The 54,979-nt window shown below is 70.1% G+C and carries 56 protein-coding genes, 1 tRNA gene and 1 riboswitch (2 of these 58 only partly in view); of the genes, 24 read left to right on the top strand and 33 right to left on the bottom strand.

The features are described from left to right. From ACN6LB_RS00875 to ACN6LB_RS00855, 5 genes are all read right to left on the bottom strand, one after another. On the bottom strand, positions 1 to 291 hold the 5' portion of the coding sequence (locus ACN6LB_RS00875) for an ABC transporter ATP-binding protein (RefSeq protein ID WP_445024115.1). The gene continues 363 nt to the left of window position 1, outside the view; only the first 291 of its 654 coding nucleotides appear in the window; it begins with the start codon at positions 289 to 291; the stop codon falls past the left edge of the window. Positions 292 to 414: 123 nt separating this feature from the next. Then, positions 415 to 687: a hypothetical protein gene (locus tag ACN6LB_RS00870; protein WP_445024114.1), complete on the bottom strand. Its 273-nt coding sequence runs from the start codon at positions 685 to 687 to the stop codon at positions 415 to 417. Between the two features lie 414 nt (positions 688 to 1,101). Beyond that, the gene (locus ACN6LB_RS00865; RefSeq protein WP_445024113.1) at positions 1,102 to 2,205 is read right to left on the bottom strand and encodes a GNAT family N-acetyltransferase; all 1,104 of its coding nucleotides are present in this window, start codon (positions 2,203 to 2,205) and stop codon (positions 1,102 to 1,104) included. Between the two features lie 17 nt (positions 2,206 to 2,222). Further along, entirely contained in the window at positions 2,223 to 3,458 is a 1,236-nt protein-coding gene (locus ACN6LB_RS00860) for a Cmx/CmrA family chloramphenicol efflux MFS transporter (protein ID WP_445024192.1), read from the bottom strand. 118 nt (positions 3,459 to 3,576) lie between these two features. Then, positions 3,577 to 4,233: an HD domain-containing protein gene (locus ACN6LB_RS00855; protein WP_445024112.1), complete on the bottom strand. Its 657-nt coding sequence runs from the start codon at positions 4,231 to 4,233 to the stop codon at positions 3,577 to 3,579. A gap of 47 nt (positions 4,234 to 4,280) precedes the next feature. Here ACN6LB_RS00855 and ACN6LB_RS00850 point away from each other — a divergent pair, with 47 nt between their 5' ends. Then, positions 4,281 to 4,955, top strand: a complete 675-nt coding sequence (locus tag ACN6LB_RS00850) for a maleylpyruvate isomerase family mycothiol-dependent enzyme (protein WP_445024111.1) — start codon at positions 4,281 to 4,283, stop codon at positions 4,953 to 4,955. Positions 4,956 to 5,039: 84 nt separating this feature from the next. On the opposite strand, the gene ACN6LB_RS00845 is transcribed toward ACN6LB_RS00850, so the two are convergent. Both ACN6LB_RS00845 and ACN6LB_RS00840 read right to left on the bottom strand, forming a co-directional pair. Beyond that, a complete protein-coding gene (locus ACN6LB_RS00845; RefSeq protein ID WP_356142151.1) occupies positions 5,040 to 5,312 on the bottom strand; it encodes a DUF4031 domain-containing protein in 273 nt (90 codons plus the stop codon). Beyond that, positions 5,309 to 5,692 carry a hypothetical protein gene (locus ACN6LB_RS00840; protein ID WP_445024110.1) on the bottom strand — a complete coding sequence of 128 codons (384 nt, stop codon included), beginning with the start codon at positions 5,690 to 5,692 and terminating at the stop codon, positions 5,309 to 5,311. Before ACN6LB_RS00840 ends, ACN6LB_RS00845 begins: the two co-directional genes overlap by 4 nt. Positions 5,693 to 5,748: 56 nt before the next feature. Here ACN6LB_RS00840 and ACN6LB_RS00835 point away from each other — a divergent pair, with 56 nt between their 5' ends. From ACN6LB_RS00835 to ACN6LB_RS00820, 4 genes are all read left to right on the top strand, one after another. Then, entirely contained in the window at positions 5,749 to 6,675 is a 927-nt protein-coding gene (locus ACN6LB_RS00835) for a MurR/RpiR family transcriptional regulator (RefSeq protein ID WP_356142155.1), read from the top strand. 77 nt (positions 6,676 to 6,752) lie between these two features. Beyond that, positions 6,753 to 7,700, top strand: coding sequence for an N-acetylmuramic acid 6-phosphate etherase (gene murQ / locus ACN6LB_RS00830; protein WP_445024109.1), 948 nt, complete (start codon positions 6,753 to 6,755; stop codon positions 7,698 to 7,700). A gap of 16 nt (positions 7,701 to 7,716) precedes the next feature. Then, positions 7,717 to 9,162: a PTS transporter subunit EIIC gene (locus ACN6LB_RS00825; RefSeq protein ID WP_445024108.1), complete on the top strand. Its 1,446-nt coding sequence runs from the start codon at positions 7,717 to 7,719 to the stop codon at positions 9,160 to 9,162. Between the two features lie 16 nt (positions 9,163 to 9,178). Continuing rightward, on the top strand, positions 9,179 to 9,766 hold the full coding sequence (locus tag ACN6LB_RS00820) for a hypothetical protein (RefSeq protein ID WP_356142161.1): 588 nt from the start codon (positions 9,179 to 9,181) through the stop codon (positions 9,764 to 9,766). Positions 9,767 to 9,837: 71 nt separating this feature from the next. On the opposite strand, the gene ACN6LB_RS00815 is transcribed toward ACN6LB_RS00820, so the two are convergent. Both ACN6LB_RS00815 and ACN6LB_RS00810 read right to left on the bottom strand, forming a co-directional pair. Next, positions 9,838 to 10,089: a hypothetical protein gene (locus tag ACN6LB_RS00815; protein ID WP_445024107.1), complete on the bottom strand. Its 252-nt coding sequence runs from the start codon at positions 10,087 to 10,089 to the stop codon at positions 9,838 to 9,840. Next, a complete protein-coding gene (locus ACN6LB_RS00810; RefSeq protein WP_445024106.1) occupies positions 10,086 to 10,325 on the bottom strand; it encodes a hypothetical protein in 240 nt (79 codons plus the stop codon). Before ACN6LB_RS00810 ends, ACN6LB_RS00815 begins: the two co-directional genes overlap by 4 nt. Before the next feature lie 86 nt (positions 10,326 to 10,411). On the opposite strand from ACN6LB_RS00810, the gene ACN6LB_RS00805 reads away from it, so the two are divergent. The 3 genes from ACN6LB_RS00805 (at position 10,412) to ACN6LB_RS00795 (ending at position 12,265) form a co-directional block, all read left to right on the top strand. Beyond that, complete coding sequence (locus ACN6LB_RS00805; protein ID WP_445024105.1) at positions 10,412 to 11,254, top strand: helix-turn-helix domain-containing protein; 843 nt, start codon at positions 10,412 to 10,414, stop codon at positions 11,252 to 11,254. Beyond that, complete coding sequence (locus tag ACN6LB_RS00800; protein WP_445024104.1) at positions 11,235 to 11,519, top strand: DUF397 domain-containing protein; 285 nt, start codon at positions 11,235 to 11,237, stop codon at positions 11,517 to 11,519. Before ACN6LB_RS00805 ends, ACN6LB_RS00800 begins: the two co-directional genes overlap by 20 nt. Positions 11,520 to 11,677: 158 nt before the next feature. Beyond that, positions 11,678 to 12,265: a hypothetical protein gene (locus ACN6LB_RS00795; protein ID WP_445024103.1), complete on the top strand. Its 588-nt coding sequence runs from the start codon at positions 11,678 to 11,680 to the stop codon at positions 12,263 to 12,265. Positions 12,266 to 12,314: 49 nt separating this feature from the next. Here the strand turns inward: ACN6LB_RS00795 and ACN6LB_RS00790 are convergent, their stop codons facing one another. Continuing rightward, positions 12,315 to 12,860: a preprotein translocase subunit SecD gene (locus ACN6LB_RS00790; RefSeq protein ID WP_445024102.1), complete on the bottom strand. Its 546-nt coding sequence runs from the start codon at positions 12,858 to 12,860 to the stop codon at positions 12,315 to 12,317. Between the two features lie 19 nt (positions 12,861 to 12,879). Here ACN6LB_RS00790 and ACN6LB_RS00785 point away from each other — a divergent pair, with 19 nt between their 5' ends. Beyond that, a complete protein-coding gene (locus ACN6LB_RS00785) occupies positions 12,880 to 13,077 on the top strand; it encodes a hypothetical protein (RefSeq protein WP_356142167.1) in 198 nt (65 codons plus the stop codon). 314 nt (positions 13,078 to 13,391) lie between these two features. On the opposite strand, the gene ACN6LB_RS00780 is transcribed toward ACN6LB_RS00785, so the two are convergent. The 6 genes from ACN6LB_RS00780 to thrC form a co-directional block, all read right to left on the bottom strand. Continuing rightward, positions 13,392 to 14,882: an MFS transporter gene (locus ACN6LB_RS00780; protein ID WP_445024101.1), complete on the bottom strand. Its 1,491-nt coding sequence runs from the start codon at positions 14,880 to 14,882 to the stop codon at positions 13,392 to 13,394. A 264-nt stretch (positions 14,883 to 15,146) separates the two neighbouring features. After that, positions 15,147 to 16,310 (bottom strand): NADH:flavin oxidoreductase, encoded by a 1,164-nt coding sequence (locus ACN6LB_RS00775; protein ID WP_445024100.1) that lies wholly within the window; start codon positions 16,308 to 16,310, stop codon positions 15,147 to 15,149. Between the two features lie 174 nt (positions 16,311 to 16,484). Continuing rightward, positions 16,485 to 18,110 carry a chaperonin GroEL gene (gene groL / locus ACN6LB_RS00770; protein ID WP_356142173.1) on the bottom strand — a complete coding sequence of 542 codons (1,626 nt, stop codon included), beginning with the start codon at positions 18,108 to 18,110 and terminating at the stop codon, positions 16,485 to 16,487. Positions 18,111 to 18,447: 337 nt separating this feature from the next. Then, positions 18,448 to 18,654, bottom strand: coding sequence for a cold-shock protein (locus ACN6LB_RS00765; RefSeq protein ID WP_005486335.1), 207 nt, complete (start codon positions 18,652 to 18,654; stop codon positions 18,448 to 18,450). 450 nt (positions 18,655 to 19,104) lie between these two features. Continuing rightward, the gene (locus ACN6LB_RS00760; RefSeq protein WP_356142176.1) at positions 19,105 to 19,380 is read right to left on the bottom strand and encodes a MoaD/ThiS family protein; all 276 of its coding nucleotides are present in this window, start codon (positions 19,378 to 19,380) and stop codon (positions 19,105 to 19,107) included. After that, a complete protein-coding gene (gene thrC / locus ACN6LB_RS00755) occupies positions 19,377 to 20,684 on the bottom strand; it encodes a threonine synthase (RefSeq protein WP_356142178.1) in 1,308 nt (435 codons plus the stop codon). The genes ACN6LB_RS00760 and thrC overlap by 4 nt, the downstream gene beginning before the upstream one ends. A gap of 17 nt (positions 20,685 to 20,701) precedes the next feature. Beyond that, positions 20,702 to 20,866: riboswitch (SAM riboswitch) on the bottom strand. 171 nt (positions 20,867 to 21,037) lie between these two features. On the opposite strand from thrC, the gene ACN6LB_RS00750 reads away from it, so the two are divergent. Beyond that, entirely contained in the window at positions 21,038 to 21,982 is a 945-nt protein-coding gene (locus ACN6LB_RS00750) for a glucosyl-3-phosphoglycerate synthase (protein WP_356142180.1), read from the top strand. A gap of 75 nt (positions 21,983 to 22,057) precedes the next feature. Continuing rightward, positions 22,058 to 23,473 carry an alpha,alpha-trehalose-phosphate synthase (UDP-forming) gene (locus ACN6LB_RS00745; RefSeq protein WP_445024099.1) on the top strand — a complete coding sequence of 472 codons (1,416 nt, stop codon included), beginning with the start codon at positions 22,058 to 22,060 and terminating at the stop codon, positions 23,471 to 23,473. Here ACN6LB_RS00745 and otsB read toward each other — a convergent pair. The 3 genes from otsB to ACN6LB_RS00730 are packed head-to-tail and all read right to left on the bottom strand — an operon-like array spanning position 23,460 to position 25,892. Then, positions 23,460 to 24,338 (bottom strand): trehalose-phosphatase, encoded by an 879-nt coding sequence (otsB, locus tag ACN6LB_RS00740; protein WP_445024098.1) that lies wholly within the window; start codon positions 24,336 to 24,338, stop codon positions 23,460 to 23,462. The two genes, ACN6LB_RS00745 and otsB, sit on opposite strands and share 14 nt — an antisense overlap. A 47-nt stretch (positions 24,339 to 24,385) precedes the next feature. Beyond that, on the bottom strand, positions 24,386 to 24,613 hold the full coding sequence (locus ACN6LB_RS00735) for a DUF3263 domain-containing protein (RefSeq protein WP_356142186.1): 228 nt from the start codon (positions 24,611 to 24,613) through the stop codon (positions 24,386 to 24,388). A gap of 55 nt (positions 24,614 to 24,668) precedes the next feature. Continuing rightward, complete coding sequence (locus ACN6LB_RS00730; protein WP_445024096.1) at positions 24,669 to 25,892, bottom strand: ABC transporter substrate-binding protein; 1,224 nt, start codon at positions 25,890 to 25,892, stop codon at positions 24,669 to 24,671. Between the two features lie 235 nt (positions 25,893 to 26,127). Between ACN6LB_RS00730 and ACN6LB_RS00725 the strand changes: the two genes are divergently transcribed. The 4 genes from ACN6LB_RS00725 (at position 26,128) to ACN6LB_RS00710 (ending at position 29,821) form a co-directional block, all read left to right on the top strand. Next, positions 26,128 to 27,111, top strand: a complete 984-nt coding sequence (locus tag ACN6LB_RS00725; protein ID WP_445024095.1) for an ROK family protein — start codon at positions 26,128 to 26,130, stop codon at positions 27,109 to 27,111. Next, complete coding sequence (gene nagA / locus ACN6LB_RS00720; protein ID WP_445024094.1) at positions 27,111 to 28,256, top strand: N-acetylglucosamine-6-phosphate deacetylase; 1,146 nt, start codon at positions 27,111 to 27,113, stop codon at positions 28,254 to 28,256. Before ACN6LB_RS00725 ends, nagA begins: the two co-directional genes overlap by 1 nt. A 126-nt stretch (positions 28,257 to 28,382) precedes the next feature. Next, positions 28,383 to 29,312, top strand: coding sequence for a 1-phosphofructokinase family hexose kinase (locus tag ACN6LB_RS00715; protein WP_445024093.1), 930 nt, complete (start codon positions 28,383 to 28,385; stop codon positions 29,310 to 29,312). Positions 29,313 to 29,407: 95 nt separating this feature from the next. Then, a complete protein-coding gene (locus ACN6LB_RS00710) occupies positions 29,408 to 29,821 on the top strand; it encodes a hypothetical protein (protein ID WP_445024091.1) in 414 nt (137 codons plus the stop codon). 69 nt (positions 29,822 to 29,890) lie between these two features. Here the strand turns inward: ACN6LB_RS00710 and ACN6LB_RS00705 are convergent, their stop codons facing one another. From ACN6LB_RS00705 to cdgB, 3 genes are all read right to left on the bottom strand, one after another. Further along, positions 29,891 to 30,841 (bottom strand): carbohydrate-binding protein, encoded by a 951-nt coding sequence (locus ACN6LB_RS00705; RefSeq protein WP_445024090.1) that lies wholly within the window; start codon positions 30,839 to 30,841, stop codon positions 29,891 to 29,893. Then, complete coding sequence (gene iscB, locus ACN6LB_RS00700) at positions 30,838 to 32,229, bottom strand: RNA-guided endonuclease IscB (RefSeq protein ID WP_445024089.1); 1,392 nt, start codon at positions 32,227 to 32,229, stop codon at positions 30,838 to 30,840. Before iscB ends, ACN6LB_RS00705 begins: the two co-directional genes overlap by 4 nt. Before the next feature lie 547 nt (positions 32,230 to 32,776). Next, positions 32,777 to 34,462: a diguanylate cyclase CdgB gene (gene cdgB, locus ACN6LB_RS00695; protein ID WP_445024087.1), complete on the bottom strand. Its 1,686-nt coding sequence runs from the start codon at positions 34,460 to 34,462 to the stop codon at positions 32,777 to 32,779. 488 nt (positions 34,463 to 34,950) lie between these two features. On the opposite strand from cdgB, the gene ACN6LB_RS00690 reads away from it, so the two are divergent. Next, complete coding sequence (locus ACN6LB_RS00690) at positions 34,951 to 35,433, top strand: flavin reductase family protein (RefSeq protein WP_356144016.1); 483 nt, start codon at positions 34,951 to 34,953, stop codon at positions 35,431 to 35,433. Positions 35,434 to 35,457: 24 nt separating this feature from the next. On the opposite strand, the gene ACN6LB_RS00685 is transcribed toward ACN6LB_RS00690, so the two are convergent. Both ACN6LB_RS00685 and arfB read right to left on the bottom strand, forming a co-directional pair. After that, complete coding sequence (locus tag ACN6LB_RS00685; protein ID WP_445024086.1) at positions 35,458 to 36,372, bottom strand: sigma-70 family RNA polymerase sigma factor; 915 nt, start codon at positions 36,370 to 36,372, stop codon at positions 35,458 to 35,460. 69 nt (positions 36,373 to 36,441) lie between these two features. Then, positions 36,442 to 36,870, bottom strand: a complete 429-nt coding sequence (gene arfB / locus ACN6LB_RS00680; RefSeq protein WP_445024085.1) for an alternative ribosome rescue aminoacyl-tRNA hydrolase ArfB — start codon at positions 36,868 to 36,870, stop codon at positions 36,442 to 36,444. Between the two features lie 212 nt (positions 36,871 to 37,082). Here arfB and ACN6LB_RS00675 point away from each other — a divergent pair, with 212 nt between their 5' ends. Next, positions 37,083 to 37,658, top strand: coding sequence for a TerD family protein (locus ACN6LB_RS00675; protein WP_356143983.1), 576 nt, complete (start codon positions 37,083 to 37,085; stop codon positions 37,656 to 37,658). Positions 37,659 to 37,746: 88 nt separating this feature from the next. Here ACN6LB_RS00675 and ACN6LB_RS00670 read toward each other — a convergent pair whose 3' ends face one another. Then, the gene (locus ACN6LB_RS00670; protein ID WP_445024084.1) at positions 37,747 to 38,211 is read right to left on the bottom strand and encodes a GNAT family N-acetyltransferase; all 465 of its coding nucleotides are present in this window, start codon (positions 38,209 to 38,211) and stop codon (positions 37,747 to 37,749) included. Positions 38,212 to 38,314: 103 nt separating this feature from the next. On the opposite strand from ACN6LB_RS00670, the gene ACN6LB_RS00665 reads away from it, so the two are divergent. Next, positions 38,315 to 38,827 carry a GNAT family N-acetyltransferase gene (locus tag ACN6LB_RS00665; protein ID WP_445024083.1) on the top strand — a complete coding sequence of 171 codons (513 nt, stop codon included), beginning with the start codon at positions 38,315 to 38,317 and terminating at the stop codon, positions 38,825 to 38,827. 9 nt (positions 38,828 to 38,836) lie between these two features. Here the strand turns inward: ACN6LB_RS00665 and ACN6LB_RS00660 are convergent, their stop codons facing one another. Next, entirely contained in the window at positions 38,837 to 40,249 is a 1,413-nt protein-coding gene (locus ACN6LB_RS00660) for a M1 family metallopeptidase (RefSeq protein ID WP_445024082.1), read from the bottom strand. A gap of 119 nt (positions 40,250 to 40,368) precedes the next feature. Here ACN6LB_RS00660 and ACN6LB_RS00655 point away from each other — a divergent pair, with 119 nt between their 5' ends. Next, positions 40,369 to 40,869, top strand: coding sequence for a hypothetical protein (locus ACN6LB_RS00655; RefSeq protein WP_445024081.1), 501 nt, complete (start codon positions 40,369 to 40,371; stop codon positions 40,867 to 40,869). 199 nt (positions 40,870 to 41,068) lie between these two features. On the opposite strand, the gene ACN6LB_RS00650 is transcribed toward ACN6LB_RS00655, so the two are convergent. From ACN6LB_RS00650 to ACN6LB_RS00640, 3 genes are all read right to left on the bottom strand, one after another. After that, positions 41,069 to 42,466 (bottom strand): hypothetical protein, encoded by a 1,398-nt coding sequence (locus tag ACN6LB_RS00650; RefSeq protein WP_356143991.1) that lies wholly within the window; start codon positions 42,464 to 42,466, stop codon positions 41,069 to 41,071. Beyond that, positions 42,463 to 42,864 carry a hypothetical protein gene (locus ACN6LB_RS00645; RefSeq protein WP_445024080.1) on the bottom strand — a complete coding sequence of 134 codons (402 nt, stop codon included), beginning with the start codon at positions 42,862 to 42,864 and terminating at the stop codon, positions 42,463 to 42,465. Before ACN6LB_RS00645 ends, ACN6LB_RS00650 begins: the two co-directional genes overlap by 4 nt. A 253-nt stretch (positions 42,865 to 43,117) precedes the next feature. Continuing rightward, the gene (locus ACN6LB_RS00640) at positions 43,118 to 43,807 is read right to left on the bottom strand and encodes a pentapeptide repeat-containing protein (RefSeq protein WP_445024079.1); all 690 of its coding nucleotides are present in this window, start codon (positions 43,805 to 43,807) and stop codon (positions 43,118 to 43,120) included. A 134-nt stretch (positions 43,808 to 43,941) separates the two neighbouring features. Between ACN6LB_RS00640 and ACN6LB_RS00635 the strand changes: the two genes are divergently transcribed. The 3 genes from ACN6LB_RS00635 (at position 43,942) to ACN6LB_RS00625 (ending at position 47,725) form a co-directional block, all read left to right on the top strand. Next, positions 43,942 to 45,108 (top strand): FAD-dependent oxidoreductase, encoded by a 1,167-nt coding sequence (locus ACN6LB_RS00635; RefSeq protein WP_445024078.1) that lies wholly within the window; start codon positions 43,942 to 43,944, stop codon positions 45,106 to 45,108. 74 nt (positions 45,109 to 45,182) lie between these two features. Continuing rightward, positions 45,183 to 46,157: a zinc-binding dehydrogenase gene (locus ACN6LB_RS00630; protein ID WP_445024077.1), complete on the top strand. Its 975-nt coding sequence runs from the start codon at positions 45,183 to 45,185 to the stop codon at positions 46,155 to 46,157. 74 nt (positions 46,158 to 46,231) lie between these two features. Then, the gene (locus ACN6LB_RS00625) at positions 46,232 to 47,725 is read left to right on the top strand and encodes an MFS transporter (RefSeq protein ID WP_445024076.1); all 1,494 of its coding nucleotides are present in this window, start codon (positions 46,232 to 46,234) and stop codon (positions 47,723 to 47,725) included. A 68-nt stretch (positions 47,726 to 47,793) separates the two neighbouring features. Here the strand turns inward: ACN6LB_RS00625 and ACN6LB_RS00620 are convergent, their stop codons facing one another. The 3 genes from ACN6LB_RS00620 to ACN6LB_RS00610 form a co-directional block, all read right to left on the bottom strand. Continuing rightward, a complete protein-coding gene (locus ACN6LB_RS00620; RefSeq protein WP_445024075.1) occupies positions 47,794 to 50,430 on the bottom strand; it encodes a glycosyl hydrolase in 2,637 nt (878 codons plus the stop codon). A gap of 169 nt (positions 50,431 to 50,599) precedes the next feature. Next, entirely contained in the window at positions 50,600 to 52,003 is a 1,404-nt protein-coding gene (locus tag ACN6LB_RS00615) for an NAD(P)/FAD-dependent oxidoreductase (protein ID WP_445024074.1), read from the bottom strand. Positions 52,004 to 52,013: 10 nt separating this feature from the next. Further along, positions 52,014 to 52,667 carry a rhomboid-like protein gene (locus ACN6LB_RS00610; RefSeq protein WP_356144006.1) on the bottom strand — a complete coding sequence of 218 codons (654 nt, stop codon included), beginning with the start codon at positions 52,665 to 52,667 and terminating at the stop codon, positions 52,014 to 52,016. On the opposite strand from ACN6LB_RS00610, the gene ACN6LB_RS00605 reads away from it, so the two are divergent. Continuing rightward, on the top strand, positions 52,666 to 53,583 hold the full coding sequence (locus tag ACN6LB_RS00605) for an aminoglycoside phosphotransferase family protein (RefSeq protein WP_445024073.1): 918 nt from the start codon (positions 52,666 to 52,668) through the stop codon (positions 53,581 to 53,583). The genes ACN6LB_RS00610 and ACN6LB_RS00605 overlap by 2 nt on opposite strands. A gap of 39 nt (positions 53,584 to 53,622) precedes the next feature. Here ACN6LB_RS00605 and ACN6LB_RS00600 read toward each other — a convergent pair. Beyond that, positions 53,623 to 53,696, bottom strand: a tRNA-Thr gene (locus ACN6LB_RS00600). Between the two features lie 241 nt (positions 53,697 to 53,937). On the opposite strand from ACN6LB_RS00600, the gene ACN6LB_RS00595 reads away from it, so the two are divergent. Beyond that, positions 53,938 to 54,979 carry the 5' portion of an ABC transporter ATP-binding protein gene (locus ACN6LB_RS00595; protein WP_356144010.1) on the top strand. 95 nt of this gene lie beyond the right edge of the window, so 1,042 of the gene's 1,137 nt are visible here — the first part of the coding sequence; the start codon lies at positions 53,938 to 53,940; its stop codon lies beyond the right edge, outside the window.

The following is a 54,979-nucleotide window of genomic DNA, read 5'->3' as shown; positions in this document are numbered from 1 at the left end:
GACGTTCTCCACCGGGCTGAGTTCGGGGAGGAGTTCGCCGAACTGGAACACCATGCCCATGGTCTCCCGCCGTACCTGGGCGAGCTGCCCGGACCCGAGCCCGGTGATCTCCCGCCCCCCGGCGGTGATGGTGCCCGCCTGCGGTTCGATCAGCCCGAGGACGCACATGAGCAGGGTCGACTTGCCGGAACCACTGGGCCCGGTCACCGCGACCGACTCGCCCGGCGCCACGGACAGTTCGACGTGGTCGAGAAGAATGCGCCCCTCGACCTGGTAGCACAGACCGCTCACGTGGAGCCCGGACGCATCACTTTGTTTCACAGAATCTGGCCTTTTGTCGCAGGAGTCGAGAAAACGGGAACGCCGCACCAGCCCGGACGGGCTGGTGCGGCAGATGCGATGTGGAGATCCGGTTTACGGAATGGTCCAGCTCGCCGCGCAGTCGTCCGGCGTGCCCTCGTTCTCGTCGCAGGCCTTGAACTTGTAGATCCTGGACCCGTCACCGGAATAGACGGTCGTTCCCGGGCCGCTGTGGTTCCACAGGGTCCGCTTCGTCTCCGAGCTGGCCGTCCGGTAGTACTCCGCCTTCGCCGGGTCGCCGTCACTGCTGCCGTCCTTGACGGCTATCTTCCCGCTGTCGCCACCGTCGGCAGGCGACCAGGCATGGGCACCGCCACCGCTCGACACTCTGTGTTCCCCTCCTGTGTCAAATGGCTCGTTTTCGGCCGTGGTCAAGTGGCCGACAGGCAGCCCGGGTTACCGCGTCATGGCGCCGATGCCGCAGTTCCGCGCTGTTACTCCCAGTTGTCGCAACATTCACACAGGTAACGCACAGGGGTCATTCTCTAAAGCCACGTTGGCCGAAGAACGCCATCGCGGGATCGAAACTCTCATACGTTTCAGGCCGCCCTCGGACGGCCGAGGGCAGTGCCAAGCGGAACAGTTTTCAGGGAGCACCTTCTCCCGGGTTTCCGCGCCGTGGAGTCCAAGCGGAACGTAGCGTTTCCTGGGCTTCCAGACGTTCCGCGAGGTGATTTCTCCGCCGCGAAGGGCAAGTCGAATGACCGGAACTGATCACCGGTGCGGGGCGGGTTCGGACCGTCAATCCTGCCGGGCGTAAAGCCGCAACGAGCGCTCCAGGCCCTTCTCCTCGTACGCGTGCGTCTCCACGTCCTCGCTCACGCGGGTGTACCCGGCGCGGGAAATGACGCGCTGGGAAGGGATGTTGGTGTGGTCGATGGCGGCGAAGAGGAGGTCCACGTCCTCGCGGGCGAGGGACCAGGCGGAGAGGGCGCCGAGGGCCTCGGAGGCGTAGCCGTTGCCGCGGGCCGACTCCGCCAGGTCGTAGCCGACCTCGGCGCGGCGCTCCTCGTCGGGGGTGCCGTGGAAGCCCATGCCGCCGACAGCGCGGCCGTCCTCGGTGCGGACCAGGACGAACATGCCCCACTCCGGGCGGTGCGTGCCCGCCTCGTACGACTTGGCGACCATGCCGGCGGCGAACCGGGTGCCCTCGAACGGGCCGTCCTCGACCCAGTCGAAGCCGCCGGTGCCGCCCGCGGACAGGTCGGCGGCGGCCGCGGGCGTGACCCCTTGCAGGGTGAGGCGCTCGGCGGGGATGACCAGGTTGTTGTTCCAGTGCCACTCGGTGAGCCGGGCGCGGCCGGGCAGTTCGGCGCGGCCGGTGGCCCACAGGAGGGTCGGCCAGGGGGCGTCGCCGGGGCGGACGTGCGGGAAGATCCGGGCGAGGACGTCCGCGCAGAGTTCGGCCGGGGGCTCGTACGCCAGGCCCAGGCCCTCCGCGATGTCGTGCGTGTGCACCAGGACTTCGGTGATGCCCATCGCGGCGAAGCCCTCGCGGTTCGCGCTGCGGAAGGGGTACGGATGGAAGGCGCGCACCTCGCGGGGCATCGTGCGCACGGTGGCGGCGAGCAGGGCGCCGGTCGTCTCGATCACGTCCACGTAGCCCGCGTTTTCGGTGCCGTCCTCCATGACGATGTCGAAGGGCACCCAGTCCTTGGTCGCGCGTCCGGCCAGCTGGCCCGCGTACGCGATGAGATCACCGGCGATGTGCTCGGCCGTCTCGCGGCAACTCCAGTCCAGGCGGCCCGCCTTGGTCCCCTCCCAGTCCCGCTCGACCGCCGTCCGCAGCAGCGCCGCGCAGCTCGCGACGGCTTCCTCCACCTGGTCCCCACCCATGCTTCGCATGCGGCGAGAATAGGTGATCAGGGCTCGGCGCGTTCCGAATTATCCGTACGCTCTGTCCGGTTCGGGAGGTTTGGGCAGTCGGCCGACAGCACCACGCGTGACGATCGCGTACGACGTTGCAGGCGCAGGGAAACAGCCGCCGTACCCATCCCCGCCAGTGTCAGGGCCGCTCCCGCCCACGCCGTCGAGGCGTAGCCGAAGCCCGCGTCGATGACGGTGCCGCCGAGCCACGGGCCGCCGGTGTTGCCGAGGTTGAAGGCGGCCGTGGTGGTGGCGCCGGCCAGGGTGGGCGCGGCGCCCGCGACGTTGAACATGCGGGCGTTGAGCGCGGGGGCCGTGTAGAAGCAGACCACGCCGAGGCAGAAGGAGAGGACGACGGCGGCGATCGCGTACTGCCCCAGCAGGGCCAGCGCCACCAGTACGACCGTGTCGGCGGCGATGCCGGTCAGCAGCACCCCGAAGAGGTGCGCGTCCGCGATGCGACCGCCGATCGTCGTACCGATCAGCGCGCCGACCCCGAACAGTGCGAGGACGGTCGGCACCCAGCCGTCGTCCATGCCCGCCACGTCCGTGAGCAGCGGGGCGAGATAGCTGAACGCGCAGAACACGCCGCCGGCCGCGAGCGCGATCATCGCGACGGAGAGCAGGACCTGCGGGTCGCGGTAAATGCGGAGTTCCCGCTTGAGCTGGGGTTTCTCGGCGGACAGCGGGATGCGGGGGATGAGCGTGACGACGCCGACGAGCGCGATCGCGGAGGCCGCGCCGACCGCCCAGAACGCGGACCGCCAGCCCAGGTGCTCGCCGAGGAAGGCGCCCGCGGGGACGCCGAGCACGTTCGCGATCGACAGGCCGCCGATCATCACCGCGAGTGCGCGGGCCCGGGCGTTCAGCGGCACCATCGCCACGGCCACCGCCGCGCCCACCGCCCAGAACCCGGCGCAGGCCAGCGCGCTGACCACCCGGGACGCGAAGAGGACGCCGTAGGACGGGGCGAGCGCGCCCGCGACCTGGCCCACGCCGAAGACAGCGATCAGGGACACGAGGGTCGTACGGCGGGGCAGCCGCAGCGTCGCCACCGCGAGCAGCGGCGCGCCGATGACCATGCCGATCGCGAACGCTGATATCAGCAGCCCCGCCTGCGGGATCGTGACGTCCATGTCGTCGGCGATCGGCGGCAGCAGTCCGGAGAGCATGAACTCGCTGGTGCCCAGGGCGAAGACGGAGAGACCGAGGACGTAGACGGAGAGGGGCATGCGGGGCGGGCGGGGAGCGGAGGGGCGAGCGGCGGGTGCGGGCATATCACGGTCCAACGGTGGGGGTGTGGGGACGCATTCCCCTCTTGTCCTGTGGGCGGGCGCCGGTGTCGGCGGGTCAGTCCGTCAGCCGGGCCAGCTCCGTCCGGAGGTTCTCGCGGGCCAGGGGCTCCCACTCCCGTGCACCGTAGGGCGTGGTGAACAGCCTTGGGAGGTTCAGGAGTTGGCTCAGTACGGCGGCCCGGCCCGAGCGGAACGCCTCGTCCGGGACGAAGCCGTACTCCTCGCGCACCGCGGCCGTGTACGCGGCGTACGCCGTCGCGGGCGCCGCCAGGATCGCCAGGTCCGCGTCGCACAGGACGGCGCCGTTGGAGTCACCGGGCTCGGGGGCGTGCGTGACGGTGAGGCGGACCAGGCGGGCGACCTCGGCCGTACGGGCCGGGGAGAGCCCCGCCTCCGGGAGGGCGCGCTCGGCCAGGCGCGCGGAACGCTCCTCGTTCGTCGACCGTTCCGGGAGGTAGACCGCGTCGTGGAACCAGGCCGCCAGACGGACGGCCTCCGGATCCTCGGCGTGCTCCTTCTCCACCTCGATCAGTACGTCGATGCGGTCGAGGACCGCCACCAGGTGCTCGACCGTGTGGTACCGCCGTTGCGGCTCCGACCAGCGGCGCAGCAGGTTGTCGGCGTACGGGGACGGGTCGGGCCGGCCGGCGCCGTCGCGCGCCGCCGTGAGGGTGATCCGCCAGCGGTCGCGCAGTGTGTCGTGATCGGCCATGCGTTCATTCTCCCGTGCGGCCCCGCATCCACCCCTAGCGTGGGGCCATGACTACTACGGACCCGCACGACGACGTACGTGATCCGGAACTTCCCGGACGGCTGCTGCTCGTGGAGCGCGACGCGCTGATACCCCTCCTGCGATCGCGCCCCGACTCCGACTTCGCCCTGCGGACCGCCTGCCCCGGCTGGACCGTGCGGGACGTGCTGGCGCACTGCTCGTCCGCGTTGATGCGGGTGGTGGAGAGCCGGTACGAGAAGGACGTGTTCAGCCCCGCCGCCAACGACCGGGACATCGCCGAGCGGGACGACTGGCCGCATGCGCGGGTCGTCGACGAGCTGGAACGGGGGATGACCGAGGCCGGGCCCGTGATCGCCGCGGCCGGAGGGATCATCGACCCGGTGGCGCTCGGGGAGTGGGTGCATGCGGGGGATGTGCGCGAGGCGTTCGGGGTCGCGGGGGCGTACGGGGGTGACGGGCTGCCGCACGCGCTCGCCCTGCTGGCCCGGATCACCCGGGTCAAGGGCCACGTACCGCTGCACGCGGACCTCGACGACGTGGACGAGCCGCTGCGGCTGGGGGGAGTACCGGGGGACGGGCCTCCGGCCCGCTACCTCGGCGACGCCGCCACACTGATCCGCCTCTACGCGGGCCGGCCTCTGGTGGGGACGCGGTACGAGCTGGTGGGGGCGCGGGAGGGGGAGCTCAACATCTTCGCGTGATGCGTGATGCGTGATGCGGGATGCGGGATGCGGGATGCGGGATGCGGGATGCCGCAGAACCCCGCCGGGTGCGGCCGGGTGGCCCTAAGACGGCCAGGCCCGCCCCTTGGGCCTGCGCAACCCCGAGTCGGTCAGCAGTCGTACCACCTCGCGGCTGCTCACCTCGACCGCTCCGGCCGCGACGACATCGGCGTACCGGTGCGAGGGGATGTCGTAGTGGTCGCGCTCGAACGCCCGTGGTGGGACGCCCAACCCGGCGGCGAACCCGTGCAGTTCGTCGAACGAGACGTCGCTGACGAGGTGGGACCAGAGCCGTCCGTGCCCCGGCCAGGTCGGCGGGTCGATGTACACCGTCACGACGAGGGCGTCCCGCCGGTGGCCGGCCCCAGCGAGCCCACCGACGCGACCCGGACGCCTGCCTTGTGGCACACCCAGTGCGGGTCGGGTCCCAGCTCGGGCTCGACGTCGAGGGCGTGCGGGTCGCCGGAGACACAGACGGGGCACAGCGGCCAGCGCCCGAACCGCTCGAGAAGGGCGTCCTGGACGTCCTGGGCGATCAGCCCGGCGACGAAAGCGGCACCCTCCGGCCACTGCTCGACCCACCAGCGGCGCTGTACGACGGACTCCTCGACGAGGGAGACGACGTCGGCCTCGGCCACCTCGCGCGCGACGAGATCGGCGAGCACCAGGGCGCGAGCCGCGTGCAACGCCTGCTCAAGGGGGCTGATGGGATCCATGCACCCATTGTGCGCACCCTTGACCCCATCCCCCAACGGAAAATATCTTTCAGGATGTGACCCCAGACGTGAAGGAAATTTTCGCAGGCGAGGCGCCGCCCGCCCCCGCCGCGCTCGCGGCCAAGGTGCGGACACTGGCCCCCTCGATGACCCGCTCCATGCAGCGCGTCGCCGAGGCCGTCGCCGGCGACCCGGCCGGCTGCGCGGCCCTGACGGTCACCGGCCTCGCCGAGCTCACCGGCACCAGCGAGGCGACCGTGGTCCGCACCGCCCGCCTCCTCGGCTACCCCGGCTACCGCGACCTGCGCCTCGCGCTCGCCGGCCTCGCCGCCCAGCAGCAGTCGGGCCGCGCGCCCGCCGTCACCGCGGACATCGCGGTCGACGACCCCATCGCCGACGTGGTCGCCAAGCTCGCCTACGACGAGCAGCAGACCCTCGCCGACACGGCGGCCGCACTCGACACGGTCCAGCTCGGCGCCGCCGTCACCGCCCTCGCCGCCGCCCGCCGTATCGACGTGTACGGGGTGGGCGCGTCCGGGCTGGTCGCCCAGGACCTCACCCAGAAACTGCTGCGCATAGGTCTCATAGCCCACGCGCACAGCGACCCGCATCTCGCCGTCACCAACGCCGTGCAACTGCGCGCCAAGGACGTGGCGATCGCGATCACCCACTCGGGCTCGACGGGAGACGTCATCGAACCGCTCCGCGTCGCCTTCGAGCGCGGTGCCACGACGGTCGCGATCACCGGCCGTCCCGACGGCCCGGTCACGCAGTACGCGGACCACATCCTCACCACCTCAACGGCCCGCGAGAGCGAGCTGCGACCGGCGGCGATGTCCTCGCGTACGAGCCAACTGCTGGTCGTGGACTGCCTGTTCGTGGGTGTGGCCCAGCGGACGTACGAGACGGCGGCGCCCGCGCTGTCCGCGTCGTACGAGGCACTGGCGCACCGCCACAGCCCGCGCGGCGGCGCCCGCCGCTAGCACGCCCGCTCCCCGCACCTCCCGTCCCGCCGTCCCACCTCTCTCCTTTACCCGCGCACCGGAAAGAGCCGCCGTACATGACCTCCCCTCTCGACGCCTCGTCCCCCTACCGCGATCTGCGAGCCGAGCTGGAGACGCTGACCACCGAGGCATTCCGTCCTGAACTGTCCGGGATCGACCGGCTGGCGACGCTGGAGATCGCCCGGATCATGAACGCGGAGGACGCGACCGTGCCGACGGCGGTCGCCGAGCAGCTCCCGCTCATCGCCGCCGCGATCGACGACATCGCGGAGCGCATGGCGAAGGGCGGCCGCCTCCTCTACGCCGGTGCCGGCACGGCGGGCCGCCTGGGCGTACTGGACGCCTCCGAGTGCCCTCCCACCTTCAACACGGACCCGTCGCAGGTGGTGGGCCTGATCGCGGGCGGCCCCGAGGCCATGGTCACCTCGGTCGAGGGCGCGGAGGACTCCAGGGAGCTGGCGGCGGCGGACCTGACACGGCTGTCGCTGACCGCCGACGACACGGTGGTCGGCGTCTCCGCCTCGGGCCGCACGCCGTACGCGATCGGCGCGGTCGAACACGCCCGTGCGCAGGGCGCGTTGACGATCGGCCTGTCCTGCAACGCGGGCAGCGCCCTGGCGGCCGCCGCCGACCACGGCATCGAGGTCGTCGTCGGCCCGGAGCTGCTCACGGGCTCCACGCGCCTCAAGGCGGGCACCGCACAGAAGCTCGTCCTCAACATGCTGTCCACGATCACGATGATCCGGCTCGGCAAGACGTACGGGAACCTGATGGTCGACGTACGCGCCTCGAACGAGAAGCTGCGCGCCCGCTCCCGCCGTATCGTCGCGCTGGCCACGGGCGCCCCCGACGAGGAGATCGAGAAGGCCCTCGCGGCGACGGACGGCGAGGTGAAGAACGCGATCCTGGTCATCCTGGGCGAGGTGGACGGCCCCACGGCAGCCCGCCTTCTGGAGGAGAGCGCGGGCCACCTGCGCGCGGCGCTCACTGCGGCGGCGCCCTGACGAGCACGCTCAGGGGGTGAGCACTCCTTCCCCCTCCGCCACGGCCGCCGCGATCCTCCCGCTGGTCGGCGGCCCCGCGAACATCATGTCCGTCGCCCACTGCATGACCCGCCTACGGCTCGGTCTGCGGGACCGCGGCCCGGTCGACGAGGACGCGCTGAAGGCACTGCCCGCCGTACTCGGCGTGGTCGACGACGACACGTACCAGATCGTGCTGGGCCCGGGCGCGGTCGCACGGGTGGCCCCGGAGTTCGAACGCCTCGTCTCCACCAGTGCAGACGAACCGGCCGCCCGCGGCGCCCAGTTGAAGGAATCCCAGCGCAGGCGCAACGCGACCCCCCTCAAGCTCGCCCTGCGCCGCATCGCCAACATCTTCGTCCCCCTCATCCCCGCCCTGATCGGCTGCGGAGTCATCGCAGGCCTCAACGGCCTGCTGGTCAACGCCGGTTGGCTGCCCTCGCTCACCCCCGCACTGACGGCCATCGCCTCCGGCTTCATGTCACTGATCGCGGTCTTCGTCGGCTACAACACGGCGAAGGAGTTCGGCGGGACGCCGGTCCTCGGCGGGGCGGTGGCAGCGGTCATCGTCTACGCGGGGGTCGCCAAGGTGACGGCGTTCGGCATGACGCTCGCGCCCGGCCAGGGCGGTGTGCTGGGCGCGCTGGCCGCCGCACTCCTCGGGACGTACGTCGAGCGGTGGTGCCGCACCTGGGTCCCGGAAACCCTCGACGTGCTGGTCACCCCCACCCTCACCGTCCTCCTCGCCGGCCTGACCACGCTCTACGGCCTCATGTACGCGGCCGGGGAGATCTCCTCCGCCATCGGCACAGCGGCGGACCGGCTGCTGTCCACCACCGGCGCCTTCGCGGGCCTCGTCCTGGGCGGCCTGTTCCTCCCCCTGGTGATGCTGGGCCTGCACCAGGCCCTGATCCCCATCCACACCACCCTCATCGAGCAGCAGGGCTACACGGTCCTGCTCCCCATCCTGGCCATGGCGGGCGCGGGCCAGGTGGGCGCGGCGATGGCGGTGTACGTCCGCCTGCGCCACGACCACTCCCTCCGTACGACGATCAGGTCGGCGCTCCCCGCGGGCCTGCTCGGCGTCGGCGAACCCCTGATCTACGGCGTCTCCCTCCCCCTCGGCCGCCCGTTCCTCACGGCCTGCGCGGGCGGCGCGGCGGGCGGCGCCTTCATCGGCTTCTTCTCGATGCTCGGCGAAAAGGTGGGCTCCACGGCGATCGGCCCCTCGGGCTGGGCCCTGTTCCCGCTGCTGGCCGGAAACAGGGGTCTGGGTCTGACGGCGGCGATCTACGCGGGCGGACTGCTGACGGGTTACGCGGTGGGGTTCGGGGCGACGTACTTCTTCGGTGCGGTGAAGGTGAGTGCCGGCGATGTCAGTGGCGTGTGTGACTCTGGTGTTCCGACAGCACACCGCCCGGCGGAGGGGACGAGGACACCGTGAAGGGGACGAGGACACCGTGAACCACGCACAACTGACCCAGCTGGGTCGCGCCCTGCGGGTCCTCGGCGAGCACGGGGACGCACTGACCACCGACACCCCCGACGCGAAGCTGCACGAGGTGAAGGCCGACCTGAAGCGGGCGCTCGACCTGCTGGACGAGAGCGTCAGCAGCGCGGCGCCCACCACGCGCTGCGCCGAGCATCCGCAGGGCCCTGTCGACGAGGACGCCTCCGACCTGTGCCTGCTCTGCGAGACCCGCCGCCGCGCCGCCCGCCGCTCCCAGGTCAACGGCGCGTACGCGAGTGCTCGCGCCGACGCCCGGGGCACCGACCCCGCGCAGAGCCACTCCCGCTACGGCGTACGGGCCGACCGGCCGCAGCCCCAGCAGCGCTGGCTCCCGGAGATGTGGACCGGCCAGGCGTGGCAGCTGTGCGGCACCCCACGCCGCGACCGCCAGGAGGCCGAGGCCTACCTCGCCGCCCAGCGCAGAGTCCCGCAGCCCGCCATGTCCTACCGCCTGGTCCACGAGTTCACCGACTACGAGGTCCTGCGCATCTGGGGAGAGCCACGGAAGATCGACATCGAGCCGATGGGGAACCTGTAGAGCTGTAGTCCTTCGGCGCCTGGGTGGGTCAGCGGCAGCGGAGAGCCCTTCGAGGCCGGGGCTAGGCGGGCTCACGGCAGCCGGCCCTCCCGGTTGATCCGCCGGACCCGCTCCCGCAGCACCTCCCCCGGCGGCGCCTCCCCCAGCGCGTCCGGCGGACAGTCCCACTCCCGCCCGCCACCCACAGGCCGCAGCTGCACGTATCCACCCTCGCGCCCCATCACCTCACCGACCCGCCCGTCCCGCACGTCGACGGCGTAGGCCCTGACGGGGCCATCGGCCTGGGGCTCGCACAACTCCCCGCTTCCGACATCCCCGCTCACGACATCTCCAGCACGGTGGCCAGCCGCACCGCCGTACGCACATTGCAGCGCCCGAGCGCGACCAGAGCGAACGGCTCCTCGCTCGCGCCGGTCACCGGGTCGACCCGCAGCGACGGCAGTACGACACCGACGTCCGCGAGGGCCGCGCGCAGCCGCTCCACCACTTCCTCGGTCGACCCGATCCGCTCACTCGCCGTCATGTCCATCGCGCCGGTGCCTCCACTCTGAGTGTCCACGTTCACCACACAGCGTGTCTGCCACCCGTCTAACCTGGCCAGAGACGGCGCCCCAACAACCCCGCCTGTGTGACAGGGAGTTGCGCATGCCAGGACCGAAGGACCTCGACCCCTCCTCCTCACCCCGCGCCCTGATCGGCGCCGAACTGCGCCACGCCCGCGAGAAGGCGGGCCTCAGCCAGAGCGAACTGGGCGAGCCGCTGTTCGTGAGCGGCTCGTTCATCGGCCAACTTGAGGCAGGCACGCGGCGCCTGCACCGCGAATACGCGGCCCAGATAGACGAGATCCTTGGCACGAAGGGGTTTTTCGAGCGCAACTGCCAGGCACTGGCCAAGTCGAAGTACCCGGACCATTTCGCGGAGGCGGCGGAGGCGGAGGCGGTTGCTACGGCGATCAGGCAGTACGCACAGCTCCTGATCCCTGGGCTGCTCCAGACGAGGGCGTACGCGGTGGCGGTCTTCCGCGCGTACCGGCCTACGGCTCCCGACGCCGAGATCGATGCCCTCGTGGCGGCCCGACTCGAACGCGCCCACCTTCTCGACGATCCAACAACGCCGTTGTTGTGGGCGGTAGTCGACGAGGCCGCGCTCCGGCGAGAGGTGGGCGGCAGAGCGGTGATGGCGGAGGCGCTCCGTCACGTGGCGGACCTCGCAGGCCAACACCGGATCATCGTGCAGGTGCTCCCGTTCGGCGCCGGGGCGCACGCGGCGATGGACGGTCCTCTGAAGCTCATGGAGTTCGAAGACGCGCCTCCGCTCTCGTTCGTCGAAGCACCGGACATGGGAAAGCTGTTGGATGACCCGGCCACGGTCGCCCGCCACACCCTGATGTTCAACCTCCTCCAGGCGGCGGCGCTTTCCCCGCCAGATTCCCTGGCCCTGATCAAGTCGGTGGCGCAGGATTACGAGCATGGAGAAGAGCATCCGTGAGTACGACCTCAGCACGGCCATCTGGTGCAAGTCCAGCTACAGCGGCGGCCAGGGCGGCGACTGCCTGGAGGTCGCCCGCTGGCGCAAGTCGACACACAGCGGTGGCGACGGCGCTGACTGCCTGGAAGTAGCCGACGGCCAGCCCGCCCTCGTCCCCGTCCGCGACTCCAAGAACCCCCTCGGCCCGAAGCTGGTGTTCCGGGCCGAGTCCTGGTCGGTGTTCGTCAACAACCTCAAGAACGCGACAGCAGCCCCTCGTTTGTGAGGTGGCTGTGGGGCGACGTCGGCAAACTTCAGGCCCGGCGTCTAGAAACGGGCGGCGCCTCGGCGTAGGTGAGCGTATTTGCCGGTGGAACATGCGCTACCTCGTGACGGCCGACCCGCGCGCTGCGACGTTGGGCGCATCCGACCGAGGAGGCAAAGATGCCTGGGTACGCCAAGAGCGACGCGGAGGCCAAGGAGAGGCTTCTCTCCTACTGCGACAAGATCGACCTCGACCCGGCGTGGATCAGCGACAGCAAGTGGGACACCACCATCAGGATCGCCCGCCAGAAGGAGTACGGCTGGGACGAGGCCGAGAACACGATCGACAGCGACAAGACCGAGATAGCCGGGGCCAAGGCCAAGGAGGCTCGCCAGGCAAAGCTCGACGGGGACGCGAGCAATCTGATGAACACCATCTTGGCCACCCCCGCCCTGAACAACACCCCCGCGCACAGGATGCTGGTCCAGTGCGCCGCCGCCTACGTCGGGGGCATCAGGACCAACCTGGGGTACGGCTCGAAGATGACGCGGGCGGCGTACGCGACCGTGCGCGGCCAGTGGACCCAGATTTCCCAGCAAGCCGGGGGCGGCGTGTACACGGCGTTCGTGAGCCATGACCCGCAGGACAAGGCCGCGTTGGGCAAGATCTGGGTCGGCGACACCCTGGCCGTACGCGGCGTCCAGGGCAACCTGCTCGTGAGGATCGGCGGCATGCGCTTCAACATGCACGTCGACATCACGGACTGAAGCCGGCGGCCGGCAACCGCCGATCACCCCTGACGCGGCTTCCGGAAGCTCAGTCCACCGGCAGCCGCGTCACGCTCGACACCTTCAGCTGCACCGGGAGCGCGCCCGTGTCGAGCTGGGCCGCCAGTTCCTGGGCGGAGCGCTGGGTGAAGTTGCCCGAGATCTCGGCATTACCGCCGGTGAGTGCCTGAGCGACCGTCGGGGCGGACAGCACGGTGTCGTCGAGGACGATCGCGAACTGGTTGGCCGGGGACTGCTGCTTGGCCAGCCGCCCGGTGACGTCCCCGAACCGCTTGGACCCCGCCGCCGTGAACTTCAGCTGGACCATCCAGCCCGCGCCCTGGTTCTTGTCGTACGTCGCCTTCGCGTCGGACACGTCCGTCCCCGGAACGGCGACCGCTTCGAGCACGTACTTGGTGAGGGCGTTGTCCCCCTGTCCGCACGCCGTGAAGGCATCCGGCGTAGCGGGGACCGGCGCCCGGCACTCGTCCTTCGTCTTGACGGCCGTCTGGCCCAGCACCGGCCGGAACCCCAACTCGGCTGTCCGCCCGAGGGACTTCAGCGCCTCCTGGCTGTCCCCGGGCTGGGTGGCCACGATCTCTCCGTTCCGGACGGTGACCTCCACGCCCGCCATCCCCGCCTCCGCCGCCCGCTTCCGCATCAACTCGGCGGTCCGCTCCACCTCCGCGTCACCCCGCGACCCTTCGACGGAGAAGTCGACGGAGGTCAGCTTCCACCGACCCGAGGCCGAGGCCGAAGAAGAGGCCGACGGAGTCTCCACGGGCGCCTTGGACCCCGTACCAGCGCTGTGATCCTCAGCCGTGGATCTCCCGCCCCCTCCGGCTCCCGACAGATCCGGCGAGGAGCCGCCACAGGCCCCCAACGTCGCACACGCCACCGCAACGGCACCGACCCCGACCGCAATCCTGCGCATCCCTGCCATGTGTCCCCCAAGGCTCTGTCCCGGTGTGACCGTGAGGCAGTCCGCGCTCATGCGACCCCCCGAGCCGCATGCCATGGTGACAGCAACCCACCCCCACGGACAGGCAGTTGTCACGAGATCCACCCGAAGGCGGCATCCCCATCGCTATGGGGCGGCCCCTCCGGAACGTCCGGAACCTGCGCGTTACGCGTTTGTCTGCGAGACCTCCGCCGACTCGCCCGCGTCGGGAGTGATGGCCGGCTCCGCCGGTGTCGCGTCGGTTCGGCGTCCCGGGAGGAACGATGCCAGGACGAAGGCGAGGATCGCCGCGCCGGCGCCGATGGCCATGACGACCTTGAAGGCGTTCTCGGAGGGGAGGGCGTGGGAGCCGAGATCGGTGGTCATCTGGGCGAGGACGACGCCGGCGATGGCGCTGGCGAACGACGTACCGATGGACCGCATCAGGGTGTTGAGGCTGTTCGCGGCGCCCGTCTCGGAGGCGGGCACGGCGCCCATGATGAGGGCCGGCATGGCGCCGTAGGCGAAGCCGACACCGGCGCCGATGACGCAGGAGACCAGGACGAGGTGCCAGACCTCGGACATCAGCAGGATGTTGAGGCCGTAGCCCGCGGCGACGATGACGGCGCCGCACATCAGCGTGATCTTCGGGCCCTTCGTCTTGGTGATCGCGGCGGAGACGGGCGCCATGGCCATCATCACCAGACCCTGCGGGGCCATCACGAGACCGACGGTCATCATGGACCTGCCGAGGCCGTAGCCGGTCTGTTCGGGCAGCTGGAGCAGCTGCGGCAGGACCAGCGACATGGCGAACATCGAGAAGCCGAACGCGATGGACGCGAGGTTGGTGAACAGCACCTGGCGGCGCACGGTGGTGCGCAGGTCCACCAGCGGCTGGGCGGTGCGCAGCTCGTAGAAGCCCCACGCCACCAGCACGAGGACCGCCACGGCGAAGAGACCGAGGACGGTCCCGCTCGTCCAGCCCCAGTCGGCGCCCTTGGAGACGGCCAGCAGCAGGGACACCAGACCGATGGCCATACCGATGGAGCCGACCAGGTCGAAGCGGCCGCCGGTGCGGACCTTGGACTCCGGTACGAACGTCAGGACGAGCGCGAAGGCGACGACGCCGAGCGAGGCGGACGTCCAGAACAGGATGTGCCAGTCGAAGTTGTCGGCGATGAAGGCGGCGGCGGGCAGACCGAGGGCGCCGCCCACCCCGAGCGAGGCGCTCATCAGCGCGGTCGACCCGGCGAGGCGCTCGGCGGGCAGCACGTCCCGCATGACGCTGATGCCGAGCGGGACGACGGCGGCCGCGAGGCCCTGGAGAGTGCGGCCGACGATGGCCGGAACCAGCGAGTCGGCCATCGCGACGACGAGTGAACCGGTGACCAGCAGCACCAGGCTGACCAGGAGCATGCGGCGCTTGCCGAACATGTCGCCGAGGCGGCCCGCGACCGGGGTGGCGACGGCGGCGGCCAGCAGCGTGGCGGTGATGGCCCAGGCGGTGTTCGACGCCGAGGCGTCGAGGTACTTGGGCAGCTCGGGCACGATCGGGATGACGAGGGTCTGCATCAGCGAGACCACGATTCCGGCGAAGGCCAGGACCGCCACCACGGCGTTCGACCGCGGCGGGGCGGAACCGCCCGCCGCGGCGGGTCGGGCGAGGGCGTCGGACATGGAAGGGCCTCCGTCGGATGAGCAGGACTGTGCGACCTACCGAACTACTTGACTTACGCAAGCTTAAGTCACTTGATTGACTTAAGCAAGGTGACCAGATCAGCACCGTCGGACCCCCGCACGCCCACCCCGGACACGCCTGAGGGCGGCACCCCGACCGATGTCGGGATGCCGCCCTCACAAACTCGTGGGTGCCGCCCTCACAAACTCAGGGGCGTGCGACCAAACTCAGGAGCGTGCAGCGCGCCACGCGGCGCGCTCGACTCAGCTCAACGACCCCAGCGAAGCCGCGTCGTACGCCGCCAGCTCGTCGTAGCGGCCCGCCAGGACCTTCGCCGCCCACTGCGGGTCCTGAAGCAGCGCGCGGCCGATGGCGACCATGTCGAACTCGTCGCGCTCCAGGCGGTCGAGGAGGTCGTCAATGCCCTTGACGGCGGAACCCTCGCCCTCGAAGGCCTTGAGGAACTCGCCGTCCAGGCCGACCGAGCCGACCGTGATGGCGGGCTTGCCGGTGATCTTCTTCGTCCAGCCGGCCAGGTTGAGGTCCGAGCCGTCGAACTCGGGCACCCAGTAGCGGCGGGTGGAGGCGTGGAAGGCGTCCACTCCGGCCTCGGCGAGCGGCGTCAGGATCGCCTCCAGCTCCTCCGGGGACTCGGCGATCCGGGCGTCGTACGCCTGCTGCTTCCACTGCGAGTAGCGGAAGATGACCGGGAAGTCCGGGGAGACGGCGGCGCGCACCGCGGCCACGATCTCCGCCGCGAACTTCGTACGGGCGACGGGGTCACCGCCGTACCCGTCGGTGCGGACGTTGGTGCCGGCCCACAGGAACTGGTCGATCAGGTAGCCGTGGGCGCCGTGCAGCTCGACCCCGTCGAAGCCGATGCGCTCGGCGTCGGCGGCGGCCGCGGCGAAGGCGCCGATGACGTCGTCGAGGTCGGTCTGCGTCATGGCCTTGCCGGTGACCTTGCCGCCCTCCTTGTGGAGGCCGGAGGGGCCGACGGCCGGGGCGTCCGCGAACGGCGGCTCGCCCGCCCGGCGCACCATGCCGATGTGCCAGAGCTGCGGCACGATCGTGCCGCCCGCCGCGTGCACCGCGTCGGCGACCTTCGCCCAGCCCGCGAGCTGCTCCTCGCCGTGGAAGCGCGGGATGCTGTCGCTCTGCCCGGCCGACTCGTGGCCGACGTACGTGCCCTCGGTGACGATCAGGCCGACGCCCGCGGCGGCCCGGCGGGCGTAGTACCCGCTCACGTCCTCGCCGGGAACGCCGCCCGGGGAGAACTGCCGGGTCATGGGCGCCATCGCGATCCGGTTCGGGACGGTCAGACCGTTGATGGAGACGGGCCGGGACAGGATCTCGGCCGCACGGCCGGCGGGGGCACTGAGGGACACGCGGAACTCCTTGGGACTTCGGGACTCACCGGGGGACATAACGCACGGTATGTGCGCATGCATCGACTCTCCCATGTCAACGGCTCCGCAGACCCCGGAATTCCGCCCGTATTCGCCGGTCGGGGTGTGATCCCGGATACGCCCGAGGGCGGTACCCCTTCCAAGAAGGGGTACCGCCCTCGGAACTGACAGACTCCGCCGATCCGTGAAGGATCAGAAGTCCATGTCACCGCCCGGCATGCCGCCCGGAGCGCCGCCCGCGGCGGCCTTCTCCGGCTTGTCGGCGATGACGGCCTCGGTGGTCAGGAACAGCGCGGCGATGGACGCGGCGTTCTGCAGGGCAGAGCGCGTGACCTTCGCCGGGTCGATGATGCCTTCGGCGATCATGTCGACGTACTCACCGGTCGCGGCGTTCAGGCCGTGGCCGACGGGCAGGTTGCGCACCTTCTCGACGATGACGCCACCCTCGAGACCACCGTTGACGGCGATCTGCTTGAGCGGGGCCTCCAGGGCCAGCTTCACGGCGTTGGCGCCGGTCGCCTCGTCACCCGAGAGCTCGAGCTTCTCGAAGACCGAGGAAGCCTGGAGCAGGGCCACGCCACCACCGGCGACGATGCCCTCCTCGACGGCCGCCTTCGCGTTGCGAACGGCGTCCTCGATGCGGTGCTTGCGCTCCTTGAGCTCGACCTCGGTGGCGGCACCGGCCTTGATGACGGCCACGCCGCCGGCCAGCTTCGCCAGACGCTCCTGGAGCTTCTCGCGGTCGTAGTCCGAGTCGCTGTTCTCGATCTCGGCGCGGATCTGGTTGACGCGACCGGCAACCTGGTCCGCCGAGCCCGAGCCGTCGACGATCGTCGTCTCGTCCTTGGTGATGACCACCTTGCGGGCACGGCCCAGCAGGTCGAGACCGGCGTTCTCCAGCTTGAGGCCGACCTCCTCGGAGATGACCTCGCCGCCCGTGAGGATGGCGATGTCGCCGAGCATGGCCTTGCGGCGGTCACCGAAGCCCGGGGCCTTGACGGCGACGGACTTGAAGGTGCCACGGATCTTGTTGACGACCAGGGTCGACAGGGCCTCGCCCTCGACGTCCTCGGCGATGATCAGCAGCGGCTTGCCGCCCTGCATGACCTTCTCCAGGAGCGGGAGCAGGTCCTTGACGTTCGCGATCTTGGAGTTCGCGATCAGGATGTACGGGTCGTCGAGGACGGCCTCCATACGCTCCATGTCGGTGGCGAAGTACGCCGAGATGTAGCCCTTGTCGAAGCGCATACCCTCGGTGAGTTCCAGCTCCAGACCGAAGGTCTGGGACTCCTCGACGGTGATGACGCCTTCCTTGCCGACCTTGTCCATGGCCTCGGCGATGAGCTCGCCGATCTGGGTGTCGGCGGCGGAGATGGAGGCCGTGGAAGCGATCTGCTCCTTGGTCTCGACATCCTTGGCCTGCTCAAGGAGGGCACCGGAGACGGCCTCGACGGCCTTCTCGATACCGCGCTTGAGGGCCATCGGGTTGGCACCGGCGGCTACGTTGCGCAGGCCCTCGCGGACCAGCGCCTGCGCCAGAACGGTCGCCGTGGTCGTACCGTCACCGGCGACGTCGTCCGTCTTCTTGGCGACTTCCTTGACCAGCTCGGCGCCGATCTTCTCGTACGGGTCCTCGAGCTCGATCTCCTTGGCGATGGAAACACCATCGTTGGTGATCGTGGGGGCGCCCCACTTCTTCTCGAGGACGACGTTGCGGCCCTTGGGGCCAAGGGTGACCTTGACGGCGTCGGCGAGCTGGTTCATCCCGCGCTCGAGACCGCGCCGTGCCTCCTCGTCGAACGCGATGATCTTGGCCATGTGAAGTGGTCCTCCCGGACTGGGGTGGAATCTCCAGGACCGCGCCCGCGCCCGCGACGGACGGCCTGCCGGCCTCGTGGTTCCTTGCCCCACTTGGCCTGCGAGCCTCACCGACCCGGTCCTCGTTATCACTCTCACCTTCAGAGTGCTAACGCCAATGATTAGCACTCGCCCCTGCCGAGTGCAAGCGGCTCGGGTTGATCCCCAGGTGAGCAGGGGGGCGCGTGCGCGGGGCGCGGGGCCGTCCGCCCGCATCCCTGGGCACGCCGAAGGGCTCGTACCCCTGGAGGTACGAGCCCTTCGTCACGTCGCTGTTTGTGTTCAGTCGGCGCGTGCTTCAGCCGGCAGCCAGTCGGACCATGTCCGCCTGCGGCCCCTTCTGACCCTGCGAGATCTCGAACTCGACCCGCTGGCCCTCTTCAAGGGTGCGGTAGCCGTCCATCTGAATCGCGCTGTAGTGGACGAATACATCCGCACCACCGTCGACCGCGATGAAGCCGTACCCCTTCTCCGCGTTGAACCACTTGACGGTGCCCTGAGCCATGCCTAACTCCCCTATTACTGGCCCTTGCACAGATCCACACTTCGTGGATCCGGGTCAGACCTCACCCCCCAACGGTTGGGGGTGTGCGCCGGAACGCGTCGACCGCGGCTGAATGTATCTGTCCAACTGCCGTCTGCAACAGGTCAATCGGACGAGAATTCTGGGCATGACCGATCGGGAAAATGCGGAGAATTTGCGCAGATTCAGGGCAAGTCGGGCCCCATAAATGCCATAAACGGCTAGAAATGATGGGGCACTTTGGCTGCTTCTTATCGGGTGTCGGGCGAGAACTCATATGCGCCCGGCATGAGGACGACTCGGAAAGCGAAGCAGGTTCCCCAACTGTACCGCGCTCAACCATACAGAATTGCCCCCTCCGTTTCTCTTACGGAGAGGGCAATTCGATGAACAATGAGTGACAGCCGTTACCGAAGGTAACGAAAGGGGCGGTCAGCCTCCGGCGACGGCCGGGATGATCGAGACGCCCGCGCCGTCCGGCGTCACCGTCTCCAGACCCTGCTCGAAGCGGACGTCGTCGTCGTTGACGTACACGTTGACGAAGCGGCGCAGCTTGCCCTGGTCGTCGAGAACGCGGGCGGCGATGCCTGTGTGGTTCTTCTCCAGGTCGGCGATGACGTCGGCGAGGGTCGCGCCCTCGGCGCTCACCTCGGCCTGGCCGCCGGTGTAGGTGCGCAGGATGGTGGGGATGCGGACGTTGACGCTCATGATGCGAGGCCAGCCTCTCGGAAGGAGTCCAGGTTCGGGCGGATGGTCGCGGTCAGGCCGGTGCCGGCCACCGCGTCCAGGGTCTTGAGGCCGTCGCCGGTGTTCAGCACGACGGTGGTCAGGGTCGGGTCGAGCAGACCGTTCTCGATCAGCTTCTTCGCGACACCCACCGTCACGCCACCCGCCGTCTCGGCGAAGATGCCCTCCGTCCGCGCGAGCAGCTTGATCGCGTCCACGACCTGCTCGTCGTTCACATCCTCCACCGCACCGCCGGTACGGCGCGCGATGTCGAGCACGTACGGCCCGTCGGCCGGGTTGCCGATGGCGAGCGACTTGGCGATGGTGTTCGGCTTCTGCGGGCGTACGACGTCGTGGCCGGCCTTGTAGGCGACGGACACCGGCGAGCAGCCCTCGGCCTGGGCGCCGAAGATCTTGTACGGCTTGTCCTCGACGAGGCCGAGCTTGATCAGCTCCTGCAGCCCCTTGTCGATCTTCGTGAGCTGGGAGCCGGAGGCGATGGGCACCACGAGCTGGTCGGGCAGCTGCCAGCCGAGCTGCTCGCAGATCTCGTACGCCAGGGTCTTGCTGCCCTCCGCGTAGTACGGGCGCAGGTTGACGTTGACGAAGCCCCAGCCCTCGCCGGCCGGGTCGCCGATCAGCTCGGAGCAGAAGCGGTTCACGTCGTCGTAGTTGCCCTCGATGCCGACGAGCTCGCCGCCGTAGATCGCGGCCATGACGACCTTGCCCTGCTCCAGGTCGTGCGGGATGAACACGCAGGAGCGGAAACCGGCCCGGGCGGCGGCGGCGCCGACGGCGCCGGCCAGGTTGCCCGTGGAGGAGCAGGAGAGGGTGGTGAAGTCGAACGCGCGCGCCGCCTCGATGGCCTGCGCGACGACGCGGTCCTTGAAGGAGTGCGTCGGGTTGCCGGAGTCGTCCTTCACGAACAGCTTGCCGGCGTCGACGCCCAGCTCGCGGGCCAGGTTGTCGGCCTGGACGAGCTTGGTCCAGCCCGGGTTGATGTTCGGCTTCTCCGCCACGTCGGCCGGGACGGGAAGCAGCGGCGCGTAGCGCCAGATGTTCGCGGGGCCGGCCTCGATACGCTTGCGGAGTTCTTCGGTGTCGTAGGCCGAGAAGTCGTACGCGATCTCGAGGGGGCCGAAACACTCCTCGCAGGCGAAGACCGGGCCGAGGGGCACACGGTGTCCGCACTCGCGGCAGGAGAGCGCCGCGGCGGGACCCAGATCGACGGAGTTCGTGGTGCCTGCAGTGGTGATCGTGGTGTCTACATCAGTCTGCGCAGCCATGGAGGCGAGGCCCTTTCTCCTCATCTTCCTCACGGCGCACTTCGCCGTGAGACGGATTTGGCACCTTCCCTAGTCGGGAGCCTCGCTGCGACGACGTCGATGACGTGCATGTCGTACGAGAACCGACTGGAGGGTTGCCGGGGCTTCAACGGGCCGTATCCCTCTGCCCCTCTGGATGAGCGGTATTCGATTGTTGATCTCTGCTACGCGGTGGCGACCCCCGACATGCGATGGTCATCCGCGTTGTTCAAGACTGTAACCGAAGGCCAGGACAGTTGAGATAGTCGTCCGAACCGCGAGATGGATCACATGGTCGAGGGATCATGGGGTCAGACAGTGAGGAGCCGCAGACTGTGCTGGAAGAAGTCGAGCGGTGGCTGAGTACCCGCTCCTGGTCCGTTTCCGACCGCCCGCTGCACCGGCTCGTCGCCGCGAAGCGCGCCACGAACTCCTCGGTGAGCGTCGTGCTGCCCGCGCTGAACGAGGAGGAGACGGTCGGTGAGATCGTCGCCGTCATCCGCCATGACCTGATGCACCAGGTGCCCCTCGTCGACGAGATCGTCGTCGTCGACTCCGGCTCGACGGACCGCACCTCCGCGGTCGCCGCCGCCGCGGGGGCCCGGGTGGTGCACCGGGACGAGATACTCCCGCGCATTCCGGCCGTGCCCGGCAAGGGCGAGGTCCTGTGGCGGTCGCTGCTGGTGACCGGTGGGGACATCGTCTGCTTCATCGACGCGGACCTGAAGGAGTTCTCGTCGGACTTCGTGTCGGGGATCGTCGGGCCGCTGCTCACCGAGCCCGGCGTGGACCTCGTCAAGGCGATGTACGACCGTCCGCTGGGCTCTGCCGCAGGTCAGGGCGGCCGGGTCACGGAACTCATGGCGCGCCCGCTGCTGAACATGCACTGGCCGCAGCTGGCCGGCTTCGTCCAGCCGCTCGGCGGGGAGTACGCCGCCCGCCGCTCCCTGCTGGAACAGCTGCCGTTCCCCGTCGGGTACGGGGTGGAGCTGGGCATGCTGGTCGACGCGCTGCATCTGGTGGGGTTGGACGCGCTGGCCCAGGTGGACGTGGGTGTGCGCAAGCACCGCCACCAGGACGGACAGGCGCTGGGCCGCATGGCCGCCGCGATCTACCGCACGGCGCAGCTGCGGCTGGCCCGCGGGCATCTGATCCGCCCGTCCCTCACCCAGTTCGAGCGGGGCAGGGAAGGCTTCGAGCCGCGCACGCACTCGGTCGACACCGAGGAGCGGCCGCCGATGGCGGACATCGCGGAGTACCAGTCACGCAGAGTGGCGTGATCGGGCGGTTGTATACGTCCTGCCGTACCGCTTCCGTACGTTTGAGCGTTTCCGAGCCGGGCTAGGTTGAGGCGTATGGCTTCTGCGCACGGTGCTCATCGGATTCTCGTCGCGTCCAACCGGGGCCCGGTCTCGTACTCGCTGGACGAGACCGGGGAACTCACCCCCAGGCGCGGTGGGGGCGGGCTGGTCTCCGGGCTCTCGGCGATCGGGCCGGACGCGGGCGCCCTGTGGGTGTGCTCGGCTCTCGGTGACGGGGACCGCGAGGCGGTGCGGCGCGGGGTCGGCGAGGACGGCGTACGGATGCTGGACATCGACGCCGACGTGCACGCGGACGCGTACAACGGCATCGCGAACTCGGTGCTGTGGTTCGTCCACCACCTGCTGTACCAGACGCCGCTGGAGCCCGTCTTCGACGCGGAGTTCCGGCGGCAGTGGGCGTCGTACGAGACGTACAACCGGGCGTTCGCCGAGGCGCTGGCCGACGAGGCGGCCGAGGGCGCGGCGGTGCTCGTGCAGGACTACCACCTGACGCTGGTCCCCGGGATGCTGCGCGAACTGCGCCCCGACCTCAGGATCGGTCACTTCTCCCACACCCCTTGGGCGCCGGTCGACTACTTCCGCATGCTCCCCGACGACATCGCCGAGCAGGTGCTGCGCGGCATGCTGGGCGCGGACCGGCTCGGCTTCCTGACGCGGCGCTGGGCGGACGCGTTCACCGCCTGCGCGGACGCGCTCGTGGGCGGGCTCGGCGGCACCCGGGTCGGGGTGCACGGGCTGGGCGCGGACGCGGACTTCCTGCGGGCCCGCGCGCACCAGGCGGACGTCGGCGAGCGGATGGCCGCGCTGCGCGAGCAGATCGGGCGGGGCCCGGACGGTGAGCGCCGCCGGACCGTCGTACGGGTGGACCGCACCGAGCTGTCGAAGAACATCGTGCGCGGGCTGCTGTCCTTCCGGCAGCTCCTGGACGACGAGCCCGCGTGGCGCGAGCGGGTCGTGCACGTGGCGTTCGCCTACCCCTCCCGGCAGGACCTCGCCGTGTACCGCGACTACACGGCCGAGGTGCAGCGCCTGGCGGATGAGATCAACTCCCGCTACGGGACGCCGGGTTGGACCCCCGTGGTGCTGCACGTCAAGGACGACTTCGCCCGCTCGCTGGCCGCCTACCGGCTCGCCGACGTGGCGCTGGTCAACCCCGTCCGGGACGGGATGAACCTGGTCGCCAAGGAGGTCCCGGTGGTCTCCGACGAGGGGTGTGTGCTGGTGCTGTCCCGGGAGGCGGGGGCCTACGAGGAGCTGGGCGAGGACGCGCTGACCGTGAACCCGTACGACGTGATCGGCACCGCGCGGGCGCTGCACGAGGCCCTGACGATGCCGGCGGGCGAGCGCGCGGAACGCACGAAGCGGCTTGCCGCGGCGGCGACTGCGCTGCCGCCGGCCCAGTGGTTCCTGGACCAGCTGCACGCGCTGGAGGCCCCTACAGCGGGCTGATGGCCGCCGCCAGGTCCGCCAGCAGCCGTACGACTCCCCCCGGGCCGTCGACCACCAGGTCGGCGCGCTCGGACAGTTCCGTCACCTCCGAGCTGCCGCTGCACACGAGCAGGCCCGGTACGCCGTCGGAGCGGAGTTTGTCGACGGCGGCGAAGGCGGGGAGGTCGCCGAGGTCGTCGCCGCCGTAGAGGACTGCTTCGGCGCCGAGTTCGCGGACGTACTCCAGCAGTGCGACGCCCTTGTCCATGCCGGGTGGGCGCAGTTCCAGCACCATCCGGCCGGGTTCGACGATCAGGCCGTGCCGGGAGGCGAGGTCGGCGAGGGGCTCGCGGAGGGCTTCGAAGGCGGCCTGCGGATCCTGGGCGCGGCGCGTGTGGACCGCCACCGCGCGGCCCTTCTCCTCGATCCAGGTGCCCTGCCAGGCGCCGATGCGGTCCAGGAACCCGGGCAGTTCGGCGCGTACGGCGGCGACGCCTGGGTGCGGGGCGGGGGCGCTGACGGTGGAGCTGACGGCGTCCCAGCGCTCGGCGCCGTAGTGGCCGAGGACGACCAGGTGCTCCAGGCCCGGCACGCCCGCGAAGCCGCCGTGGCGGACGGCGACGCCGGCCGGGCGGCCGGTGACCACCACGACGGCGGCGACCTTGGGGGCGAGGGCCGCGAGGGCGGCGACCGCGTCCGGGTGGGCGCGGGCCTGTTCCGGGTCGGGGACGATGGGGGCGAGCGTGCCGTCGAAGTCGAGGGCGATCACGGCGCGGTCGGGGGTGGCGAGGATGGCGTCCAGGCCGTCGCGGCCTGCTGCGGTCGCGGGGGTCGGGAGGGGATCTGTGTCTTCCGTCGGTTCCGTGGATTCCGTAGGGCTGCCCATACCGCCGACCCTATCCGCGCGATGCACCCGCCGGAGGGGTGCCGGGGTCAGCGCTCCGCCCGGCGGGCGTCGCGTATCCGGCGGAGGCGGTTGACCGTGACCGGGTCGTGGGCCAGCGCCCTGGGGTCGTCCAGGAGGGCGTTGAGCAGCTGGTAGTACCTCACGGGCACGAGCCCCAGCCGCTCCCGTATCGCCCGCTCCTTCGCCCCGGGCCCGCTCCAGCCCTGCCGCTCCATCGCCAGAATCCCCCGCTCCCGGGGGGTGAGCTCTTCCATGCCCGCACGGTATCGGCAGGCACTGACAAGGTCGGCCGGACCTGGGGCGAGGCGGCTACTCCGAGCTCTCCGCCACCGAAGCCGCGTTCTGCAGCTCGGTGAGGACCGAGGACGGGTTGCCGCCCGGGGCGACGGCCTTGCCTATGCCGGCCTTGATCTCGGCGCTGACGGCGGCCCAGGAGGTCTTGTCGACGGGATAGAGCTCGGCGGCGGGGAGTTCGTCGAGGAAGGGGGTGAGGTCCTTGTCCCTGGGGTCCTCGGCCATGGCCTGGGACGCCGACGTGGTCACCGGCAGCAGGTCGTACTCGCGGGAGAAGGCCAGCACGTTCTTCTCGCTGTAGACGAAGTCGAGGAAGTCGCCGGCCTGCTTGCGGTGGCCGTTCTGCTTGAACGCCATCATCCAGTCGGCGACGCCCATCGTGGACCGGGCCCGCCCGTCCACGCCGGGCATCGGCACCATGCCGAACTTCACGCCCTTGTTCGCGGCCATCTTCATCAGCGTGGGATGCCCGTTCAGCATCCCGACCTCGCCCCGCGTGAACGCGGCGAACGCGGCCGCCCGGTCGAGCTTCGCCGGCGCGACGGGCCCGGTGAGCCCCCGGTCGACGAGTTCGTCCTTGAGCCAGCTGAAGGTGGCGACGTTCTGCGTGGAGTCGAGGTGGTAGGTGCCGACGTCGTCGGTGTACCCGTCGCCCCCGCTGAGCAGCCACTGCATGGTCTCGGCCTGCGCCTCCTCGGGTCCCAGAGGCAGCGCGTACGGCGTCTTCACGCCCTTGGACTTCAGCACCTTCGCGTCGGCGGCGAGCTCGCTCCAGGTCTTCGGCGCGGTGAGCCCCGCCGAGGAGAACAGCTTCTTGTTGTAGAAGAGCAGCCGCGTCGACGCCGCGAAGGGCAACGCGTACTGCACCCGGTCCTTCTTGCCTGCCTCGCCGAGCTGCGAGACGAAGTCGGCCTGGACGGGTATGGAGAGCAGTTCGTCGGCGGTGTAGAGCTGGTCCCTGGCGGCGTAGTCGGAGTACGCGCCGATCTGCGCCAGGTCGGGCGCGTGCCCCGCCGCGACCATCTCCTTGACCTTGCGGTCGACGTCGGTCCAGGAGTAGACGCTGACCTCGACCTTGGTCCCGGGGTGGTCGGCCTCGTAGGCGGTGGCGAGCTTGTTCCAGTACTTCTTGGAGCTGTTGGCCGCGGAGTCCCCGTAGTCGGCGGCGACCAGCTTCAGGGTCACGTCCCCGGAGTCGCCGGAGCTGCCGCAGCCCGCGAGTGTCGCCGCCATGCTCATGGCGGACACCGCCGCGACCAGTCCTGTCCTGCGCGTCCTTGTCCCACGCGTCCCGCGCCGCTGCACCGCTCGTTCCCCAAACACTGTCCGCCACCACTGACTTTTCGAACTGTTGAATTGTTGAACTGTTTCCCAGACTTGTTGTCCAGACCAGTCGTCTCGCAGTTCGGACACAAGGTCTACACCACGTGAATGGACTAGACCTCTCCTGGGGTAAGGGGCGACACTGTCCCCCGTGAGACATGTCATCGCCCTCGATGTGGGCGGCACCGGGATGAAAGCCGCCCTCATGGGAGCGAGCGGCGCCGCGCCTTCCGAGGGGACACCCCCCGCTCCCCCCGTGCTGCACCGGGCCCGCCGCGCCACGGGCCGGGAGCACGGCCCCGACGCCGTCGTGGAGACGATCCTCGACTTCGCTGCCGAGCTGCGCGGCTGGGGCGAGGAGCACCTCGGTGAGCCCGCCGCGGCCGCCGGGGTCGCCGTCCCCGGCATCGTCGACGCCGCCGACGGCATCGCGGTGTACGCGGCCAACCTCGGCTGGCGCGACGTACCCCTGCGCGCCCTGGTCAGCGAGCGGCTGGCCGGCGTCCCGGTCGCGCTCGGCCACGACGTGCGGGCCGGCGGTCTGGCGGAGGGCCGGATCGGCGCGGGCCGGGGCGCGGACCGCTTCCTGTTCGTGCCGCTCGGCACCGGCATCGCGGGCGCGATCGGCATCGACGGCACCGTCGAGGCGGGCGCGCACGGCTTCGCGGGCGAGATCGGACACATCGTCGTACGCCCGGGGGGAACCCCGTGTCCGTGCGGCCAGCGCGGCTGCCTGGAGCGGTTCGCGTCGGCGTCGGCGGTCAGCCAGGCGTGGGCGCAGGCGTCCGGGGACCCGGCGGCGGACGCGGCGGACTGCGCCAAGGCCGTGCGGTCCGGGGACCCGCGCGCACAGCGGGTCTGGCAGGACGCGGTCGACGCGCTCGCCGACGGCCTGGTCACCGCGCTCACCCTCCTGGACCCGCGCACCCTGATCATCGGTGGCGGACTCGCCGAGGCGGGGGAAACCTTGTTCACACCGCTGCGCGCCGCCGTCGAGCGACGCGTGACCTTCCAGAAGCTGCCGTCGATCGTCCCCGCGGCCCTCGGGGACGCGGCCGGCTGCCTGGGCGCCGGACTGCTGGCCCGTGACCTGCTCGACGCCGTTTCCCACCCGACTTCGGAGGTAACCACCTGATGGCCCCTAGCAAGGTTCTCGCCGGTGCACGGGTGGTCCTGCCCACCGGGATCGTGGACGGCGGCCGCGTGATCGTCGACGGCACGCGGATCGTAGGGAGCGCGGCCGAGGACACCCCGACGCTGGACCTCTCCGGCCACTGGCTGGTCCCCGGCTTCGTGGACATCCACAACCACGGCGGCGGCGGCGCGTCCTTCACCTCGGGGACGGTCGAGGAGGTCCTCCAGGGCGTCCGCACCCACCGTCTGCACGGCACGACGACGCTCGTCGCCTCCACCGTGACCGGCGAGATGGACGGGCTGGCCCAGCGCGCCGGCCTCCTTTCGGAGCTGGCCGAGCAGGGCGACATCGCGGGCATCCACTTCGAGGGCCCGTTCATCTCGCCGTGCCGCAAGGGCGCCCACTCCGAGGCACTGCTGCGCCACCCGGACCCGGCGGAGGTCCGCAAGCTGATCGACGCGGCCCGGGGACGGGCCCGCATGGTCACGCTCGCCACCGAGCTGCCGGGCGGCATCGACTCCGTGCGGCTGCTGGCGGAGCACGGGGTGATCGCGGCGATCGGGCACACGGACGCGACGTACGAGCAGACGGTGGAGGCCATCGACGCGGGCGCCACGGTCGCCACCCACCTCTTCAACGCGATGCCGGTGCTCGGCCACCGCACGCCGGGCCCGATCGCGGCCCTGCTCGAGGACGAGCGCGTCACGGTCGAGTTGATCAACGACGGTACTCATCTGCACCCGGCCGCGCTGCAGTTGGCGTTCCATCACGCGGGCGCGGGGCGGGTCGCGTTCATCACGGACGCGATGGACGCGGCGGGCTTCGGCGACGGCCGCTACATGCTCGGCCCGCTGGAGGTGGAGGTGGCGGACGGCGTCGCGCGCCTCGTGGAGGGCGGCTCGATCGCGGGCTCCACGCTCACTCTGGACCGCGCGTTCAAGCGGGCGGTCACGGTGGACCGGCTGCCGGTCGAGGACGCCGTCGCCGCACTGTCCGCCAACCCGGCCCGCCTCCTCGGCGCTTACGACCGGGTGGGCTCCCTGGAGCCGGGCAAGGACGCCGACCTGGTGGTCCTCGACTCCGCGTTCGACCTCAAGGGCGTGATGCGCGGGGGCGAGTGGGTGGTCGATCCACAACTGGGCTGATTCGCCCGGGTTGTTGCTCTTGCACGTACTGTACGGCGGTCGGCCCGGGGCACTGGGCCGACCGCCGTCTCTTTGGCATGATCAGGGCGGTTACTGAAGGTGGGCCGTCGCTGGGAGGTGGGTCTCGTGATCCTCACGGTCACGCTGAACACCGCTCTCGACATCACCTACCGCGTCGGCGCCCTGCGGCCGCACACCTCGCACCGGGTGACCGAGGTGACGGAACGGCCCGGTGGCAAGGGCGTGAACGTGGCCCGCGTGCTCGCCCTGCTCGGTCACCGGGTGGCGGTCACGGGCTTCACGGGCGGCGCGACGGGCCGCGCCGTGCAGGACCGGCTCGCGCACACGCCGGGGGTGGTGGACGCGCTGGTCCCGGTGGCGGGTTCGACGCGCCGCACCATCGCGGTGGTCGACACCACCACCGGTGACACGACCCAGCTGAACGAGCCCGGCCCCGCCATAACTCCCGCCGAATGGTCGGCCTTCCAAGAGGCCTACGAGGAACTGCTGCGCTCCGCCTCGGCGGTGGCCCTGTGCGGCAGCCTGCCGCCCGGGGTGCCGGTGGGCGCGTACGCCGGGCTCATCCGCACGGCACGCACCCGGGGGGTACCGGTCCTGCTGGACACCAGCGGCGAACCGCTGCGCCGCGGGGTCGCCGCCCGCCCCGACATCGTCAAGCCCAACGCCGACGAACTCGCCGAACTCACCGGCTCCCACGACCCGTTGGAGGCCACCCGAAACGCCCGCCGCCGCGGCGCCCACACGGTCGTGGCCTCGCTGGGCGCGGACGGCCTCCTCGCCGTGAACGCACAGGGCCGCTGGCGCGCGACCCCGCCCCGCCACATCCGAGGCAACCCGACCGGCGCCGGCGACTCGGTGGTCGCGGGGCTGTTGTCGGGGCTCGATGAACGTCTGCCGTGGCCGGACAGACTGGCGCGAGCTCTGGCCTTGGCGGGGGCAGCGGTAGCCGCCAAGGCGGCAGGGGAATTCGAGCATGCAGTGTACGAGGAGCTGATGGGACAAATTTCAGTCATTCACGAAGATTCCGCGGCCTGAAATGCACTATTTCCACACCAGCAGTTCATCCCCTTTGACTTCACGCAGCAATTTTGAAATCATTGACGGATACATGTCAAAATATCGGAGGTGTCATGAAAAAGCTCCTCACCACGGCGGCAGGCGTGGCGAGTTCCGCAGCACTTATCGGCCTTATCGCGGCCACCCCAGCGGCGGCTCAGGACGTTGACAGGTGGTGCAGCACAACTGGCGCTAGCGGCGGCGTGACCGTCTACAACTACGATCAGGCCACGGACCATATCGCCCTCACCATGAATGCATACGACGGTCTTGCTGATGGTCACCACGCCAGCGTCCGCCTACTCACGAAGAACTACGCCGGAACCATCAAGTACTGGCCGTGGCACGCCAATTACTATGGCGTGGGAACCAATGCGAATTGGGACACGACCGCGACAAACAGCAGCGGCATCCATGATGTCGGAGTGCAGATAGCCAGATTCGAGGGCAGCACCCTCCTCAATTCCTGCACTGACTGGAACTCTTAGTAAACGAGACAGCCCCGGAAGTTTGAAACCGCCTCCTCTCTGAGAGGAGGCGGTTTCAAATTTGGCGGGTCAGCTGTCGACCCAACCCTTAACCAGCCACAGCTGGTCGAGGTTCGCGTCGCACTGGTTGCCCTGCTCGCAGGAGATCTTGATCTCGTTGGTGCCCTTGTTAAGCTGGATCCAGTTGTAGGAATGCGTCCAACCCTTTTCATAGTCACCCTCTGGCGCATTCGCCCAGTTCTTTAGGTCGACGGGCGTGGTCGAGGGCTTGCCGTTGACCGTGAGCGTGGCGTTGGCGTCCTTGCCGGGCACCCCGTAGCCGACGTACAGCGTGTACTTGCCGCCCTTGGGGATGCCGCTCGGCGTCCAGGTCACGCTCGCGCCGACCTGGTTGAAGTTGGTGACGTAGATACCGCCGTCCGACTTGGCGCCGGAGATGTCGGACGCCGTGGTGACGAGGTTCAGCTTGAGGGCCTTGGCATCGGCCTTTGGCAGCTCCGCGTCGTCGTCCGCGGCCGCCGTCGTGGAGGACTGGCTCGGCTCCGCGCGCTGGGACGCCGTAGGGGTAGCGCCCGCTTCGCCGCCCTTGTCCTTGTCCGAGTCGCCGCCGAGCATGGCGACGCCGATGCCGATGACGACCGCGGCGACCACGGCGATGGCGCCGATCAGGAGGCCCTTGGTGTTGGGGCCGCGCCCACGCCCGCCGCCGTCGTCCATCGGCACCTGCCGGGTGGTGTCCGCGCCGCCGGGCATGGTCTCGGGTGCCGCGTAGTGCGCGTTCGGCTGGCCGTAGGGCTGGGGCTGCTGGGGCACCTGCTGGCCGTACGGCGTGGTCTGGGCTGCCTGCTGCTGGCCGTACTGGCGCTCGCCGACCGCCCGCCCCCGGTTCATCGAGCCGGGGTAGCCGTAGCCGCCGCCCCCGCTGGGCGGGGTGGCTCCGTTGGCCTGACCATCGGCGTACAGATAGCCGAACGGGTCGTCTTCCTCGGGCGTGCTCGCGCCGTTGTTGCCGGGCGTCATCGAACTCCTCCTGCATCGACACCGGCGGCTCGGGCCGGGGAATGTCCGTACTGTTCTTCCTCTACGCGAATGGCATAGCCATAGCCATCCGCGCGCTGGAGCAGCCGCACATATTGATGGCCGATACCTTGCACAATGCCGCTCCGTGTGCGGATGTTGAAGCGTCCTGACGCTCGGACGGCGACTCGTCCCGTATGCGTACCGGCCTTAATTCCGGCTGGCACGATCGCGCGTACGAGATCGCCTGTTTGAAAGCCATGATGTGACTTGATACGTGGCAGTGCGAGACGAGGGAACCCGTGCTTGTCAGTGCGAGTGCGCGCGTAGCTGCCACGCCCAGTAGCGGTGGCGATCAACACATGCGACGGGTAACGCACAATGCGGCAATTGGATTCCACCTCACCCACCGCCAGAGCATCGAGCGTATGAGACTTGGCCAGGCCGTTCACGACCCGGTTGCGCTTCGTCCTACCTCCGGACCAGCACGAAACCGGGCGCCCGAGGCCGTGAAGCAGGTCAGCGAGCCGGTAGCGCGTGGCGTTCATCACAGCCGCATCCCGCAGAGGGATTTTGGCCTGCTGTTTGAGCTTCGCGACGACTGAAGGCTTGCCCATCAGGAAGTCATCGATCGAACGGGACCCCTTGGCCTGGTTGCAGGGCGCGCACGAGAGCGTGAGATTCGAGACGCGGTTCGAGCCGCCACTGGCCTTGGGCTGCATGTGCTCGATCTGCAAGGGAACACCACTCCTCCCGCAGTACACGCAACACCGTCCCCACTTCTCAAGCAGGTAGTGGCGCAGTTCATACCCTGCGAGAGTTCCTTGCTGGTATTCAGCCCCGGTCAGATCCCGTCCAGCTGACATGGCATGAGTGTCGAAGGCGACCCGCTCGACGTGGACTTCGGTCAGGGGAGCCAGCCGCGCAAGTCGCTCCACGTGAGACCAGGCCGTGTCGATCCTGTGCTGCAGAGAAGGAGGCAGCCAACCATCGGAGCGGCGACGGTTGTCGAAGCGGGGGGCGCGGTATCGCGTGTTTGCCACGCGGCGACGCCTTCGATAGCTCGCGCGCTGCTCCATGCTCTTTCGGATGGCGCCGCCACGGTGCAGCAGTTCCACGGCGTACAGCCCTCGCCGAAGAACGATGACCTCACCGGGAGCGGCCGCAGCCCGTGTGATGTCATCGGTTACCGCGATGCCCGTCGCCTTCGACCCAGGGTCGATCCGAACAACCACGCCAGCCACTTCGGAGTTCTCAACCAGGCGGTCCTTGATGCGAATCGTGAAAGGGGTGTACCGGGCGACAACGGCCCGGCCCTTCCGCAGCAGTTCGCGAGCCCGGGCTGGGTGGCAGGGCATCAGCGGGCACCCCTTGCGGTCCAAAACGAACACCCTGGGTGCTCCTGCGCCAGATCCTGGTGGCTCGCGCAACCCCGGTATGTCCAGTGCCTCATTGTCGTGCAGCATGTGGTCCTCGTTGATGGTGCCGTCGTCACCGACAGCATGTTCTCCAGCACTCAACGCAAGGTGAGTGCGGTGTGACTCCCGTTCGCGAAGGTGATCGCGCCACGGGTATCCCCTCGCCCATGTCCCGTACCGGCTTCCCCGCCCTTGTCGGGCAGAGCCCCGCACCCCGTTTCGTCTCTGCTCCCGGAGGTGTCTGCAGGCACAGGTTCCAGAGCAGGCTGCTGAGGAAGCACAGCCTGGTGGGTCGATGTACCTGTACGGAACGTAGCCATCAAGGTCACCCCCTCATCGGCGACGGCTCGGGCTGGTCACTCAGAACTCACCCCATGAATGTGGAACGAACTCCGGCCCGTACGGCCGCGGAGCGAGTGACCCCTTGGTGCTCCTTAATGCGCAGGAGCCTACCCGCTCTCGCTGGCCCAAACGGGTGGCCTTCACCGCATCGACTCACTGACCTGCGGGGATCTGCGGGTTATCCCGCCCGCCTGTGCTGTTTGGGACGAGAACGTTTCTCGACGTACATCCGCTCGTCAGCGGATTTCAACACTTCGTCCGCCGTCATGCCGCAGTGTGCCCATCCGATGCCGAAGCTGGCGCCGACCCGCATGGCGCGTCCGTCGACCCGGATGGGCTGGATGATCTCGTTGCGCAGCCGCACCGCGAGGTCCTGGGCGTCGGCTCGGCCTAGCCCGTCGGCGAGGACCACGAACTCGTCGCCGCCGAGCCGGGCGACCGTGTCACCGTCGCGGACCTGCCTGCTCAGCCGCCTGGCGACCTCGATCAGCACCTCGTCGCCCGCGTTGTGCCCGAACCGGTCATTGATCGACTTGAAGCCGTCGAGGTCGCAGAAGAGCACCGCGAGGCCCTTGGTGCCGTCGTCGCTCTCGCCCTCGGGCGCGATGGTGTGGACGTGGTGGTCGAAGGCGCCGTACGCCTCCGCGCCGGTCCGGAAGTCGAAGCCGTGCCCGTGCGGGTCGACGGCGGGGTGCGTCTCGGCGTACTGCGCCTGCCCGTGGCCGTACGCCGCGTCCAGCGACTCGACCGCGCCGAGCTGCGCGGACGTCGGGCGGCGGCAGAGGCGGGAGCTGAGCCGGGAGCGCAGCTCGGCCGAGTTCGGCAGGCCGGTCAGGGAGTCGTGCGAGGCGCGGTGGGCGAGCTGCAGCTCGCGGCGCTTGCGCTCCTCTATGTCCTCGACGTGGGTGAGCAGGAAGCGGGGCCCGTCGGCGGCGTCGGCGACGACGGAGTTGCGCAGCGACACCCACACGTAGGTGCCGTCGCGGCGGCCGAGGCGCAGCTCGGCGCGGCCGCCCTCGGCGGAGGTCCGCAGCAGGGTGCCTATGTCCTCGGGGTGGACGAGGTCGGAGAAGGAGTAGCGGCGCATCGCGGAGGCGGGGCGGCCGAGCAGCCTGCACAGGGCGTCGTTGGTGCGCAGGATCCGGCCGTGCTGGTCGCCGCCCATCTCGGCGATGGCCATGCCGGAGGGGGCGTACTCGAAGGCCTGGCGGAAGGACTCCTCGCTGGCACGCAGGGCCTGCTGCTCGCGCTCCAGACGGACGAGGGCGCGCTGCATGTTGGCTCTCAGGCGCGCGTTGCTGATCGCGATGGCGGCCTGGAAGGCGTACATCTGCAGGGCTTCGCGCCCCCAGGCGCCGGGGCGCCGCCCGTTGCGCGGCCGGTCCATGGAGAGCACGCCGATCAGCTCGCCGCACTTGCCGCCGGAGACCCCGGGGGTGTACATCGGCGCGAAGAGTCGGTCGGAGGGGTGCCACTCGTCCTCGAAGCGGGGCGCGGGGCCGTCGGTGTACCACTGCGGTACGTCGTCCTCGTCGAGGACCCAGCCCTCGGTGTGCGGTATGAACCGCAGGTCGCCCCAGGCCTCGCCCATGCTGAGCCGGCGGTCCCAGGAGGCGCGCGAGCCGACGCGGCCGGTGATGAGGGCCTCTGCCGCGGAGTTACCGGCGAGGGCGGCGACGACGAGGTCGCCGTCGGGGCGTACGAGGTTGACACACGCCAGCTCGTAGCCGAGGCCGTTGACCACTCCGTCGGCGACGGTCTGCAGTGTGTCGGCGAGGCTCCGGGCGGTGTTCATGTCCGCCATCACCTGATGCAGTTGCCGCAGCGTCGTCAGACGGACGTACGGCTCGGACTCGGTCTCCATGCGCCCTCCCCTCGAGACGTCGCAGCAACTCCAGGGTGCTCTCCGGCGTACTACTCGTTCTCTCCGGTGCTACTCCGGTACTGATCAGTAGCCACTTGCCAGCTTCTCGCCCAGCTTCGTGCAGCGTCCCCGCCACTGAATCACAGCGCGCTGCCCACTCGGTACACAGGGTCAACAAAATATGGCTCCTGTGACTCAAGTCACAGGAGAACGTGAACAATTGAGTGGAGTTTCTGTGTTTTCAGGTGCGTTTACTGAACGCGGTTTGGGCGACTGTGCGAATGCTGTGAGTGAGTGTGCCAGTTACGGTTCGCCCGTCACGGGGGAGCCTTCCTCCTCTGGTCCTAGGACCCGGCTCGGGCCGACGGCCGATGTGGCGCACGCCTGGCGGACACTAGCGTTTCCCCGTGCTGAAGACTCCCCCTGCCGCTCCCCCCGCCCCGGCCGTGCATGCTGAGGGGGTGAGCAACGACGAGTTCCGCGCCGCCATGTCCCGGCTGACCGCGGGCGTGGTCCTGGTGACCGCCCACGAGCCGGCGCTGGACCCGGACGGACCCGGTGGCGAGGACGTCGGCATGACCGCGACGGCCTTCATGTCCGTCTCCCTGGACCCGCCCCTGGTCATGGTCAGCCTGCGTGAGGGCTCCCGGATGGACGACCTGCTCGCCGAGCAGCCCCTGTGGGCCGTCTCCGTGCTCGCCGAGAGCCAGCGCCACATCGCGGGCCGCTTCGCCATGAAGGGCCGCATCAGCGACCGCCTCCTCTTCGAGGACATCCCCTGCGTACGCGGGGCGGCGGCCGGGGCTCCGCTGGTGGGCGGCGCCCTGGCGACCCTGGAGTGCCGCACGGAGCAGCGGGTCGAGGCGGGCGACCACACGCTGGTCATCGGGCGCGTACTGACCGCGGCGGTGCCGAGCGCGAACGGCGGTCCGCTGGCGTACTTCCAGGGCAGGTACCGGCAGCTCGGCTAGCCGGCCCACGCCGGGGCTACGGGGCTACCCCTCCAGGACCGTGACGTCGAGCGCGGCCAGCCGCTCCGGGTCCTTGACGATGTCCAGCACGGCGATCCTCCCGCGCACGACCGTGAAGGCCAGGACGCTGGCGAGCCGCCCCTCGGCGAACACCACGACGCCCGCCGCGCCGTTGACCAGTGCGGGCTGCGCGACCCGGGCCAGGTGCCCGAAGCCGCTCGCCCCGGCGGCCACCGCGGCCGCACCCGTCGTGACGCCGGCCTCGGTCCTGGCCACCACGTCCGGGTCGAGGACGGCGACGAGCGCGTCGAAGTCGCCCTCGCGCGCGGCGGCCAGGAAGGCGTCGACGACCTCCCGCTGCCGGTCGAGGTCGGGATCGGGGGCGGGCGCACCGCCCTGGACCCGGCGCCGGGCCCGGCTGGCGAGCTGACGGGACGCCGCCGCCGTACGCCCCACGATGGGTGCGATCTCCTCGAACGGCACGGCGAACAGGTCGTGCAGCACGAACGCGAGCCGCTCCGCCGGGGTCAGCGTCTCCAGGACGACGAGCAGGGCGAGGCCCACCGAGTCGGCGAGCAGCGCCTCCTGCTCGGGGTCGACGCCGCTGACCGGGCTGAGCACGGGCTCCGGCATCCGCACGCCGCTCGGTACCTCAAGCGGCTCCTCGGCGCGCGACCTGCGGGAGCGCAGCATGTCGAGGCAGACCCGGCCCACGATCGTCGTCAGCCAGCCGCCGAGGTTGGCGACCTGGCTGGTGTCGGCGCGGCTGACCTTGAGCCAGGCCTCCTGCACGGCGTCGTCGGCCTCCGCGACCGAGCCGAGCATGCGGTAGGCCACGGAGCGCAGCTGCCCGCGGTGCGCCTCGAACCGCTGCGCGAGAAAGTCGCTGTCGCTGTCGCTGTCCTTCGAGGCGTCCGTCGAAAACCCGCTGTCCGTCATCGGTCACATCTCCTCGTCGCGGTCCGTCACAGGCATGACGTTTCGCGGGCGGTCGATGTGACGAGAGGCTCAGGCCCAGTCGCGCCCGGTGCGGCCGCGCTTGGTGTCGGAGCGCTGCTTCTTCTCGCGCAGGCGCCGTTCGTTGATCCCGCGGGGGATGCGGGTGGGCCGACGGGGCTTGGGCGGCGGGGCGGTGGCTTCGGCGAGGAGGGCGGCGAGGCGTACGGCGGCGGTCTCGCGGTTGCGCCACTGGGACCGGTGCTCGGAGGAGCGGACGGTGACGACCCCGTCGACGAGCCTCCCGGCCAGCCGCTCCAGGGCCCGTTCCTTCCACACCGGCGGCAGCACTTCGGTCTTCGCCAGGTCGAACCCGAGTTCGACCTGGGTGTCGCTGGTGTTGACGTGCTGCCCGCCCGGCCCGCCGGACCGCGAGAAACGCCAGATGAGCTCGGCCTCGGGCAGGGAGACGGAGCCGCGGATGAAGTAGGGACCGGGCATGCGTCCATGTTCCCGGTTCTGTCCGGTCCACGTCACCCTGTTTTACGGACCTTCGGGCCCCGACCTCGACCGCTTGGCAAAGAAAGTAAAGAGAGCCGGAACCTCGGGCACCCCTCTCGACGTTCATAGGGGTAGCTGTAGCTTCGTGCCGTACGAAGCCCATACGTACGGACAAGACTGCTCGTACGCAACGAGGGAAGGGACTCCCAACAATGGCTGTAAGCCTGTCCAAGGGTGGCAACGTCTCGCTCACCAAGGAGGCTCCGGGCCTGACCGCCGTCACCGTGGGCCTCGGCTGGGACGTCCGCAGCACCACGGGTACCGACTTCGACCTCGACGCCTCGGCCATCGCGGTGAACACGCAGGGCAAGGTCTTCTCGGACGCCCACTTCGTCTTCTTCAACAACAAGCAGACCCCGGACCAGACCATCGTCCACACCGGTGACAACCGCACGGGTGAGGGCGCCGGCGACGACGAGGCGATCAACGTCAACCTGGCAGGTCTCCCCGCCGACATCGACAAGATCGTCTTCCCGGTCTCGATCTACGACGCGGAGACCCGCTCGCAGAACTTCGGCCAGGTCCGCAACGCCTACATCCGCATCCTCAACCAGGCCGGCGGCGCGGAGATCGCCCGCTACGACCTGTCGGAGGACGCCGCCACCGAGACCGCGATGGTCTTCGGCGAGCTCTACCGCAACGGCGCGGAGTGGAAGTTCCGCGCCGTCGGCCAGGGCTACGCCTCGGGCCTCGCGGGCATCGCCCAGGACTTCGGCGTCACCGTCTGACGTACGCCGTCGGGCAAGCAGGTCCGACGAGGGGCCCGGCACACCGCATGGTGTGCCGGGCCCCTCGCGCTGTCTCCTGCGGTGTTCGCTATGGCCGCTCCGGCTGCCAGACGTACCGGACGTCCGGCTCCTTCTCCTCGTTGCGCAGCCCGTCCGTGCGTTCGGTCTCGACGAAGCCGTGCCGCTCGTAGAACCGCTGCGCCGCCCCGTTGACCTGGAACGTCCACAGTTCGAGCCCCTCCGGGCGCCGCTCCTTGGCCAGCGTGACGAACCGGTCGCCCAGTCCGCGTCCGCGCCACGACGGGTCGAGGTAGAGCTGCTCCAACTCCCCGTCGTCGAGCACCAGCAGCCCCACCACACCGGCCTCGTCGGCCGCCACCCATGTCTCGTACCGCGGCACGACCACGTACGAGAACCAGTCCCGCACCTCGTCGTCCGTGTGCGCGCGCCGCACGGAAGGCAGCGCGGCGCCGAAGGAACGCAGCCACACGTCGGCCGCCGCGCGCGCGTCGGAGTCCCGCGCACGACGAATGGTCAGATCATCGCTGTTCACAGCGGAGGACGATCGCACGTCACCGCCGAACCCGCACCCCGGTTTCGACCCACCGCCACCTCCACCGCCCAGGCGCCCGCGCCCGTTGGCTACCCTCCGCCCCATGCGCCTGGACTCACTCCCCCTCACCCCCGACCACGACATCCCGGCCCCGCTGCTCACGGAACTCACCGCGCTCTACGCCTCCCAGCGGGAGTTCCAGGCCCTGAGCGGCGACTTCCCGGACTCGGACGACATCCGGCCGGAGCAGGTCGCGGCCGCTCTCGCCGAGGAGTTGGCGAATCCGCACGTGGACGTCCTGCTCGCCCGCGCCGCCGGGCGGCTCGTCGGGGTCGCCATCACCCTCGCGCACCATCCCGACCCGGCGGATCCCGACCCGTGGATCGGCCTGCTCCTCGTGGCCGCGGACGAGCAGCGCAAGGGCTACGGCAGGGAGTTGGCGACCCTCGTCGAGAACCGCTTCCAAAGCGCCGGCCGGACCGCCGTACGCCTCGCCGTCCTCGACAACAACCCGAGGGCTCTCGCCTTCTGGACCACCCTCGGCTACGAGGTCATCGGGCACCGCAGGGACCTCCAACTGGGCCGCCCCTGCGCGGTGTTGCGCAAGTCCCTGTGAAGCGTTCGGTCAGGGACGGCTCGGCTTCCCCTCCCCGTACAGCCAGTCGTCCCAGATCTTCGTGAAGTCCTTGCCGGGTGCCGTCTTCTCGACGTAGGCCGTGAAGTCGGCCGTGTCCGCGTTGCCGTGGCGGTGGGCTGCGGCCCAGCCCTGGATGATGTCGTAGAACCTGGCATCGCCGACGGTCTCGCGGATCTTGTGGAGGACCATCGCACCGCGGTCGTAGACGGGCGGGTCGGAGATGTGGGCTGCGCCGGAGGGTTTCCCGGGCGGGAAGGCCCAGATGGCCTCGTTGTCCTCCTTCGCGTCGTAATAGTCGCCCTTGTAGAGGGAGTTGAAGATCTCGTCGGCCGTGTCGCCGTCGTGGTCCTCCTGCCACAGCCACTCCGCGTACGTGGCGAAGCCCTCGCTCAGCCACATGTCGCGCCAGCTCTTCGGGGTGACCGAGTCGCCGTACCACTGGTGGGCGAGTTCGTGGACGAGGGTGCCGGTGTCCGGGGCGCCGGGGAAGAAGGGGCGGTTCTGGGTCTCCAGGGCGTAGCCCGCGTCGTCCGGGCGGTCGACGATCGCACCGGCCGAAGTGAAGGGGTACGCGCCGAAGTTGTACTTCTCCCACGCCAGGATCTCGGGGATCTTCGCCAGCACCTTCGCGCTCGCCTTCACCTGGGTCGGGTCCACGGCGACGTACAAGGGAAGCCCGTCCTTCGTCGCCGAGCGGCTCACCTTGTACCTGCCGATCGCGACCGTGGCGACATAGCTCGCCATCGGCTCGGCGGTGTGCCAACGGAAGGTCGTACGGCCCTTCTTGGTCGACTCGCCTGCGGGCTCCCCGTTGGAGACGGCCGTCAGTCCCTTCGGCACGGTCACCGCGATGTCGTACGTCGCCTTGTCGGAGGGGTGGTTGTTGCCGGGGAACCAGGCCATGGACCCGGTCGGCTCGCCGAGGCCCACCGCGCCGTCGGCGGTCGGCAGCCAGCCCTCCTTCGAACCGTCCGCGTCGGTGATCGTCGGCGGCCTGCCCGAGTAGCGGACCGTCGTACGGAAGGTCTCGCCCTTGTCGAGGTCCTCGTGCGGGCGCACTGTCAGCTCCTGGCCGCTGCGGTTCCAGCGGGCGCCCCGCCCCTCGACGGTGACGCCGCCGACGTCCAGCCCCTTCAGGTCGAGGTCGAACGCGCTGAGGTCCTGGGTGGCACGCGCCGTGATCTCGGCGGTGCCGGTGAGCTTGTGCGCCTCGGGGTCGTAGGCGAGGGCCAGGGTGTAGTGCGTGACGTCGTAGCCGCCGTTGCCGGCCTTCGGGAAGTACGGGTCGCGGACGCCGGCGGCGCCGGGAGTGCCGTGCACACCACCGCCGCCGCATGCGGCGAGGCCGAGGCAGAGTGTCAGGGACACGGCGAAGGGAGCGGCGGCGGATGATCGGGGCACGCCCGTGATCCTAAGCGGACGGTTGCCCGGACTACGGATGTTCGCCCGATCTTCGGGTCATATGAACAGCGCGCCGGGCCGCGCCGTGGGCATCGGGCGCCCGTGACACCATCACCTACGTGCTCGACATCGGCTACGCCCTCTCCAACCGCTTCCCGGACCCGCCGCAGACGGACTACCGGCGCGCGGACGTCCGCACCCTGCGCCACGACCTGTTCTGCGGTGACGTCTACCTCGCTGACACCAAGGCGGACCGGGAGCTGTCCACAGCCTGGGGATGGGTGCCGGTGCTCGACTTCGCGTGGGCGCTGTGCGACATCGTCGAGCAGATCGACCGCGACCCGCGCGGCAGCCGGGCCTCCCGCCCTCAGCACGCGGAGCTCGACTTCACCGAGTCGACGGACCGCATGCTCTTCGAGCGCCGTTTCGGCTGGGTGGACGTCGAGGCGGACTGGATGCACCGGGACGAGGCGCCGCTGACCTTCTCCCACGCCGAACTCCGCCGTGAGGCCCGCGACTTCCTGCACGACCTGCTCGCGGACCTCACGGACCTGCACGACGACCTCGCCGAGAACCCGGCGATCTGGACACTCCAGGCGCGGTATCCCCGGGTGAGCTAGGGGGTGTTTTGAAAGTCCTGTGCGGTGCCCGCGGTGTTCGGTGCGTGCCCTCGGCGTGCCGGACGAAGGCCCTCGTACTGGACGTACTTGGGACTTCGGCCGGTGCGGCGAGGGTGCGTGCCGGGCGCCGCGGGTGCTGTGCGGGACTTGCAAATCACCCCCTAGAACCCTTCCGGGAGCCCTGTCCGGGGTGCGGGCCTCAGCGTTCGCCCTTCCTCAGGCGGAGCTGGGCGTGGATCGCCTTGAGGGCGTCGCCCTCGCCCGACTCGGGGATGGAGGGAGACAGGCCGCCCGTCTCGTCCGAGCCGTCCTCCATGGCGATGCTCACATGCGTGACGACTTCGATGCCGTTTCCGCTCGCCACCTCCAGCCGGAACTCACGGGCCTGCGTGACCTGGTAGCGCCGACTGTTCCTGGAGGACTCGTTCAGGTCCCCGCGCAGGGCGTTGCCCGACCGGTGGTTGGTGTGCGTGGTGAGGGAGACGATGTCGCGGTAGTAGTACTCGTACGTCTTGTCCTCCAGCAGTTCGCCGGTGACGAAGTCCCATGTGCACAGACAGGCGCTGAGGTGGGACTCGGTCATCGCGACCAGCACGGCCCGGTAGCGGGAGAAGCGGACGATCCCGTCCCCGCCGACCTGGATCTCGGAGTTGACGTCCTGCCCGTACAGCGGCACCAGCCGGGTGACCAGCTTCAGGCCGGAGATGTTCATCCGCTGGTGCGCGTGCTGGGCGACGAACGCCTTGTCCTCGTCGAACCACTGCGCGACCTGCGCGTCGGTGGGCCGCGGGTGGCTCGCCTCCCACGCCGTGTCGTACTCCTTCTTTTTCTCCAGGTACCGGCCCGCCGCCTTCACTCCGACGATCGCGCCCGCGACCAGCAGCACGAACCCGAGGAACGCGCCGCCGCCGGAGGCGGCGATCAGGGTGATCAGTCCGATGACGGCGCCACCGCCGCCGCCCAGCATGAGCGCCTGGTCGGTGCTCGCGTCCAGCGGTTCGGGCACCGGGGTGAAGTACTTCCGCATGAGCTTCGCGCGCTCGGTGTTGCGGCCCCGGGGTTCGCGGTGCCGGCCCGACTGCGGCAGCGGCGCCACCCCGACCCGCTCGACGAGGGCGCGCCACACCGCGGACTCCGTCGCCTCGACGAGCGTGACGATCTCCATGATGTGCCGTACGTCGGCGTCGTCGGCGGAGGCCATCAGTTCGCGCGGGGTCGGCGACTCGTACGCCCGTCCCTGGCCCTCGTAGTGGTCGTCGCGCAGGACGGCCCACAGCGCGTAGGCGTGCGGGCGGGCACCGGGTGCGCGCACGGCCGCCTGCAGCTGCTCCTCGACGGAGCGGACCGTGGGCCCGTCGACGGTGCGCGGGGTGCGGCCCGCGAGCATGGCGAGGGCGAGGTAGTAGCGCAGGTCACCGTCCGCGTCGCCCTGCTCGATCGCCTTGCGGAAGCGGGCCTCCGCCTCCGGGTACAGCCGGGCTTGCAGCGCCTGGATGCCGAGATAGCGGTGGTTCTCGTCCTTGCCGAAGTGGAAGTTGAACGTGTCCGCGTTGAACTGATTGCCGACGTGCTGCCCCTGCTGGTCGTAGCTGGTCATGCCTGCCCCCCGAACAACGCCCTGACCAGGCCTTCCGCTTGGCCGATGAGTGGCGCGAGGGCGCTCACACCGGCGAGCGCCGCGCTCAGTCGCTCGACCAGAACGGTGAGCCGACGCTTCTTGACCTGCTCGGCGGCCGGATCACCCGCTTCGGCGGCCTCGGCCCGCTGCGCCTCCCCGAGCACGCCGACCGCGCCCGCGTACGTCTCGTCGTCGATCCCCTTCTCGCGATGCAGCTTCCCCAACGCATCGAGCAGCTCGGCGAACACCTCCCGCAATGCCGCGTCCCCCGAACCGCCCCCCTGCACCCCTCCGGTCCCCCCGAAGTCCTTCACGGTCACCGTCTCGGCGTTGACCTGGTTCCCGACCGTCTGGCCCGTCTGATTGAAGGTAGCCATGCCGATGTTCCCCCCTGCTGTTCCCCTTGGTCACAGACGCCAGGAACGCGTGGTTCCGGGCGCCCGAGAACTGCAGAGCGTAATGGCAATTCATGCGACAAGCATTGAATTCAACTAAGCCGGTAAATTCTGTCAATAAGCCAAGAAAATGGACCGGAACAGCCGCCGAGTCAGTCAATTCAGATCGCTATGCGGATCACATCGCTGTGCGGCTCACATGCAGCCGCGGCTCGCTCCTCCACCGCGCAGGCCGTCACTCCTGACCGAGCGCCTCCACCCGCACCCCCATCTCCGCGGCCAGCACCGGCGCCAGGTCCAGCAGTTGGCTCGGGCTGATCACCGCCCCCGCCAGCCGGTCCACGCCGCGCGCGATCTCCAGCTCGGCCGCACGGCGCAGGTCCACGTCGACCAGCGTCGCCGCGCTGAGGTCGGCCCCCTTCAGCACGCAGTCCACGAACTCCACGCGCTCCAGCCGGGCACCCCCGAAGTCCGGCTCGACCAGGACGCACCCCTCGAAGACGACGTCCTTGAGACGGGCCCGGCGCAGGTTCAGATAGTCGATCTTCCCGCCGCGGATGAGCACCCGCTCCAGCACGGAGCCGTGCAGCTGCACCCCGCCCAGCCGGGCGTCCACCAGCTCGACGTCACGCAGCGTGGACTCGGCGAGGTCGGTGCCGACACCCCGTATGCCCGTCAGCACGGAGTCCAGCACGCGCGCGTGGTGCAGTCGCGTCTCGTCCAGCGCGCACCCTCTCAGCGCGCAGTCCATGAAGCGGGCGCCCCCGCCGTCCTGCCCCGCGAAGTCCGCCTCCTGGAACTCCAGCCCGTCGTAGTCCCCGTCGGGCTCCAGCTCCGAGCCGTCGTACGGATCGAGGGGCGGCAGCCGCACCTCCGGCCGCCGCGCCCCCTTCACCCTGGTCCCACCTGCTGCTCGCCTCACCATGCCCCCATGCTGCACCCCAGCACTGACAACCCGCCCTGACCTGCCCGTTCGCGGCCCATGTCACATTCCGGGTGCCGTAATCAGTCAGTACTGCAGGAAGGCAACGCATCCGGACGACAGGGAGACCCCCAGCCATGCACCGCATCACCGTCATCGGCGGCGGCTTCGCCGGACTCACCGCGGCCATAACCGCCGCCGAGGCGGGCGCCAAGGTCACCGTGTACGAGGCGCACCACACCCTCGGCGGCCGGGCCCGCACCGCCGAGGGGCCGTACCGCACGAACGAGGGGCCGCACGCCCTCTACAGCGGCGGCCCGCACTGGACCTGGCTCAAGCAGCGCGACCTGATCGGCCCGCTCGCGCCCATCCCACCCCTGGAGGCGGCCCGGCTCCGGCTGCACCACAAGGGGGCCCTGCGCCGCACCCCGCCCTTCGCGATGCTCAAGCTGCTCCGCCGTACGGCCCAACAGGCGCCCGTCGACGTCGACTTCATGACCTGGGCGAGCAGGCAGGCGGGCGAGGAGGGCGCCCGCGCCGCAGCGCACTACTCCGCCGTCGCCCTCTTCCACCACGACCCCGGCTCCCTCTCCGCGGCCTTCGTGCAGGAACGCCTGCGCCGCGCCACGAAGTTGCCCCCGGAGGCGCACTACCCGCGCGGCGGCTGGGCGAGCGTCATCGACAAGATGGCGGCCCGCGCCTGGAATCTCGGCGTCCGCATGGAGACCCTGTCCAGGGTCGACACCCTTCCCGTCGACCAGGGGCCCGTCATCGTCGCCACCTCCCTCGACGCCGCCCGCCGCCTCCTCAAGGACGACTCCCTCACCTGGACCGGCGGACGCACCGCCCTCATCGACCTCGCCGTCCGCACGCGCCGCGGTGACGCGTTCGCCGTCTCCGACCTGGACGCGCCCGGCTGGATCGAACGGTTCACCGCCCAGGACCACACCCTCGCCCCGGCCGGCGAGCAGCTCATCCAGGGCCAGTTCCCGATCGCACCGCACGAGTCCCGGGCGGACGGCATCGCGCGCGCGGAGCACCTTCTCGACCTCGCGTTCGAGGGCTGGCGCGAGCGCGTGACCTGGCGTCGGGAGGCCCTCGCGCAGGGGCGTACGGGCGCGGTCGATCCGCCCGGCACCAGCTGGCGCGACCGGCCCCGGATCGAGCGCGGCGACGGGGTGTATCTGGCGGGAGATCAGGTAGCCGCCCCTGGTGTGCTGTCGGAGGTGTCGTTCAACAGCGCCGTGGAGGCCGTGGCGCTGGCGCTCAGGATCCGGGAACGCCTTGACCTCAAGCGAGCTTGAGGTTGAAGAGTGGGCCTCCTGCGAACGAGGAACCGCCATCCGGCAACCGGGACCACCAAAGAGGGAGCCCCACCATGCACGCCGTCCGCCTGCACACCTTCGGACCGGCCGAGAACCTCACCTACGAGAAGACCGAGGACCCCGAGCCGGGCCCCGGCCAGGTCCGGATCGCCGTGTCCGCGGCGGGCGTGCACCTCCTCGACGCCGCGCTGCGCGAGGGCGCGCAGGGCCCGGCCCCGGCGCCCACCGTCCTGCCGACGGTCCCGGGCCGCGAGGTGGCCGGCACGGTCGAGTCCCTCGGTGAGGGGGTCGCCGACCTGTGGCTCGGCAAGCGCGTCGTCGCCCACCTCGGCTTCGCTCCCGGCGGCTACGCCGAGCTGGCCGTCACGAACGTCGAACGCCTGCATGAGATCCCGGAGAACCTCGACTTCGCCGAGGCCGTCGCCATGATCGGCACAGGGCGTACGACGATGGGGATCCTGCAGTTCGCGCCGCTGGGCCCCGCTTCCGTGGTCGTCATCCCCGCCGCCGCGGGCGGTGTCGGCACCCTCCTCGTGCAGTACGCGAAGCACGCGGGCGCCACCGTGATCGGCCTCGCGGGCGGCCCGGAGAAGGTGGCCCGTGTCCGCGCGAACGGCGCCGACCTCGCGCTCGACTACACCGACCCGAGCTGGGTCGAACAGGCCAGCGAATACCGAGGCCGGGTCGACCTCGTCCTCGACGGCGTCGGCGGCGAGGTCGCCGAGGCCGCGGTCGGCCTCCTCGGCCCCGGCGGCAAGCACCTGGTCTTCGGCTGGTCCGCCCAGGGCGTCTCCCAGGGGCGGCCCCTGCTGATCGACGGCGTGTCCGAGCAGGTACTCGGCCCCGTGATGCTCGGCAAGGCCGGCGGCCCCGACCCCGTACGCACGCTGGAACTGCGCGCCCTCACCGAGGCCGCCGCCGGCCGCCTCACCCCCGCCGTACAGCGCTTCCCCCTCGCCGAGGCCGCCGCCGCTCACCGGGCCCTCGAAAACAGGAACACGATCGGAAAGGTGGTATTGGAGCCGTGAAGAACCCATCCACGCCCAAAGATGCGATACGTACTGAAGATGCGACGCATTCCGATTCATGGTCTTCTGGCCAGGTGAGCGTCACCCGAACGGGCGAACCCGAGGGCGCCGACCCCCGCCGCTGGTGGGGTCTGGTGATCATCGCCCTCGCGCAGCTGATGGTGGTGCTGGACGCGACGATCGTGAACATCGCGCTCCCCTCCGCCCAGCGCGCGCTGGGCATGTCCGACGGCAACCGCCAGTGGGTCATCACCGCCTACACCCTGGCCTTCGGCGGACTTCTCCTGCTCGGCGGCCGCATCGCCGACCTCGTCGGCCGCAAGCGCACCTTCATCATCGGACTCATCGGCTTCGCCGGGGCCTCGGCGCTCGGCGGCGCGGCCACCTCGTCCGGCATGCTCTTCGGCGCCCGCGCCCTCCAGGGCGCCTTCGCCGCCGTCCTCGCGCCCTCCGCCCTCTCCCTGCTCACGACCACGTTCACCGACCCGAAGGAGCGCGGAAAGGCCTTCGGGATCTACGGCGCCCTGGCCGGCAGCGGCTCCGCGATCGGCTTCATCGCGGGCGGCCTGCTGACGGAGTACCTGAACTGGCGCTGGTGCCTGTACGTCAACATCCCCATCGCGGTCATCGCCGTCTTCGGCGCCCTCGCCCTGCTCCACGACCGCCCGGGCCACACGGGCGCCCGCCTCGACGTACCCGGTGCCCTGATGGGCTGCGGCGGCCTCGTCGCGATCGTCTACGGCTTCAGCGAGGCCGAACCGCGCGGCTGGAGCGACCCCCTCGTCGTCACGATGTTCGCCATCGGCGTCGTCCTGCTCTCGACCTTCGTGTGGTGGCAGACCCGGGCGCCGAGCCCGCTGCTGCCGCTGCACATCATCAAGGACCGCAACCGCGCCGGCTGCTTCCTGACCATGGGTCTCGCCGTCATCGGCATGTTCGGCATGTTCCTCTTCATGACCTACTACCTCCAGGTCATCCTCGGCTACTCGCCCGTGAAGACGGGCATGGCGTTCCTGCCCCTGACGGTCGCGATCATCATCGGCTCGACGCAGATCTCGGCCCGGCTGATGAACCATGTCGCGCCGCGCATGCTGATGGTCCCCGGCATGATCCTCGCGGCGAGCGGCATGCTGGTCTTCACCCAGCTCGAAGTCGACTCCTCGTACGCGACCCATCTGCTGCCCGGCCTGCTCCTGATGGGCCTCGGCATGGGCCTCACCTTCATGCCGGTGTTCGCCACCGCCACCGCCGGGGTCGCCCCGCAGGACGCGGGCGTGACCTCCGCGACCGTCAACACCTCGCAGCAGGTGGGTGGTTCGATCGGTACGGCGCTGCTGAACACCATCGCCACCACCAGCAGCACCGCCTACGTCGCCGCCCACCTCCGGGGCCCCGCCCACCGGGACCTGATCATCCGCGAGGGCGTGGTGCACGGCTACACGGTCGCCCTGTGGTGGGCCGTCGGCATCCTGCTCCTGGCCGGCCTGATCGCGGGCCTCATGGTGACGGCGAAGGCCCCCAAGCACGCGCCGGCGGCCGGGGCGCCCGTACCCGAGTCGGTGGGTTAGCCGGTCGGGGCAGGGGTGGAGCCCGCACAGGACTCCGCCCCTGCCCCTCACTCACCCGGGATCCGCGATCAGCGCAGCTTGCGTGCGTCGATCGCCCAGATGCCTCGCCCGTGCGTGGCCGCGTACAGCCGCCCGTCGGGGCCGGTGCGCAGTTGCAGCACGGCCGTCGTGGGCAGGTTGTCCCCGGCGGCCTTCCAGCCGGAGCGGGACGAGCTCCGCACCAGAACCCCGAGGTCGGTGCCGACCGCGACGGTCCCGCCCTTCAGCAGGGCCACCGAGTTGGCGGGCACGTCCGGCAGGTTCCCGGAGACGTCCTTCCAGCTGACCCCGCCGTTCTTCGTCTCGAACAGGTGACCGACACCCGCGCCCGGCCCCTCGGTCCACTTCCGGGAGAAGCCGTTGACCGCGAGGAGGACATGGCCGCTGTCGTCGGGGTCGATGGCGAACCCGGACAGATAGCGGTTGGGGACGGTCCCGTCCACCGGCAGCGTCAGCTGGTGCCAGCCGGTGCCGTCGGCGTTGCCGACCGCGATGCCCCGGGTGAAGCCCTGGTTGTTGCACGGGCCGCACCAGGCCGCGTACACCTTGCCGCCGGAGGAGGCGACGGCCGTGGCCGTGTGCCCCTCGCCCAGGTCGTACGCCCCGAACCACTCGCCACCGCTGCGGATCGCGTACCCGTGACTGTTGATCCACACGTGCCGGCCGCCCGCGACCCAGGTGTTCTTGTTCTTGATGTCGGCGTTCAGCGGGGCGATGAAGCGGGCCTCGCCGGTCGCGCTGTCCGGCGGCGCCACGGACCAGGAGGTCGCCTTCGACGGATCGGTGACCCAACTCCCGTCGTTCACCGCACAGTTGTTGGTGACCGAGACCGCCAGATACACGTACTCCTGCGCGATGTTGCAGCCGTTGGCCGGGTCGGCGAGCGAATCGCCGCCGTCACCACCGAAGTTGGAGCCCATCACCCGGTCGCCGGGACGCAGCATCGACTGCCCGTTGTCCTGCAGACCGCCGGTGATCGCGAGCCCGCGCCCGGCGGGATCGGCCCCGACGCCCACCGAGTAGTACTGCAGCGCGTCCATCGTGCCGTCGTTGAGCGGACGCCAGTCGGTGGCGTGGCCCTCCGCGTTCGCGGCACCGCTCACCGGCCGCCGGTAGGTGCCGCCGTCGTCGCCGACGATCACATACGGCTTGCCCCCGTTGCTCCCGATCGTCACCGCGTGCTGGTCGGGGTGCGTGGTGGCCGGGCAGTCGCCGCTCTGCTTCGAGGGGTCGATGGACCAGCAGGGGAAACCGAAGTTCCAGTACGGCCCCGGAGTCGTCCAGTGCGTCCCGCCGTCCTTCGTCTCGAAGACCTCCTCCAGACCCGCGTACACATGGTCGGGGTTCTTCGGATCGACGGTGAGGAACTGGTTGTACCAGGCCTGGATACCCGGCTGGTAGCCCGCACCCGTCAGCGCCGAGCCCGAGTCCCTCAGCTGCGCGTAGTCGGCGATCCTCGTCCAAGGCCCGGTCGGGGAGCCCGACTTGGAGACGAAGATGCCCTCCAGCCCGCTGTCCGGGTTCTCGGCCGTCATCTCCGGTGACTGATCGATGGCGTAGTAGCGCGAGCCGTCGGCGCTGCGCGCGAAGGTGACGTTGCCGACGTCCTCGCTGTTGCTCGGCAGGTCACCGAGACCGCTCAGCCGCGCCCAGCCGCCCGCCCCCTTCGCGTAGAACCCGTTGTACGTGTCGCCGCCGCGCCAGCCCACGGCGAGCACGACCTTGCCCGGGTTCTTCGGGTCGATCGCGATGTCGCTGGTGATGTTCTTGTACGCGGCGTCGGGATCGTCGTCCTTCGGGCCGCCGGGCAGGTAGTCGGGGTTGGGCGCGAACTCCAGCTTCCAGGCGCCCTTCAGGGACTTCGTCGAGTGGCTCCACACGCCGCGCGTGGTCGCCGCCCACACCTTGGAACCGGCGAACCGCAGCGCGTTGATCGACGTCGACTCCAACTCGTCGCCGCCGACCCGGTCATGGCGGCCGAAACTGCCCTTTCGCGGATCGGCGAGGACGTACACCCCGGTGCCGAGGAACGAGGTCGCGCTGGTGTTCGCCTCACCGGTGGCGTACCAGAGGCGGCCGCGGCCGTCGAGCTGCAGATCGCCGGTGGACAGGGCGGGCAGCCGGTCGGAGATGTTCGTCCAGTGCCCGCCACCCGAACGGGACCTGAAGACACCGCCGTTGGCGGAGCCCGCGTACACATACCCGTGGCTGTCGGCCGCGAGCCCGGTCACCCGCCCGGTGACCCTGCCCGCGCCACCGCTGGAGTTGGAGTTGATGTCGCGGTAGCGGGGGTCGTCGGAGTCGTACGGCAGCTTCGTCAGATCGCGCCAACTCCCGCCGGTGTGCGGAAGATCGGAGAGTTCGGCGTACGCCGCCCCGTAGGCGCCCGGCGCCACGATGCCCGGCGAGGTCCGCGCCTCGGCGTACTGGTCCGCCTGCTCGGCTATGTTCCCCGACTCGTCCTCGTCCTCCTCCCCCGGATCCTCCGCGAACGCGGACAGGCCCTTCTGCTGGTGCAGAAGGGCCTGTTGCCTGAGCGTTCGAACGCCGAAGGGGTCGTTTCCGCCGCCGGACGCCGCCTGGGCCTGCGTAACCGTCAGGCCCAGCGCGGCAGTTGCGGCGAACACCGCCCACGCGCGTCTTCTTCGTCGGCCACCTGCTGCCATGGTTCTGCCCTCCCCTGAGGAAGCCTTGGCGTACATGACACGAGCTGCCACACAGCTTTTACGGGAAGGGAGTTATGAGAGGTCTGTGAGACGGCAATGAGAACGCAAAGCTTGTCCTGAACCAGCCGCGCCACACGGCCGGGCGACCTCGGTGGCGCGCCCAGCGGGCTCAGTGCCGCCCGGCCACCCGGTCCGCCAGCCGTGCGAGCCGTGACGACTCCGCGCTGTGCGTGCTCAGTTCACGGCGGTCCGCCGTCCGATAGGTGGCGTACATGCCGTGCACGCCGAGCCAACGGAAGGGCTCCGGCTCCCAGTTGCGGACCTTGTGGTTCACCCAGGGGAGATCGGTCAGCTCCGTCGGCCCCGACTGCCCCGAGTCCTGCTGGACGAGGTCGCGCAGGGTGCGGGCGGCGAGGTTGGTGGTCGCGACGCCGGAACCGACATAGCCGCCGGCCCAGCCGAGCCCCGTGGAACGATCCAGCGTCACCGTGGCGCACCAGTCGCGCGGCACGCCCAGCACACCCGACCAGGCGTGCTCGATACCGACGCCGGCCAGCGCGGGGAAGAAGCGGACCAGGATCTCGCGCAGCGCCTCGATCGTCGCCGGCTGCGTCCGCCCGTCGTTGTCCGTCCGCGAACCGAAGCGGTAGGGGATGCCGCGGCCGCCCAGCGCGATCCGGCCGTCGGCGGTGCGCTGCGCGTACATGTACGCGTGCGCCATGTCGCCCAGCGTCTCCCGGCCCTCCCAGCCGATCGCCGCCCACTGCTCATCGGTCAGCGGCTCGGTCGCGATCATCGACGAGTTCATCGGCAGCCAGGTCCGCTTCTGCCCCTTGATCGAGGCCGTGAAGCCCTCGGTGCAGCGCAGCACATAGGGCGCCCGGACAGTGCCGTACGGCGTCACCGCGTGCTTCGGGCGGATCTCCGTCACCGGCGTCTGCTCGTGGATCGTGACCCCCAGCGCCTCCACGGCGGCCGCGAGCCCCTTCAGCAGCTTCACCGGGTGCAGCCGAGCCCCGTGCGGGGTCCATGTGGAGCCGACCGCGTCCGCGACCCGGATCCGCTCCGCGGTCTCCCGCGCGCCGTACAGCTCACGGTCCTTCTCGCCGTACGCCGACTCGGTCGCGTGGAAGTCCTTGAGCCGGGCCAACTGGGCGGGGGTGTACGCCACTTCCAGCACGCCACCCTGGTGGATGTCCGCGTCGATGCCCTCGTCCGCCGCAACCCGGACGACCTCGCCGACGGTCTCGTTCATGGCCTGCTGAAGGCGTACGGCGGCCTCGCGGCCGTGCAGCTTCGCGTACCGGTCACGGCCCGCGATGCCGTTGTAGAGCCAGCCGCCGTTGCGCCCCGAGGCGCCGTACCCGCAGAACTTCTGCTCCAGGACCGTGATCCGCAGGAACGGTGCCGCCTTCTTCAGGTAGTACGCCGTCCACAGGCCCGTGTAGCCGCCGCCGACGATGACGACGTCGGCGCTCGCGTCACCGGGCAGGGGTTCGCGGGGCGCGGGGATGCCGTCCTGCGCGTACCAGAAGGAGATTCCACCGTTGACGGTGGTGGCCGTGCTGCTCATGGCCCGGACGTTAACCCCTCAGGACCGCCCATGTCTCCTTCGGATTCCATGCTTTTCCACGCCCTCTGACCAGCGGATAACAGCCGAGACCGATCACCACGGAGAGGAAGTGCCCGAAATCGGTGAAGGTCCGGCTGGTCGCCAGCGGCACCGCGTACACGACCAGAACCCCGCCCAGATACACATACCGCCACGGCGCCGCGATCCGGTACGCCAGCACGGCGACGACACCCGCCAGCGCGTAACTCACCCCGATGTCCAGGGTGTTGACCGCCGAGTGCGGCGCCGCCCCGCGCCGGATCGCATCCAGCAGCGCGAGCTCGCTCACCAGCGTGGCCAGCACGTGCGCGGCCGCGCAGACCGCCAGCCAGCGCGCGGTACCGAGCCACCGCTCCGCCTGCGCGTGGAACACCGTGTACAGCACCGCGTACGGAATCCAGTGCCCGCCGTCGATCCACATCGCACTGGAGATCAGCACCCGCACCGGGTTGTTCGACAACTCGTGGATGTTCGTGGACCGCTGCCGCAGGAACTCGTCCTCGAACTCCGGCGACATCTGGTGCACGGCCACCGTCGTCACGAACAGCACCGCCAGCCAGACGTACGTCCCGGGGGCGCTGCGGACGTACGCCCACACCTTCCGCGGGCCGCTCGGAAATCGCATGCCCCGATTCACGCACGTGGGTAGCGTCGAAGGGGTGATCGACATTCCCGATGAACTGATCGCCTCACAGCACGAGTACAACAAAGACGCGGGCCGCGCGTTCATCGCGGCCCTCCCGCACCGGGCGGCGGACTTCCTCGACCGCTGGGAACTGCGCCTCGACGGCCCGTCGATGTACGGCATGTGCGCCTTGGTCCTCCCGGTGCGCCGCACCGACGGCAGCAGGGCCGTGCTCAAGCTCCAGCACCTCGACGAGGAGACCGCGGGAGAGCCTCTCGCGCTGCGCGTCTGGGCCGGTGACGGTGCCGTACGACTCCTGGAGTACGACGAGCCGACCGGCACCCTCCTCCTCGAACGGCTCGACGCGGCCCGCATGCTGACGCACCTCCCCGACGCCCGCGAGGCCGTCCTCGTCATCGCCCGGCTACTGGCCCACCTGACCGCCGTACCGGCCCCGGCGGGGCTACGGCGGCTCGGCGACATCGCCACGGCGCTGCTGGCACGAACCCCGGCCGCACTCCCGCGGATCCCCGACCCCTCCGACCGCCGCCTGGTCGCCGACTGCGCCGCGGCCCTGCGCGAGGTGGCGGACACCCCCGGCGACCGCCTCCTGCACTGGGACCTCCACTACGACAACGTCCTCGCCGCCGACCGCGCCCCCTGGCTCGCCATCGACCCCAAGCCGCTCTCCGGCGACCCCGGCTTCGAACTCTTCCCCGCCCTCGACAACCGCTTCGACCCCGCCGACATCCGCTGGCGCTTCGACGCGATGACCGACGTACTCGCCCTCGACCGGGCCCGAGCACGGTCCTGGACCCTGGCCCGCGTACTCCAGACCACCCTGGGCGAGACCGAGTCCGGCCGCCCCCCGGCACCGGACCACCTCGAAATCGCCCGCCACCTGCGCAACCACTAAAAAAAGCCCAGGTCACAACCTATGACCTGGGCCCCACAGAGCCCCCTGTCGGATTCGAACCGACGACCTACGCATTACAAGTGCGTTGCTCTGGCCATCTGAGCTAAGGAGGCGTGCACGCGCGCGTGGTGGCTGTGTGCCCGTGCAGTGTACCCACGTCGGCAGGGGGGTCCGTCGAAAATTTCGGCGAACTTCACTGGCCCTGGAGTACTGACAGAACACATGAACGCCAGGTAGCGTCCTGAGACAGTTCACTCGTGTGGACTACACCACTGTGAACCGTTTCGCAGTGGATCACCACCTTTACAACGGATCGTCCGGCACGTTCCTGCCGGTGAAGGGGGCCTCAGACCCATGGCCACTGTTTCGTTCGACAAGGCGACCCGGATCTACCCGGGCACCGAGAAGCCCGCCGTCGATGCTCTGGAGATCGACATCGAGGACGGCGAGTTCCTCGTCCTCGTCGGTCCCTCCGGCTGCGGCAAGTCCACCTCGCTCCGTATGCTCGCGGGGCTCGAGGACGTGAACGGCGGCGCCATCCGCATCGGCGACCGCGACGTCACGCACCTGCCGCCCAAGGACCGGGACATCGCCATGGTGTTCCAGAACTACGCGCTGTACCCGCACATGACCGTCGCCGACAACATGGGCTTCGCGCTCAAGATCGCCGGCGTCAACAAGTCCGAGATCCGCCAGAAGGTGGAGGACGCGGCGAAGATCCTCGACCTCACCGACTACCTCGGCCGCAAGCCGAAGGCGCTCTCCGGTGGTCAGCGCCAGCGTGTCGCCATGGGTCGCGCCATCGTGCGTGAGCCGCAGGTGTTCCTCATGGACGAGCCGCTGTCGAACCTCGACGCCAAGCTCCGTGTCTCCACCCGTACGCAGATCGCGTCGCTGCAGCGCCGCCTCGGCATCACCACCGTCTACGTCACCCACGACCAGGTCGAGGCCATGACGATGGGCGACCGTGTGGCCGTACTGAAGGACGGTCTGCTCCAGCAGGTCGACTCGCCGCGCAACATGTACGACCGGCCCGCCAACCTCTTCGTCGCCGGGTTCATCGGCTCTCCCGCCATGAACCTCGTCGAGGTCCCGATCACCGACGGTGGCGTGAAGTTCGGCAACAGCGTCGTGCCGGTCAGCCGTGAGGCCCTCTCGGCCGCCGCGGACAAGGGCGACCGCACCGTCACGGTCGGCGTCCGTCCCGAGCACTTCGACATCGTCGAGCAGGGCGGCGCTGCCGCGAAGACGCTCACCAAGGAGACGGAGGACGCCCCGGCCGGTCTCGCCGTCTCCGTGAACGTCGTCGAGGAGCTCGGCGCCGACGGTTACGTCTACGGCAGCTCCAAGATCGGTGACGACCTCAAGGACCTGGTCGTCCGCGTCAGCGGCCGCG

The organism is Streptomyces sp. SAS_270 (assembly GCF_052543295.1).
Note: the sequence above shows the minus strand (reverse complement) of the source record. Positions and strands in the feature narration are given on the sequence as shown.

Coding starts and splice junctions, on each gene's coding strand:
- ACN6LB_RS00620 (WP_445024075.1), bottom strand. CDS start 50,430: ATGGCAGCAGGTGGCCGACGAAGAAGACGCGCGTGGGCGGTGTTCGCC.
- ACN6LB_RS00630 (WP_445024077.1), top strand. CDS start 45,183: ATGCACGCCGTCCGCCTGCACACCTTCGGACCGGCCGAGAACCTCACC.
- ACN6LB_RS00805 (WP_445024105.1), top strand. CDS start 10,412: ATGCCAGGACCGAAGGACCTCGACCCCTCCTCCTCACCCCGCGCCCTG.
- ACN6LB_RS00800 (WP_445024104.1), top strand. CDS start 11,235: ATGGAGAAGAGCATCCGTGAGTACGACCTCAGCACGGCCATCTGGTGC.
- ACN6LB_RS00675 (WP_356143983.1), top strand. CDS start 37,083: ATGGCTGTAAGCCTGTCCAAGGGTGGCAACGTCTCGCTCACCAAGGAG.
- groL (WP_356142173.1), bottom strand. CDS start 18,110: ATGGCCAAGATCATCGCGTTCGACGAGGAGGCACGGCGCGGTCTCGAG.
- ACN6LB_RS00650 (WP_356143991.1), bottom strand. CDS start 42,466: ATGACCAGCTACGACCAGCAGGGGCAGCACGTCGGCAATCAGTTCAAC.
- ACN6LB_RS00615 (WP_445024074.1), bottom strand. CDS start 52,003: ATGAGCAGCACGGCCACCACCGTCAACGGTGGAATCTCCTTCTGGTAC.
- ACN6LB_RS00745 (WP_445024099.1), top strand. CDS start 22,058: ATGGCTTCTGCGCACGGTGCTCATCGGATTCTCGTCGCGTCCAACCGG.
- ACN6LB_RS00855 (WP_445024112.1), bottom strand. CDS start 4,233: ATGGCCGATCACGACACACTGCGCGACCGCTGGCGGATCACCCTCACG.
- ACN6LB_RS00635 (WP_445024078.1), top strand. CDS start 43,942: ATGCACCGCATCACCGTCATCGGCGGCGGCTTCGCCGGACTCACCGCG.
- ACN6LB_RS00645 (WP_445024080.1), bottom strand. CDS start 42,864: ATGGCTACCTTCAATCAGACGGGCCAGACGGTCGGGAACCAGGTCAAC.
- ACN6LB_RS00710 (WP_445024091.1), top strand. CDS start 29,408: ATGAAAAAGCTCCTCACCACGGCGGCAGGCGTGGCGAGTTCCGCAGCA.
- ACN6LB_RS00705 (WP_445024090.1), bottom strand. CDS start 30,841: ATGACGCCCGGCAACAACGGCGCGAGCACGCCCGAGGAAGACGACCCG.
- ACN6LB_RS00760 (WP_356142176.1), bottom strand. CDS start 19,380: ATGAGCGTCAACGTCCGCATCCCCACCATCCTGCGCACCTACACCGGC.
- ACN6LB_RS00610 (WP_356144006.1), bottom strand. CDS start 52,667: ATGCGATTTCCGAGCGGCCCGCGGAAGGTGTGGGCGTACGTCCGCAGC.
- ACN6LB_RS00780 (WP_445024101.1), bottom strand. CDS start 14,882: ATGTCCGACGCCCTCGCCCGACCCGCCGCGGCGGGCGGTTCCGCCCCG.
- murQ (WP_445024109.1), top strand. CDS start 6,753: ATGACCTCCCCTCTCGACGCCTCGTCCCCCTACCGCGATCTGCGAGCC.
- ACN6LB_RS00865 (WP_445024113.1), bottom strand. CDS start 2,205: ATGCGAAGCATGGGTGGGGACCAGGTGGAGGAAGCCGTCGCGAGCTGC.
- otsB (WP_445024098.1), bottom strand. CDS start 24,338: ATGGGCAGCCCTACGGAATCCACGGAACCGACGGAAGACACAGATCCC.
- thrC (WP_356142178.1), bottom strand. CDS start 20,684: ATGGCTGCGCAGACTGATGTAGACACCACGATCACCACTGCAGGCACC.
- ACN6LB_RS00685 (WP_445024086.1), bottom strand. CDS start 36,372: ATGACGGACAGCGGGTTTTCGACGGACGCCTCGAAGGACAGCGACAGC.
- ACN6LB_RS00605 (WP_445024073.1), top strand. CDS start 52,666: ATGCCCCGATTCACGCACGTGGGTAGCGTCGAAGGGGTGATCGACATT.
- ACN6LB_RS00730 (WP_445024096.1), bottom strand. CDS start 25,892: ATGAGCATGGCGGCGACACTCGCGGGCTGCGGCAGCTCCGGCGACTCC.
- ACN6LB_RS00665 (WP_445024083.1), top strand. CDS start 38,315: ATGCGCCTGGACTCACTCCCCCTCACCCCCGACCACGACATCCCGGCC.
- ACN6LB_RS00735 (WP_356142186.1), bottom strand. CDS start 24,613: ATGGAAGAGCTCACCCCCCGGGAGCGGGGGATTCTGGCGATGGAGCGG.
- ACN6LB_RS00775 (WP_445024100.1), bottom strand. CDS start 16,310: ATGTCCCCCGGTGAGTCCCGAAGTCCCAAGGAGTTCCGCGTGTCCCTC.
- arfB (WP_445024085.1), bottom strand. CDS start 36,870: ATGCCCGGTCCCTACTTCATCCGCGGCTCCGTCTCCCTGCCCGAGGCC.
- ACN6LB_RS00690 (WP_356144016.1), top strand. CDS start 34,951: ATGTCCCGGCTGACCGCGGGCGTGGTCCTGGTGACCGCCCACGAGCCG.
- ACN6LB_RS00860 (WP_445024192.1), bottom strand. CDS start 3,458: ATGCCCCTCTCCGTCTACGTCCTCGGTCTCTCCGTCTTCGCCCTGGGC.
- ACN6LB_RS00640 (WP_445024079.1), bottom strand. CDS start 43,807: ATGGTGAGGCGAGCAGCAGGTGGGACCAGGGTGAAGGGGGCGCGGCGG.
- cdgB (WP_445024087.1), bottom strand. CDS start 34,462: ATGGAGACCGAGTCCGAGCCGTACGTCCGTCTGACGACGCTGCGGCAA.
- ACN6LB_RS00765 (WP_005486335.1), bottom strand. CDS start 18,654: ATGGCTCAGGGCACCGTCAAGTGGTTCAACGCGGAGAAGGGGTACGGC.
- ACN6LB_RS00840 (WP_445024110.1), bottom strand. CDS start 5,692: ATGGATCCCATCAGCCCCCTTGAGCAGGCGTTGCACGCGGCTCGCGCC.
- nagA (WP_445024094.1), top strand. CDS start 27,111: ATGGCCCCTAGCAAGGTTCTCGCCGGTGCACGGGTGGTCCTGCCCACC.
- ACN6LB_RS00795 (WP_445024103.1), top strand. CDS start 11,678: ATGCCTGGGTACGCCAAGAGCGACGCGGAGGCCAAGGAGAGGCTTCTC.
- ACN6LB_RS00850 (WP_445024111.1), top strand. CDS start 4,281: ATGACTACTACGGACCCGCACGACGACGTACGTGATCCGGAACTTCCC.